We start from the raw sequence: 57,671 nt of genomic DNA, 5'->3' as shown, positions 1-57,671 counted from the left end.
CCACTGAATATTGTGTTGAAACTGGTTGAATGTAATGGTCAGTCAGTTGCGAAGATCTCTGATAGTCCGGGTAAAACCATGACTGACAACGATACTTTCTTGGCCTATTTACGTCAGGTTTTTGAAATCGAAGAACTTGAAGAAGTGGTTTAAGTAAAAAGTAGTCTCGCTATTTTTTATTTTTAAAAGTGAGAATGCTGATATCTGATTTTCTGCTAAAGCGTAGCAGAAAATCAGAGTTTGTTAGATATATGCTTATGCTAAGATTGAAAATAAGCTGGTATAAAAAGAAACCATGACGATGACACTCCCGAATTTTAAACTCGATTTATTAATAGAAGCAGAAGAATTAGTGCCTTATCTAGGCAACGAATATATTCGTATTGTAGATTTGAGCCGTGCATCTGTTTATGAGCAACTTCATATTCCGCATGCTATTCATTTACAACCAAAATGGTTAGTGTCTCAACACGAAGAAGCCACTGGCATTTTGCCAGATGAAGCAGGTTTACAAGCACTAATTGAGAAATTGAATATTTCACCGAATCATCATGTTGTGGTCTATGACGATGAAGGTGGAGCATGGGCTGGACGTTTAATCTGGAATTTGCATTGCTTAGGATTCACCCGTACCAGTTTAATTAACGGGGGTATTCATGCATGGTTAGGTGCAGGCTTACCAACTACAGCAGAAGTTGAAAAAATTTCTCCTGTTACGGACTTAATTCAAATTGATTTATCACATGCCGCTCAGTTCCGTGTGAACTATGAAGAGCTACGCAAACAAGTTGAGCAAGAAAGTGTGCAACTGTGGGATTGCCGGACGAGTGATGAATATAGTGGTGTCCGTTTAGCAGCGCGACGCGGCGGTCACATTCCAAATGCCCTCCATTTTGAATGGAGTACTGCACTTAATCGTCAAAATCATCTAAAATTGCATCCGCTTGAACGCACGCGGCAGCGCCTTGAACAACTTGGGTTCGATTTACAACAACCTGTAGTTGTGTACTGCCAGTCACATCACCGTTCCGGTTTGGCCTATATTCTGGCTAGACTCTTGGGCTGGGAAGCAAAAGCCTATGATGGTGCGTGGAGTGAATGGGGCAATCGCCTCGATAGTCCTATTATTACTGGAGAATCACCGTCGTGAGTTTCACATCTCGATTAAAAAAAGAATTATTTATTAAGGCACAAAACCTTGTACCACAGCATCAATTGAGCCGTGTGGTAGGTAAAGTTGCTGCGAGTGAAAATCCAGTTGTGAAAAACGCTGTTATTCATGCATTTAAAACCAAATATGGGATTGATTTATCGATTGCTGAACAAGGCAATGCTCTGAAATATAAATCTTTTAATGACTTTTTTACCCGTGCATTAAAAGAAGGTGTACGTCTGATTGACGAAAATGCAGATAGCATCGTGTCCCCAGCAGATGGCGCAATTTCCCAAATTGGTAAGATCACTGCGGGTGAAGTATTTCAAGCAAAAGGTCAAAGTTTCTCTGTAGAGAAATTAATTGGCGATCCACAACTTGCTCAACCATTCCAAGACGGTGAGTTCGCGACAGTTTATTTATCACCGCGTGATTACCACCGTGTTCATATGCCGTTTGCAGGGACATTAACAGAAACGTTATATGTGCCAGGCGAGCTATTTTCGGTAAATCAGGTCACTGCTGAAAATGTACCGGGATTATTTGCTCGTAATGAACGTATGGTGTGTTTGTTCGATACTGAACTTGGCCGTATGGCTGTTGTTCTAGTAGGTGCAATGATTGTTGCTGGTATTGAAACTGTGGCAACAGGCAAGGTAAAACCTTCAGGCCGTATCGAATTACAACATCATCAGTTAAAGCTAGAGAAAGGTGCTGAGCTTGGACGTTTTTATTTAGGTTCTACAGCCGTTATTTTATTTGAAAAAGATAAGATCGAATGGGAACAACGTTTTAAAGCTGAGTCTGTAGTTGTAATGGGCGAGCGCATGGGACATACCATTTAGTCCGTTATATTGCTCCCTAAAAACAAGTAAACCCTGACTTTAATTATTCAGGGTTTTTTTTGATTTAAATTATATAAACCTAAAATATATAATTATGTTTGGATTTATATTATATGGAAATATAATTATTATTAAGTGATCTAAATGAGTACGTTATATAAGCTAGTGTATAAATATGTATCTGAAAAGAGCAAAAATATTAATATGATTAAAAATTAATAAATAAAAATAGAATGAAATATTTAAGTTAGACTTAAGTCGAGGTTTTAATTTTATTTGAAGATAAGTTATTAAATCTAAAAAATTTATTTAGTTTTTTTATAAGCATGAAGCGCTTTTTAGATATTACACAACTTTAGCCTTGGCACAATGCTTGCTAACTATTCAGGACCTTACTGTAATTTTCATATTTTTTTAGGTTCTGAAATCATGTTAAAAGTTAAATGTCTGACAGCTTCAGTTTTATCTGTACTTTGTATTTCACTCACTCATGCCAATGATTTTAAAGTTTTAAATCAAATTTCAAAACAACCTACTCAACTTCAAACTGGGGAATATAAAGGTAATTATTATGTTCCATCTACTTTAAATACCATTACATGGGGCTATTTACCAAATCGAGATGCTAAACCCGTGCTTACTGTTCCGTCGGGTAGTGTCGTAACATTTGATACGGTTTCTCATGAAGGTTTGCTTGAAGACCAAGGGCGTAATGCTGAAAAGTTCTTTAAATCTAAGGGTGTAAATTCTAATCAAATATTGGAAGATGCAAAAACAATTACGCAATCAAATTTAAAGCATGATTTTCATAAAGATGGGCCGCATATTGTGACAGGCCCTGTTGCAATTGAAGGCGCACAGCCCGGTGATATTCTGAAAGTTGAAGTACTTAAAGTTGAGCCACGTGTTCCTTACGGTGTGATTTCAAATCGACATGGTAAAGGTGCTTTAGTAGGGGAGTTTCCTAAAAAAGCAAAGCAAGAAAATGCATCGGCTGAGCATCCTGAACGTTATGGAAATGTATCGATTTTCACCCCAATCGAAAAAAATGCTAAAGGTGAATACGAAGGTGTATTAAAAACAGAATCTGGTAAATCAATACGTTTTCCGCTCTATCCTTTTATGGGAATTATGGGGGTAGCAGCCAATACGTCTGAGCCTGTTCACTCTGTACCACCTGCAATGTATGGCGGAAATATTGATATTAATGAACTAGGTGCAGGTTCAACTGCGTATTATCCTGTTCAGGTTAAAGGTGCATTATTCTATACGGGTGATAGTCATTTCGCGCAAGGCGATGGGGAAGTGGCATTAACGGCACTAGAAGCTTCAGCCCGCGCCACACTGAAATTTACCTTACTCAAAACAGGTAAGGACAAAATACCGGGCAAAGAGCTAAAACAACCTTTAGCTGAAAATGCTGAGTTTTGGATTACACCGGGACTTGATGAAGATCTTGATGAAGCGATGAAGAAATCTACACGTGAAGCCATTCGTTTCTTAAACCAAGAATACGGTATTGATGAAGCGACAGCGTATGCCTATTTAAGTGCCGCGACTGATTTTGAAGTTTCACAAGTAGTAGATAAAACCAAAGGTATTCATGCAAAAATTAGAAAAGCTGATTTTAAAGAGTTTGAGAGTAAATAATTGAGATGACCCAAGCTTGGTATTTAAAATATTAAATACCAAGTTAATTTTATTTTAACTATTTATAAGTTTTCTATATTTTATAATTAAGTATAATAAATATCACATATATTGATTAGTATAAAATCTAATGCAATCACTTCCGAACGTTCTACTATATCTGGCTGCACTATTAACATTCTGTGCCGCATTACTTCATTTTGTTTGTGTGTTCTGGGGAGCAAATGGTTTTCGGTTTTTAGGGGCGGGGAAAAGTATTGTCCAGATGGTTGAAAGAGGACACTGGTATCCTAATTTTACAGCTATAACTGTGGGATTAATTCTAACAGTATGTGCTACATATGCCTTCTTTGCAGCAAAGGGAATACAGATATTACCTTTTACCAAAATTATTTTGTCGCTTGTTGCAGCGGTTTTTCTTATCCGTGGTTTTGCTTTTCCATGGTTAAAGTCAAAATTTGTTGGTAATAGTGATTTATTTTGGTACGTCAGCTCAGCCTTTTGCTTAATACTCGGTGCTTTATATGCCGCAGGCGTATATTTAATTTGAAACGAATATATTCTAGGTGAACTAGAGTGAATAATTTTAAAAAATAAAAGGGAGCTTGGCTCCCTTTTTAATTATTTAGTCCAACCATATTTTTTGAAAATAGTATTGCCTTGTTGTGAAGATAGAAAATATACAAAACGTTTAGCCTCGGCATCTTTTAAACTATGTTTAGTCAAGGCTACACCTGTGTCACGATAGACAACTAGCTCTGGTTCGATAGGGATAATTTGTCCAACGTCCGGGTTACTGATTCCCCAAATATTAAAGACTAACCAAGCATCATAGCTGCTATTTTCTTCCCAGTTTTTCTTGGCAATACCTGTGTTGGCTGCATAGGTAACAATATTCTTTCGAAAAGCTTTTGTTAATTGAATATTTCCAGTTCTGCCAGCGATATCTTCCCACATACCAACTTGACCTGCACCATGTGTAACTAAAACCTTAACGCCAGATTTAGCGAGGTCTTTAAATCCTTTAATATTTTTAGGATTTCCTTTTCTCACTAAAATCGCTGCGGGGCGTAAATATAAAGGTTCTATCGAGTCTTTTATAATTTGCTCAGAAAATGTATTTTCGAAATCAGACATCATGGCTTCGGAACCACTATAGATAACATCTCCATCTAGTTTCGCCTTTTCAGACCATTGAGTAGTAGGACCAGAAGTCACATGAACTGCTATTCCTGTCTTATTGGTGAATTGTTTGGCGGCTTCTTTCATAGCAGGTGCTGGCCCACCCGGACCATATACTTGTACATCTGCAAAACTATGGATAGATAGAGAACCGAGAATAAGAAAAATCAGGTAGGGTATAAATTTTTGTTTTGGCATTTTAATCGCTATCGTAATTAAGAAAATATCAGCATATATTTTTTATTATTAAAATTGGATTAATTTTTGCAACGATATTTATAATACATTCCTTTAAAATATATTTTAATGAGATTTTAAGAGAATATATAAATGTAAATTATTTTGAGTTGAATATAAATATAGAAGATTCTATGGTAATTTATATTTTATAAATTAATTATTTAAATAGATGTAATGTAAATAATAGAGGAGTAATCCCTTGATTAGAAAAAGTAATTCTTTCTTAAAAATTTTATTTAGCAGTATTTGTTTGGCATCCGGTTCTGCTATGGCTGCTCCAATTACAGATTTGGGTAAGCAAATTGTGAGCGAAAAACCGGGTTCAATATTGTCGCTAGAACAGCAAGCTGTGACGGATTTATTTCCTCATGCCGGTCAGCGCTTATTAGTAAATTATCGTAGTCGAGGTATTCAGGGCGAACCTATTGTTGCATCGGCTTTTATTTTATTACCAAAAGGAACGCCACCCAAAAATGGCTGGCCGATACTTGCTTGGGCGCATGGTACGACTGGAGTTGCTGATACTTGTGCACCTTCGGGCGACTATGTGGGTGGACCAGTTCACTCATATCAAGAAGTTGCTTCCAAAGCTTTAGATGGTTGGCTTGCACGTGGCTATGCAGTTGTCGCACCCGACTATCAAGGCTTAGGCACATTAGGTGCACATCCCTATATGAATGCAAAGAGCCAACTGCATACAGTGGTTGATGCAGTGCGTGCATTACATATGCTTAAGCCAAAAGATTTCAATAAACAGTGGTTGGTGATGGGGCATAGTCAAGGCGGGGCTGCTGCTATTACAGTGGCGGCTTATGGTCAAAAAGATGCTCCCGAACTAGATTTAAAAGGGGCAATCGCTCTTGCGCCAGGCGGCTATCAATATGAAGGCATTGCAGAATATGTGCAGAGTAATCCGAACCCAGAACCTAGTGTGGCTGCTTTTTTCCCAATTGTGTTATTGGGAGCACAAGCAGCAGAACCAAGCATTGTTCCTGAAAATTTAGTCAGTCCAGAAATGAATACGGTGCTAACTCAAGCACGTAGCCGCTGTTTATCTGAACTTCAATCTGATTTGAAGAAGTCTCCTTCTAGCATATTTCGCCCTAACGCAGATTTAAAACCTCTTTTGGCTTATTTAAAACAGCAGTCTATTGAAAATATGGTGCCTACCGTACCGTTAATGATTGTTCAGGGTTCTAAAGATCATTTAGTCGACCCTAGAGGAACATCTGCTTATTATCAGCAGCTATGTAAATTAAAAAAACCAACTATTTATCAAACGATTGATGGTGGAGATCACCGTGATGCACTGCGTCAAAGTAATATTTTTGCCACTCACTTTTTAAATGTCATAGAGAAAAATCAGACAAAATCGTATTGCTCGAATTTTAAGTAAATTGGTTTAAATAATACAAAAAAGCCGACTTTTCATGAGTCGGCTTTTTAAATGTGAGAGGGGCAAATTTAGGTCATGTTATATAGTCTTTCTTTTGGAAAAACTGCGGTAAATGTTGATCCTTCGTTTTCTTTAGACTGCACATCTAAATAAGCGCCGTGTTGCATCAGCACGTGTTTTACAATTGCCAAGCCTAAACCTGTTCCACCTGTTTGACGACTACGGTCGCTATCAACACGATAGAAGCGTTCAGTCAGTCGTGGCAAATGTTTAGGGTTAATTCCGATGCCTGTGTCTTGCACACTAAAGTATGCATGTTCACCGTCATCATGCCAGCCAATGGTAATGGTTCCACCTTTTGGCGTGTACTTGATAGCATTCGTAATTAAGTTACTAAATGCACTGGCAATTTCCATGTCAGAACCAATTAGGTCACAGTGGCTATCAATGTGTAAATTGAGCGTGTGTCCATAATCGGCATTGTAGGCCTGAGCATCATCAAAGAGTTGACTCATTAAACTCGGCATTTCAATAATCTGATTCTTTGCAATTTTTTTATTATTTTCTAAATTCGATAACAGCAGTAAATCATTCACCAAAGCATTCATACGCTTGGTTTGTGACTGCATCTGATCAAAGGCACGTTTCCAGCGCGGACTAATATCTTCTTGATCGGTAAATGTCTCGATATAACCACTCAGTACAGTTAATGGTGTACGAAGTTCATGAGAAATATTATCGACGAAGTCTTTACGCATTTGCTCAAGGTTGTGCATACGCGTAACGTCGTAAGCCACCAATAAGCGACTTTCTCCACCAAATCGTGTGAGTTTAACCTGCACATAACGGTCATCATCAAAATTTGAGTGAAGCTTAATTCCATCAGGTGCCTGATCAATATTGTTAAAATATTCAATAAAGGTCGGCTGACGTAAAATCGTTAAGAGGTTTCGGCCACGATCGAGAGGGCTGATTCCTAACAAACGTTCGGCAGCAGGGTTCCACCACTCGATTTGATGTTGATCATCAATGAGTACCACCGCTTCAGCAAGCGCCACCAAAGATGACTGTGCACGGTCAATTAAACCGACCATTTCGGCCTGAACTATTCTTTCCTGACGCTGAGCACGGTAAACATTAAATAACAATGCCCCCCAAATCCCATTAAGGTTTGGAGGCACGTCATAAGGTTTATTCGCAATCCAGTCATTGACCAGATATAAAGAACGCAATTGGAGTGTAAAAAACACCACGAAGGCGATAAAAATACAGCTCCAGAAATACCCAATACCGAAACCGACTAAACCGGCAATAATTAGAAAAAATAATAAAAGCCGTAAATCTTGTTTGGCAAACGTCCATAAACTACTGTATCGAGAAAGCTTTTGTTCACGTACCTGTTCAGGGACGGGGTAAGGTTCATACATAAATCTTGGTTAACCTGCGGCTAAATCTGCACGTGTTGAGAAACGGTAGCCAGTTCCACGTACAGTCTGAACAAATCGGTCAACACCAAAAGGTTCTAACACTTTACGCAAACGACGGATATGCACATCGATAGTGCGGTCTTCAATATATACATTACCGCCCCATACCTGATCGAGCAACTGGGCACGCGTATATGCACGTTCTGGATGGGTCATAAAAAACGCAAGTAAGCGATATTCAGTTGGGCCCATATCTAAAATGCTGTTGCCAAAGCTAACACGTTGGCTTACAGGATCAAGAATTAAACCATTGGCATCAATTGTTTTTTCACCACTTAATGCATTCGCGCGGCGCAGAACTGCCTTAATACGTGAAACCAGTTCACGTGTTGAGAAAGGCTTCGTCATGTAATCATCTGCACCCGCATCAAGACCTTGTACTTTATGGTCTTCTTCTCCGCGAGCGGTCAGCATAATCACTGGAATTTCTGCTAGGTTCTCATCGCGTTTTAAGCGGCGACATAAATCGACACCGCTTACGCCTCCAGGTAACATCCAATCAAGCAAGATAAGCGCCGGACGTTGGTCGACGATAATTTGATGAGCCTGTTTGGCATCTTCTGCCTGTAAACACTGAAAGCCTGCCATGTCCAAAGAAGTATGGATCATTTCACGAATAGGAAGCTCATCATCGACAATTAAAATATAGTCATCTTTCACAACGCAATATCCTATAGATTTAACGGTGAACCGTTTTGTAGTTATGACAGGCTTATTACAAAGATTAATTATGACAATTTCATTGCAGAAAAGTCTATAAAAATGAATTTAGCAATAATTTGTGACAAAACTAAGGCAAAGGTATGACCAAATTATGACATCTCAGCCTCAAAATTTCTAAAATCATTCAATAGGTTATCACCTTAATTGCTTAGCTATTTTTTCACATTTTTGGCTGTCAAAAAACTTTAATATTATTTTGAAACTTGAGCTAATAAAGATAAAAAAACGATACGGCATGCAGTTAAAACCTGCTCAAGAGACTGCTCAAATCCTCCCATCACCCAACGAATTGCAATTTGAGTGACATATCCATTCAAACCTGTTGCGATTAAAGAGAGTTCATTTTCATGGTGTTGAATTTGCGGCATGGTCAGCATAACGAAGGCTTGAATCATGCGATCAAATTGCGCAAGTGTTTCTTGAATGGTGGCCTGATTATGTAACTCTTGTACCAAAACTGCGTCGACATAGACAATACGAGCTAATCTTGGATCGTCTTTTAATGTCGTCAGTAATGCTCTTAAACCCGCATCGACCATTTTTTCTGGATCGGGTGCAGCTTTAATCACGGCTTGCATCAGATTTTGCTGTAATTCTTCAATCATTTTTAAAAAGATGGTTTGGAATAAATCTTCACTCTTTTTAAATGATTCATAAAAATAACGTTCGGTGAGTTTAGCTTCTTGGCAGACATCTTTTACCGTCACTGAAAAAAAACCAAGGGTTCCGTAGGTTGCAATACCCGCTTCAATCAGTTTTTCACGGCGTGCCTCTTTACGTTCAGATAGAGATAACCCTTTGAACTGACGTTCTTTACTCACACTTTTTGTTTTCTTTTTACTGGTTGAGTCGTTAGTCGCCATAAATAAATTGTTTCCTAAAGAATGGTTTCCTAATTTATAGGTTTTGGCCAAATATACTCACTATGATAAAGCCCTCTGCATAATTGTGCCATTCTATCTGAAATTACAGTGTACTATATTGACAATGTGTATTGTCAAAATTATATTGAAGGTGTCTAAAGTGCACATGCAATGAACCGATTGTGCAAATCGAAAAACAAAGGATGGACAATGAAAAATTTTAAAAACAAAGTCGCTGCAATTACGGGCGCGGGTTCTGGCATTGGGCAACAGTTAGCAATTCTTTTGGCAAAACAGGGCTGCCATCTTTCGTTGAGTGATATTAATGAAAAAGGATTACAACAAACTGTCGAGCTTTTAAAGCCGTACAGCAATATTACTGTTACCACCAAAAAGCTTGATGTGTCTGACCGTGAAGCGGTAAAGCAGTGGGCGCAAGAAACTGTGCAAGATCACGGCTCTGTTAACCTAATTTTTAACAATGCTGGTGTTGCGTTAGGTTCGACTGTCGAAGGCGCGACCTACGAAGATTTAGAGTGGATTGTTGGGATTAACTTCTGGGGCGTGGTTTACGGGACTAAAGAATTTTTACCGTTCATTAAGCAAACTCAAGATGGGCACATTATTAACATCTCGAGCTTATTTGGTCTGACTGCTCAACCCACTCAATCTGGCTATAACGCAACTAAATTTGCTGTGCGTGGCTTTACCGAATCATTACGCCAAGAGTTAGATATTGAAAAAAGTGGTGTGAGTTCTTTATGCGTACATCCGGGGGGAATTCGCACCAATATTGCTAAAGCTGCAAAAATGAGTGATAGCTTGAGTACTTTAGGTATGGACCCAGCTAAATCGATTCAAAACTTTGATAAGTTCCTACGTACTCCACCAGAAGAAGCGGCTCGTCAAATCTTGGATGCTGTTTTGAAAAATAAACGCCGTTTATTGATTGGTAGTGATGCAAAATTTCTTGATGCATTGCAGCGTTTGTTCCCAACAGGATATCAACGCGCTTCAACCGTTGTGACCAAATGGATGAAATAAGATTTAAATTAAAAAAAGCCATCAAATGATGGCTTTTTTTTATATGGCTTGGATGGTTCTAAATAAGAACTTTGATCGTCTTTTTCTTCCAGATAAATTGATAATACAAGCCTTGAATAATACATAAACTCACAAATGCCAGGGCATACGCAACCCAAATGCCTTTAAGGCCCCACATTGAGCTAAACCAATAAGCACATGGAATTTCAATAAATAAAATGGCAGAGATGTTAATCAACATTGGAACAGTCACGGTACCGCTCGCACGCATGATAGAGGCAAAAATGGCACCTGCGCCAAAGAATAAAATCGCCCAAAGTACAATAAATAAAAGCTGTTGACCTAACACCACCACAGTTGGGTCGGTAATAAACAAAGCCATTAAATATTTTGAAAATAGATAACCAAGTGCAATTAAGGCACCTGTAAATAAAAAGTTCATTCCCAGAGCCGTACGGGTTACTCGCGCTAATAGATCTGATTTACCCGCACCAATCGCTTGCGCTGCAAAAATTGAGGCTGCGATGGAGATCGAAATTGCTGGAAACTGAATGTAGTTGAGCACCTGATTCACTGCACCATACGCTGCTGTAGCGTGTGAACCATAATGGTTAACCAACCCAACAATAACTAAACCCGCCATTGAGGTCGTAATCATTTGAATACCCGTTGGGACGCCTAAGCGTAAAATGATTTTGCTCAGTTCTGGATTATGACGAATATGTTGCAGAAGCTGACGATTCGGGCGAAGTGGATGATTTTTCTTATTTAGATAAATCGCGAGAAAAATCAAAATAGCCACATAACCCGTGATCGTTGCGATTGCTGGAGCAATAATCCCAAGAGCAGGTAAGCCAAAATAACCTTTAAGTAATATTGGGGTAATCACTAAACCAATTACACTGGTTAAAGCAAGGGCCAGTAAAGGGGTCGTACTGTCTCCCACACCACGTAAAATTGAGGTATAGATAATATAAACGAACAGAAGTGGACTACCTGCCAGCATCCATTGCACATAAGGCAAAGAAAGATGCATTACCTTGGGATCTGTACCTAAAAGCTCCAAAATATCATGGGCGAAAAACACACCGATAATCGCGGTAATAATTCCACCAATGATGGTCATAAACAGGGTAGAACCAACTACACTTTGGACTTTTTCTATATTTTGCGCGCCCCATGCTTGCCCTACTAAAACAGTAGTACCCGTTGAAATCCCGATAATAAAAGCGAGGAGCAAAAACAAAATAGGAAAAAAAACCGAGACGGCAGCAATCGCATCAACTCCCATCATTTGACCAACAAAGATGGTGTTAATAGTTCCTGACAAGTTCTGCAAAATATTGGTAGCAATCAAAGGTAGCAAGAAAACAAAAAATGTTTTCCATAGATTTTGCTGTTGAATTAAGGACTGTCTTGGTGGCATGTGTTCTCCATCGCCCATCTCTTTGTTGAGCTGGGCGGATATTCAACTTAGCATAGTTGGAGCGAATGACTTGTAGTATTTTTACAGTGCTAAGTGGCTAAATTTATTAACATTGATTTAAAATTTCTCCTGCTTTTTGCAGAGTCTCATCATTTTTAGCAAAGCAGAATCGAATCAAGCGTAAAGACTCAGGGGCTTGCTGGTAGAAAACCGAAACTGGAATTGCCACAATCTTGTGTTGCTCGGCAAGAAACTGGCACATTTCCACATCGTTTAAGTCAGGTCTAATTTGACTATAATCAAGATTTTGGAAATAAGTACCTTGAGATGGTTTTAGTAAAAAACGGCTATTGTGAATTGCCTGATTAAATCGATCTCTTTTCGTTTGGTAAAACTGAGAAAGTTCTTGAATATGTTCTGGATGTTGCTCCATATATTGCGCTAGCGCAATCTGACAAGGAGTCGTGCCACAGAAATTCGCATATTGATAAATCTGGCGGAATAAACGCATTAGCTCAGGTGAAGCGACGCAGTAACCCGTTTTCCATCCCGTCACATGAAAGGTTTTTCCAAAAGAACCAATCACAAAACTACGCTCTCTGAGCTCTGGAAAATGCAATGCGCTAAAGTGTTGTTGACCATCAAAAACTAAGTGTTCATAGACCTCATCGGATAAAACCAGAATATTTTTATCTTGAATCAGTTCAATGAGTTCTAACCAGTCTTGTTTTGCCCAGATCGTACCGGTTGGATTATGGGGCGTATTCACCACAATCATACGGGTTTTGTCATTAATCAAATCTTTAACTTGTTGCCAGTTCACCTTAAAGTCAGGTGCTTGCAACGCAATATGAACAGCTTTACCGCCTGCTAACTCGACAGAAGGGCCATAGCTATCATAACTTGGGTCAAAAATAATGACTTCATCACCTGCATTGATGCAGGCTTGTATGGCACAAAAAATTGCAATGGTTGCGCCAGGAGTAATCGTGATTTGAGTAACCGGATCAAGTTGAATTTGATCACGTTGCTGAAATTGTAAAGCGAGTTGCTCCCGTAAACCGAGAATACCATCGCCAGGCGGGTACTGATTATGTCCAGCTAAAGTCGCTTGAGATAAGGCTTCAAGTAAGGCTTGTGGCGCCGGAAAATCTGGAAATCCTTGTGACAGGTTTAGTGCACCTAGACGATGTGCCAGTGCCGTCATGGTACTAAAAATAGTCACGCCTTGAGTGGCCAATTTTGACTGTAGCTGAAGCATATTGTTCTCTTATTAAAAATATTTAAAGTTATAAAATTGATTCAATCACTGCCCGAATTACACCAAGTGTCAAACCAATAAATGCACCCACTACAACACCATTTACTCGGATCATGTGCAAGTCGCCACCGACTTCATTTTCAATTTTCCCGATCATTTCACGTGAATCCCATTCATGAATGCGTTCACTCACATAGCGTATGATTTTATGGCTATATTGATCCGTAAAATTCATGGCAAGTCCTGTCATTTCTTTGTTGAGAACTTCACGTACTTTTACATTTTGAACGAGATTTTCACCCAACTGCTGAATCGCAGCTCGCAGGTTCATTGCAATGCCAGAGTCTTCTTTCATTAAATCTTCTTTAATGGCATCACACAAAATGGTGACAGCACCACTAATAAAATTTAGAACTTGAGGACTATCAAGGAGCGCATCTTTACCGCTGTTAAGGCGTTGACTGGCAACACTATCGGGTTTCGCTAGCTCTAGCATGAGTGTATGTGCAATCGTTTCAATTTCTTGTCGCCATGGGTGTTCATGGTCGGCCAGCATCGATTCTACTTTTTCAACCAATGAGTCGATGGTACGTTGTTGAACATCAATACCAATCCAGCTTGCGCCTCTTGCAAGAGACCATACACCTAACGCTTTAAACATTTTTCTGGTTAGTTCACGGGTTTTATCTGGGTTTTGTACCACCCACTCATGGGCAATATCTAGACCACGTTGTAAAACATCTTGGTGGAAATCATTTTCCAAGACTGCACGTAGCATTTCACTGGCGAGTTTGTTGACTTGGGTATTACGTACCCATTGCACGCTGTTGTTTTGTACGAAATTAGCAATTTGCTCTTGGCTCACAAATTCAAAAATTTTCGGTACAGTTTGCTGAATGAGCTGCACCACTTGCGTATTGTTTTGCGGACTTGCCAACCATTGACCAATTGCGAGGCTTAAGTCAGTTTTTTCTAAGCTTCTTTCGACCACTTGAGGCGAAAGAAAATTTTCCTGTACAAAACGGCCCATTGACTCTGCAATACGTGCCTTATTGCGCGGAATAATCTCGGTATGGTCCCGTAAAAACTTAGGAATCGGTAACTTACCAAAAGGGTTCCGAAACAGAACTGTAATCGCGTACCAATCGGCTAGACCACCAACTACACCTGCTTCGGCCCCTAGCATTAAAATATGAATAAAACCTGTGTACTCTGGCAGAAAACGGTCGGCTACCATCAGTGCAATCCACAGCACAACGACGATGATCAGCGCTAGGGTAGCAAAATATTTACTACGTTTAAGACTGGGCACGTGGTGAACTTCTTCTGCCATGCTCATAAATTTATCCTATTCATTTTTGTTTTACTGGAAGCTCGGGCGGTGGCAACAGCTCTCCTGTCGGACTCAATCCATATTTTTGTCCGAGTGATTTCAAGATCAAGCTTGCATCAAAAGCGTCTTGAGGAGCCTGCTTTTGATCCCGATAACATTCAATAGTATACGACACTTGAACAGGATCGATATTGACCACTTGTGGGAAATCATAGAACGGATCATGCCAGAAACCCGGATAGCGACGACCATAGCCATAAGGATAAAAGCTCGGCGCAGATGGATAAACCACAGCCTGACGTGGTGGTTTCTGACTTTGGTTACTTGGGTCATTCAGTACTTTAAAAAAGCGGAAACCTTTTTGCACGGTCGTTTGTGCTGATTTTACCAAAGTGATTTCTTCAGCTGCACCGTAACTCATATTCGGATCGGCTTGGAAACTAATACGAAACGTTTGCGCATTTAAAGGGTATGCGGAAAACTGGCCAAGTTGATCAAAGGTTTTTGGTTTACTTGGAGTCGTCGCACAAGCAGTTAAAGTTAAGGCAGCGCCTAATGCTAAACAAAGAGAGAGATATTTCATGGTGAACTCCCAGCTGAGCATTAAAACAAAGATGACTCAGCATTAAAAATTAATAAGCTTTAAAAACTACTGTTCGGTTCTAATAAAAATTCGGTTTCCCCTGGAGTAGAAACACGTCCAAGAATGGTATTGCGATGAGGATAGCGTCCAAATCGATCAATAATGACTTTATGCTTTTTCTCAAAGCTTAAGTTAATTTCATTGCCAAGACGTTGAAATAGTTTCAAGGCAAATTCATGGATCAATTTTGATTCACTATGCATAAACGGCATATATAAAAAAGAGCGTTGCTCTGGATTAAGCTGTGCATCGAGTTGCAAACTAATTGCTTCTTGTGCCAAAGCTAATGCCAAGCTGTCATAGGCAAAAGATTGGGGCTGATCACGATAGATGTTGCGAGAAAACTGGTCTAGTACAATAATCTCTGCCAAACGACCTTCTGCTGTTTTTCGCCAAGACCAGAGTTCTGCTTGAGTTGCCTGTCGATGAACATCAGAAAAATTTTCACGGATTTTTTTGTCAAAATCATCACTTTTTGCAAACCAAAGTGAACGGTGTTCAGGAGAAAACCAGAAGTTTAAAATGTCTTGTTCGTTCATGATATTGACAACTCTTTAGCAATTATTCTTCAATAAAATCACAATTCTTTCGTGTCTTAAATAACAAGATTGTGATAAAAATTGCCAAACTGGAATGATGTGATTATATAAGTAACCGTATCATCTCACGATTTTGTATATAGTGATCTTTAATAAGCGAGCAAATGCATGAGTCAACCCACTACACCATCTCAATCAGTTATTCCTGCTTGGGTGGATTCGTCGCTACTACAAGGCATGTTACGTGGAATAGAGCGTGAAAGCCTACGTATGCAAAGTAATGGGTTCTTATCACAAGAGTTACATCCGAAAGCATTAGGTTCAGCTTTAACACATCCAAAAATTACGACTGATTATTCAGAAGCGTTGATGGAGTTTATTACCTCACCTAAGCCAACAATTGAAGAAGCTCTGCATGAGCTCACCGATATTCATGCGGTTGTACATCGTCATTTAGAAAATGGTGAAAAACTCTGGCCGCTGTCTATGCCATGTATGTTAGACGACAATGAAGAACGCATTCGTCTAGCGCAATATGGCACTTCTAATATTGGCCGTTTTAAAACACTATATCGCCGTGGGTTAGGAATTCGATATGGTCGTCGTATGCAGACCATTTCAGGGGTGCATTACAACTTATCTTTCCCAGATACCCTTTTTGCTGAGCTACAAGCTCATGAAACTGACGAACAATTAAAATCATTAAGTTTGCAGGATTACCGTAGCCATCGTTATTTTGGCCTTATTCGTAATTTTATTCGTTTAACACCATTGGTCATGTTCTTGGTGGGCGCAAGCCCAACAGTCTGTCGTTGTTTCTTGACCGGACACAAACATCATTTGTTGCCTTTAATCAAAGGTTCATACTATTTACCGTATGCTACAGCACTCCGTATGGGGCGATTGGGCTATCAAAACTCAGCACAAAAAAGCTTAGGTATTCATTACAACAATTTGTCTGGCTATCTGGATGGTTTACAAAAAGCCGTTCATTCTCCTTACCCACCATTTAGCCGTTTAGGGTTAAATGATGCATCTGGTGAGCCATTGCAAATTAATGATCATGTTTTGCAGATTGAGAATGAATATTACAGTCTAGTACGTCCAAAACAGGTGCCTCAAGCAGGTGAAACACCGTCTCAAGCTTTAAAAAATCGAGGCGTGGGCTATGTTGAGTTACGTGCTGTAGATGTAAATCCATACTCGGCAATTGGCGTTGATGAAACGACAGCAGGCTTTCTTGAAGTGTTAGCACTTTATTGTCTGTTAAGTGATAGCCCAGACTTGTTATGTTCTGAGCAAGACTTGGTTGAGAAAAATCAGACAGAGGTGGTCAACCGAGGTCGAGCGCCAAACGCAACCATTACAGATTTAACAGGGTCATATCACATCGAAGATTGGGCACGTTTATATATTGCAAAAATGCAAGATTGTGCACAGCTACTCGATCAGACCTATGCAACGGACTTGTATGGTTCAGCTTTGGCGGTCATGCAAGCACGAATTGATGAAGTTGATGAAACTTTATCTGCCCATGTCATTAACGATACGTTAAAGCATGGTGGAACTTGGAGTTTTGGTAGCCACATGGCTCAGTTACATGCTGAAAGTTATGAACAGCATGAGCTTAGTGTGGAAACTTTGAAACATTTTGAACAGTTGGCTGCGCAATCTTTACAGCAGCAAGAAAAACTTGAGCAAGATACCAAGATCAGTTTTGATCAGTATCTTGAACAATATCGATAATAAAACGAGGTTTTACATGCGATTAAGTTACCGTTTGGTGAGTGGACTACTTGTTTTAGCAAGTATAGTCGGCATGTCTTTTGCGTTGTATCTGGAACATGTAAAAGGTTTAGAGCCATGTCCGCTCTGTATTTTTCAACGTGTTGGCTTAATGGCGATGGGCCTTGTAGCACTCATAGCCTTTTTGCATAACCCAGTTTCCAATGCGGTTAAACGTTTTTATGCATTTTTAGCAGGCATTGCAATTTTATGGTCAGTGGGTGTGGCAGGGCGTCATGTCTGGTTGCAACATTTACCACCAGATCAAGTACCAAGCTGTGGCCCCGGTTTAAATTATTTAATTGATGCCTTACCAATGAAAACGGTTTTACAAGAAGTATTGTCGGGTTCAGGTGAATGTGCAGCAATTGATTGGACCTTTTTAGGTCAATCTTTACCAGTTTGGTCATTGGTTTATTTCCTCTTACTATTATTGGTTTGTGTATGGCAGTTATTCCGTTTTTATCCAGTATTTAAGACAACCAAAAAAAGAGCTTAAAGCTCTATAAAAAAGCCCAACACTATGTTGGGCTTTTTATTGCTTGGGAATAGGTCAAAATATAAAAAAACGAATTAAAAAAAAGCATAATCATGTAGACAGATAGTTCTGTTTTTTATAAAGTGCAGCCGTTTATATATCCTTATGATTATAAAAAATGCTTTTTAATATCTTTAATGTTTTGGAAAAAATAGGGTTAAGTGCGCAGAAACGTGCGATTCACGTGCAATTTTCTAATGAACTACTCAATAACCAAGTTTTTTTACAGCGTATCGAAGGCCAACACCAGCTAAATGGGGGAGTTGAAGCTGAGTTAATTTGTCTTTCGACGAGTGCACAAATTGCATTGAAGCAGTTTATAGGGGTGCAAGTTGCCGTTGATCAGGTCACTGATTCTGGACAATTATTTCGAACTACTGGAATTGTGACAGAAGCGAGTTATGGCCAGAGTGACGGTGCTTTAACGCTTTATAAACTCACCTTAAAAGACGCGACAAACTTATGGCACAAGCGCCGTAATAGTCGTGTTTTTATGAATAAAAGCATTATTGAAGTCACGGAAGTTTTATTTAAAGAGTGGCAAGAAAAAAGTCAGCTTTTTGCGACAAGTTTAAGTCTCGACCTTAGTGGGTTAAGCCAGAGTTATGATATTCGCCCATTTATCATGCAGCACAATGAATCTGATTATGACTTTCTTACACGCTTGTGGCGAAGTGAAGGCGTTAGTTGGCTCATTGATGAAGCAGAGCTTTTTGTTCCTCACTTTACTGCACCTATACAACCTCAAAAACTAAGACTCATTGATGACAATAGCCAGTACCAAGCTTTAGCACGTCGTAGTATTCGCTATCACAGAAGTAGTGCAACAGAATATCAAGATAGCATTACAGGTTTTGTTGCGGTGCGGTCTTTACAGCCGACTGCTGTACATGTGCAACGTTGGCAACCTGATGCTCTAGCACATGAAGAAGGTATAGGTTCAGTTATCACTACACACCTACATTCAGAGCAATTTGATTCAGCGAGTTTGAGCCTTGAACAAGCATGGCATGTTAGTCCTGCTTGGATGCAAGATTTGAAAGGGGAAGATCAGGCAACAGCTTCAGGCAGTGGCCAATTAGAAAAATTAAATCAGCACTTCACCAACATGCATGCGAGTCGGGCCAAATATTTTAAGGCTTATAGTAGCGTCCGTGATAGTCAAGTCGGCTATTGGTTTAATTTACAGGAGCATCCTGAAATTGATCAGCATGAAGGAGCAGATCAAGAGTTCCTGATTATTGCTAAAAACTTCTATAACCAAAATAACTTACCAAAAGATTTACATCAGCAAGTGAGCCAGTTGTTAACCCAAAGTCGTTGGGATAAACATGGTTATGATGATATTGAGCGCCAAGGCAATGAGCTGACCCTAATACGCCGTCAGATCAAGACGGCACCTGAATATAATCCAGAACAGCATCGCCCAATTGCTTACCCACAAAGAGCGAAAGTTGTGGGGCCAGAGGGAGAAACCATTCATGTCGATGAGTGGGGACGTATTAAGGTACGTTTTCTATTTACCCGTAGTGATGATCATGGCCATGATGGTGGTGCAGGTAGCAATGATAACGATACGGACTCGGCTTGGGTGGATGTACTGACCCCTTGGGCAGGCGAGGGCTATGGAGCACGTTTCTTGCCACGTATTGGTGAGGTGGTTGTCATTGACTTCTTTGATGGCAATATTGACCGTCCATTTGTGACTGGACGCATTCATGAAGCACAGCGCTCACCAACCAAGTTCGATGTGAAAGGGCAGCTTCCTGATACTAAAAAACTAAGCGGAATTCGCAGTCAGGAAATCAGTGGTAGTGGTTTTAACCAATTACGCTTTGATGACACAACGGGGCAAATTAGTACCCAATTACAAAGTAGTCATGCAGCAACACAGCTGAATTTGGGTAATTTAAGCCATCCGAAAGAACAAGCGACGAGCCAAGGCCGTGGAGAAGGCTTTGAGCTAAGAACAGATGCTTGGGGAGCTGTGCGTGCAGGTAAAGGCATGCTCATCAGTACCTATGCACAAGAGCAAGCTATTGCAGACCATCTAGAGGCCGCCCAAGCACAATCCTTACTTTCACAAGGTTATGAAAGCATGAAAATGCTCAGCGAAGTTGCAGCCAAGCAACAGACTGATGCTTTGAACGTGATTAATCGCTTACCTAAATTCATCCAGTCACTTGAGCTAAAAACTACAGGACAGGCATTAGATAGTACGGTAAACCTCTTTAAAGAAGGAATTAATAACGATCCTATTCACGCTTTAAAAGACTGTGGTGGCTTTATTCAAGATATTGGTGCGCTAGGGGGAAATGCAAAAGGCGTTGTAGATGAGTTTAATGCTTTCTTTAGTGATGCCAAAGATGCAGTAGAAAATTTAAAAGCATTTATTGAAAATGTTGAAGAGCATGGTGCCGACATCGTTAAAGGAAAACTTGCCAGTATTAAAGACCGCATTCATAAAAATCCATTTGAAAGTATTCAAGAGGTTGGAAAGGTCTTAGCTAATGTTGAGACTAAAGACTTCGACATGATGAGTGTATGCGGAACTTTTAGTAAAAGCAGTAAATTGGAAGTATCACCTTCTAAAGCATTGAGTTCTTTACAAGGCTTTATGGAGGGTTATACCCAAGGTTTAGAAAGCAGTTCCGATACTAAACAGCAAGAACAAGGCAAAATTTTTAGACAAGCCTTGATGTTATTAGCATCGCCAAATGGGATTGCCTTGACGACACCTGAAAATATTATTTTGCAAGCTTCGCAAGATATTGCAGAAAGTGCCAGCGGTTCAATTAATTTGAGTGCGCAGAAAAATATCATTGGGCACGCACAAGACAAAATCAGTTTGTTTGCCGCGCAAAAGGGTTTCCGTGCTTATGCAGCAAAAGGAAAGCTCGAACTGCAAGCACAAGATGATGCTATTGAAGCAATTGCCAAGAAGGTCATCAAGCTCATTTCTACTGAAGAAAAAATCGAGCTTACGAGTCCAAAAGAAATTGTATTAACAGCAGGTGGTTCACAGCTCAAAATTAATGCTAATGGCGTATTTTCAACAACAGGCGGTAAGTTTGAAAGTAAAGCTGGGCAGCATTTATTTACGAGTGGGGCAACAGTAAATGCTGAGTTGCCGAAAATGCCTGAGAGTGGAATTTTTAGTCGAAGATTTGATTTTAGTGATATTTTCAATTTAGAAAACTTGAAAGAGGAGATTAGACTTAAAGTTATCAATAAAACAAAGAATACGGAATATATTGGGATGTTAGATGAAATGGGCCGAACACCAAGAATATTTAGTGACTCATCAGATACTGTTGAAATTCAATTTATTAGCAATAATGACAATAAAAGTATTATACCAACGAAGGAATTAAATGAAGATATTTATAATCATGATACTGGGGATTTTGTAGATGATGGAATTCAGAGCCAGCTTGCAGAAGCGCTAGATGATGAATATAAAGATGATCTAGAAGATGATTTTAATAAATTTGGAGTATAAAAGATGAAACGCAGTCTAACATTGCTACTGAGCACATTTATCTCAATACAAGCTTTTGCTGAAGAAAATGCTTGTGAAAAAATTTGGGATAGCTTCAAAAATAAAAATGAAAGTATCAAAATTGATAAAGTTAATGTCCCCTGTAAACAAATTTGGGAAGATAGCAATAAAGCAAAGCTTGTAAAGACTATTGGCTTAAACCCAAAAGATGCTCAATGGATGTCAACAGGGGAATGCCAAGTTATTGAAGTGAATAAAAATAAATACCAAGTTTATTATGCTTATCTAAAAAATGATCATAGTGATATAAATATCATTAATGACACTAATGGTAATTATTTTTCATATTTTAGAAATTTAGGTCGCTATGATATGTTCGAAGATAAGTTTTTTCCAACAAAAAAAGCTAATAAAAATGGTGTGGAATTAAGCTGCCCTGGATTGGGGAATTTTGAAAAAATGAAACCTATTTTAAGTTCATATATCAATAATAAAAAAATTGATATTAAACGATTTAGTTTTGAGGACTTAAATAAATGAAAAATGGTAAATCTATAAATCAAAAATCATATCCGTTAACGCGTTATGGATTTATTTGTGCCGTTTCAAGAATGGAATCTTCATCAGATTTAAGTTTACCCTTAACGGCACCGGTAAACATTAGAGCAAGCCAAAATAAAAATTCTCGGGGTTATATTGGTTTTTTTCAGTTTGGGGAAGCTGCACTGATTGATCTTGGTTATTATAAGCATTGGAAAGATAATTCTGATAAAACCAAAGCAAACGATTGGTCCGGGAGTTGGGTTGGACATAATGGTGTTAATTCTTTATCAGACTTTTTGAAATCCCCTGCTAAGCAAATTCAGATCATTGGAGAATGGATAGATCTTCTTTGCAAACGATTAAGAAATAGAAGTTTTAATGAATACTATGGGAAAATAATAAATGGAATTGAAATTACTGAATCAGGAGCTATTGCAGGTGCTCATTTAGTTGGGGAAGGAGGATTAGGTTCTTTTTTAGGTATATCAGGTTTTAAAGGAAATTATAAAGAAGTAGATGGAAATAATGTTCATATTAGTAGATATATTGAGATGTTTAACCATTATGACTTAGAAAGCTGTTGTAGTAGAAAAATATATATAATATTAAAAAACCAAATAGGACAAATAACAAAAAATAAAAAAGTAACTATTGAATCTGAATATAGTGGTAAGTTTAAACAATCTAAGTTTATTGTAAATACTGAGTCAGATGAGCAAGGATTATTACCTGTTATTATTAGACATCCAGGCAGTAAAATTATAATTAAAGTAGATGGCAAACAATCAGCTGTCATCACACAAGCCTCTGATAAAAAACAATCTATTGAATTAAGTGTAAGTGAAGATATTAAAATTCAATCTGTCTTACAAAAACCTGCTGAACCAGAGCCAAAACAAGAAAAAGTTGTTGTTGTGGAACAGAAAACTGTTGATTTGAAGAAAGATGAGGTGAAAACGAATGCTTCTAAAGATATAAAATTTGATATAGCGATAATAGAAAGTGACACAAATAGAAAAATAACGAATATGAGGTTTTTCGTAAGATATAAAGGTAAGATCAAAGAGCATACTTCTGATAGTTCAGGAATAAAAACTGGTATAATTGCAGAAGAGGGAGAAAATTTAGATATATTGGTAAATGGAAGTAAAGGTTATCAAAAACTAAAAACAATATCTGTAACTAAAGGAATGGAAAATAGCTGTATATCAGTCCCATTAGGGCTAGTCAGTGTGAAATTGAAGATATATGATAGTAAAGGTAAAATTTTAAAAAATAATAAGTTTTTTGTTTCATATAGAGGTAGAGAAATAGAAAAAATAACGGATAGTAATGGCTTTATTCAATTAAAAATGTTGAATGCATTTGTTTATAAATTGCTACTTTCAAATAAGAAACCTGTTTTGACATTAAGAAATGATCCAAGTATTTCCGTAATCAATGTTAACTTAAATTCTGCGGCTACAACAATACAGATGCCTCGAGTATCTTCAAATCCCCCAAGTAAGACAGTGCCAGCAAAAACAACACCAGCGAAAGAAACGTCATCTAAGAAAGAAGAGAGCTTTGTTGATTACTTAATTGATTTTATTCCTTCATTAGGAAAAACAGAGAATGTTCATACAGAGAAAAATGGTAATCCTTTAACCAAACAGTATGGTAGTGATGTCGCTTTTACTATTAAAACAATCAATAAAGAGACAGGTAAGGAAGAAAATCTAGCTTATTCAATTAAGTATAATGGTGCAAAAAGAACACATTATACTGGACAAGATGGGATTGGATTAAAAAAACATCGGGGCGAAGAAGGAAAGAAAATTGAAATTGTTGTAGATGTTGATAGTAAAGAACAAGTACTTTATACCGCTATATTGAAGAATCCTATGCCAGTTATTGAAATAAGAATAGATAAGCCAAAAGATGATGACTCATATTTATTCCCTTTAAAGGCACGGACAAATTCATATAAAAATGGATTTGCTCGATTTGGTTCTAATCGTAGTGGTGGAAAACGTAAACACGCAGGTTGTGATCTGTATGCACCGACAGGAACTGAAATTAGAGCGATGGCTGATGGAAAAGTCCGTGTAGTAAAAGGTTTTTATTCTGGTACTGATGTAATTGAAATTGTACATAAAAAACATATTATACGTTATGGCGAGGTTCTGGCAGGGAAGTCCTTAGTAAAAGTTGGAGATGATGTAAAACGTGGGCAAACTATTGGCTATGTCGGTAAACTCACAGTACAAGTTCCAAGTATGATGTTACATTTGGAGATGTATTCTAATCCTAAAGATACTAGTCCATTAACAGTTCGTGGCAATAATGCCTATCAACGACGCTCTGATCTAGTAGATCCTACTACTTTTTTAGATAATTCAACATTATGAGATTGGTAATGAATAAAATTTTAATAGCGCTAAGTTTTCTATTTTTGACGGCTTGCAATGATTTTAACAAACTGGAAAAAGAATCTAATGCATCTATTGAACAGCAAAAAGAATCAAATTCAGTTATAAAGTCACAGTTAAGTAACTCTAATGACTCACTAATAAAAGAAACTACTGTTTCTCAAGTAAAAGATAAAAAAATGGAAAATTCAAAACCGCAAATGGATGCTCAGAATAAAATTACTTGTATGGGTAAAACCTTAAATGATTGGTATACTTTTGATGAAAAGTTAGAACAACCAAAATGTAAGAAATTAAACGGTTATAAACTAAAGAATTATCAATGCTCTGTTGAGAAAAATGTATTCGATTTAAATTCTGATGCTATTAGAATTACTATGAAAGATACTAGAGTATTTGCATTCCATTCTCTTGAACAATGTCAAGAAGCTGTTGAAATGTGGGAAGCGAATGGTATTTAGAATTTGAAAAAATTGATTAGAGTCATGAATCATTATATTTATTTAGAAGATATAAAATTATTTTATTAAAAGTGGTTTTAATGAATATCTAATATATTTCTGTAATTCTAGATTTTGATAAGATTTTTATCTAACTTGTTGTGAAGATACGTTAAAAATCAAATTAATCGGTAGATAGCTTATAAATATATAAAATCACTTTTATAGGCACTTTTATTGCTAAAAGTGCCTATATTATCTTTAGTTAATTATTTGTTAGACAGCTTCTATAAACAATATTATAACTTTTAAAACCAATTTAATATTTTTAATTTTATTGTTATCCCCATTAACTAAATAGGGTAATTTAGCGCCAATCAAAATAGGTAAGTCATCTTCAATATCATCACTGTATGTTGCAAGCCAAGGTTGTTTGATATCAAACTTATTCAATCTTCTTACTTTTTCTTCAGACCTACAATGTATCCCACTTATCCATCCTCCCAGCTTGTTTTGTAGAGGAGTACCAATAATTCGTACATCTAGATTGATAGACTCGAGTAAAACATTCGCTAACTTTTCTGGTGCACCCGTGGCAATAAACACAATTCTTCCATTGGCTAAATGATCTTTAACTTTGGCTATACCTTGCTCAAACCAATATAATGAACCGGAAGTAATTTCATTGATATCCTTAGAGAAATTTTTAAAGCTGTATTCTAATTCTTCTTCGTTCAAGCTATACGTTGCAATCCATAAATACAATGAAGCACCTTTAGATTTAAATTTCATAAGAGGTAAAGCGATGGGCGTAACAATAAGTGCAGCGATAAATCTAAAAATATTAGATTTCAATTTATCTGTTAACCATGCCTTTGTAGAGTCATCGGATAGTTATGTCCCATCCAAGTCAAAAACAACAATTTCTTTCATATATTTCTCTATATTTGGTAATAGTGATAAGAATTAATTTTCAAAAAATTATTTTAAGGGTTGATTTATAAAATAAGAAAATATTTTATTATATTGTGATATGGTTATAATAGTTTAGCTTGATTGTTTATAAATTAATTAAATGAAAAAATTTTGTTTATTATTGCTGGCTTTTTCTGTTAACACATTTGCAAATACAGATAAGTGGAATGGTACTTATCATTATTATAGTTCAGAAGAACTATCAGGTGGAAATGTTGCGACGATAGAATCAACTTTAACATTAGCACCAAAAAAATGTGTGTACTCTATTATAGGTTTTCAGGTTGATAAATCCTATATGTGCAAAGTAAAAGAGAAAAATAACGAGCTATATTTCTTTAATGTTCAAAGTGGTGAAAAGTTAGGAAAAGTAGTCTTTAAGAAAGGAAAATACTATCTTTATTCTGATGAAGTTTTAGATAGTAAAGACAACTTATTTTTTAAAGATAAATAATAGTTATAGAACTCTTTTTAAAATATTTTCAGATTCTGTAAAAAAGCCCAACAAAAGTTGGGCTTTTTTAAGTCTCTACAATTCCTTCTAAATCTTCGAGCTTATAGTTCGGCATATCAATAATATGAGTTTGAATACCTTCTTGAACATAATCATTCACATGAGGATATAACCAGCGAGTAATCTGTTCCGCAACACTCGAGTGATACTGAATTTCAAAGTGATTTAAACCATAAAACACGGCTTTATGTGAGTCTGGAACCTTAAGCTGAAAACGTGGATTAGGGTGTTCGCCTAGCGCGCTTTTTACACTCACTAAGTAGTCGCCAATTACGGTCAACGCTTTATTGCGCACCTTTTCAAATTCTAAGGTCCCTGCCACTAAAAAGGTGTTGATATGGGAAGGTAGCGGAGCAGGGGCGCGGTTATCATCCATCATACCAATACGGGCATCCATATGTTCCCAATCATCATCACGAACGCTACCGTGGCGTAAGTCTAAAATGCCATTACTGCGAATATTAACCAGTTGACCGAGTAAACCCACAAAAGGGAAAGCCCCAAGTTTATCTTGTATGGTAAAGCCAAAGCGCTCCAAAACTGCCCCATGATGTGGAGAGCCAATACAGACTAGATTTTCGACCATATGGATCCATTGATACATATTTTGTTTGCCATAAAACAAGGCACTACGAGAAACCAGTCCGCCCATACTATGGCCAATGATATCGATGCTGGTAATTCTTGGATTACGTTGGACCAAGTCTTCTAATAAGTTTGAAAAACTGCGTCCATTCGCTGAAATGCGTCGTCCTGTATTGTAATTTAAATACAGCATGGTGTTATGGTCACGCTGCGCTAAAAGGCGCTCTCCAATTCCACCATAGTGTGCATTTGACCAAGTCAGATGGTTCATACACAAACCATGAGCTAAAATCACAATACGGCCTGCAAGTTCCCCTTGTTGTATTGCACCGTAGTGATCGTATAGCACCATAGGTAAGGCGAGGGGGCTATGCTGTTTAAGTAGATAATCTCCAAAAATCCCATTCAAAATGCCGACTAAAAAATGTAGGCTGGGGGTGAGTGGTTTTTCGTGAAGTGTAGGATATTTTTCAATAATATGACGTAAGCTTGGCGCTAAAAAACAACTACCATATTTTTGTAAAGCACCATAAGAAAATTGATATGCCTTTTGCACAAATGGTCGTTTTTGAAAGTTTTTAGCATTTTGTGTGCTCACACCAAAAGCATTTTTTAATACTTCAATATTAATAACTTGAATTAATTCATGTACACCATTTAAGCTGGTACTGAACAGTTGAGCTAAACCTTCTAATACGTCTGCCTGACTAGGTGGCGTACGATCCCATTTACAATAAGTTTCATGTAGTGGTGTTAAGCTCGGCATATCTTTTCCCCATATACGTTATAACCGACGTTTTAAGCTGTACTTTTTATCAACGGCAGCTAACGTTTCCATCTTAGTAGTTTAAATAACACATGTTTTTAAAATACTGATGAATGGTTAGTTGAGTGGTTTTTCTTGTCTGACAATAGTGTTTTTATATACAAACTGAGAACAAAAATGTGAGTTTATTCTCAATTTAGAGGGAAAATATATGAATATTATCTACCTCCATGGCTTTAATAGTAGCTCTCTTTCAATTAAAGGGCTGAGCCTTAAGCAGTATTGTAGCGAATTGGGCATAAATGTGCATTTGCCAGACTTAAATAGATCTCCTGATCTAGTGGTTGGGCAAGTTTCAGAGCTTATTGAATCGTTACAAGACGTGGCTTTAGTTGGTAGTAGCCTTGGCGGGTTTTTTGCGACATATTTTGTCGCGAAATATAATGTTCCAGCTGTACTGATTAACCCTGCTATGCAACCATGGAAACTGTTTGATGAGTTATTTCAAGTTGAAAGTATGCCCTATGTGGTGAATGATCAATGGTCAATTGACCATGTTCAGTTACGGCAGTTACAACAACTGGAACTGAAACAACCTGAAAATGCCGACAAAATACTCGTCTTATTACAACAAGGCGACGAAATTTTGGATTATCGTCAAGCACAACGCTATTATAGTGCTGCAACGCCATCCTCATTGATTTTGACGGATGCTCATGGCAATCATGCTATGGAAGATTTTGAAGAAAAATTACCGTTAGTGATCGAATTCTTTGCGCACACCATCAAATAAGGAAAACGTACAACGTGACACAATATACGGCTCAATCGCTTGAAGTTCTTTCTGGTTTAGACCCTGTTCGTCGTCGTCCAGGGATGTATACCGATACGACTCGACCTAACCATTTAGCCCAAGAAGTTATTGATAATGCTGTTGATGAAGCATTAGCTGGTCATGCCGACAAAATATGTGTCACGGTTTATAAAGATGGTTCGTTGTCGGTTGAAGATAACGGCCGTGGTATGCCGGTCGATATTCACCCTGAATATGGACAAAGTGGTATCGAAATCATTCTGACCAAGCTCCATGCCGGTGGTAAATTCAGTACCGATAACTACCAATTTTCAGGTGGTTTGCATGGTGTGGGGATTTCGGTTGTAAACGCTTTATCAACACGTGTTGAGGTCGAAGTTCAACGTCAGGGTAACCTATACCAGATGGCCTTTGAGCAAGGTGAACCAGTAGCACCTTTAGCAGTGCTAGAAGGCAAAGCACCAAAACGTGCGACAGGTACAACTGTACATTTTTGGCCAGAAGCTAAATATTTTGATAGTCCAAAATTTGCGTTAAAAGCACTTAAACACAATTTAAAGGCCAAAGCTGTTTTAGCTGCTGGTTTAAAAATTATTTATATCGATCAAATTAACGATGAAAAAATCGAATGGCAATTTGAAAATGGCCTCGTCGATTATTTGATGGATGAGTTGCAAGACCGTGAAATCTTGCCAAATCCTGCTTTTGTGAGTAATGGTCAGGCAGATCGTGCGGCATGTGAATTTGCAATTTGTTGGAATGTAGAAGGCGGTGAGCAGGTTCAAGAAAGTTACGTCAACTTAATTCCAACCGCGCAAGGCGGTACTCACGTGAACGGTTTGCGCTCAGGTGTAACAGAAGCGTTACGTGAGTTCTGTGAGTTACGTAATTTGCTACCACGAAACCTCAAACTTTCGGCAGAAGATGTTTGGGATGGCGTGAACTATATATTGTCGCTCAAGTTCCAAGAACCGCAGTTTTCAGGTCAAACCAAAGAGCGTCTTTCGAGTCGTGAAGCATCAAATATTGTTTTAAATATTGCTAAAGATGCTTTCGCACTCTGGCTCAACCAACATGCTGAAATTGCCATGCAGCTGGCAGAAATGGCGATTTCTAAAGCAGGTCGTCGTTTAAAAGCAGCCAAGAAAGTCGAGCGTAAAAAAATTGTTTCCGGCCCTGCATTACCAGGTAAGTTAGCAGATTGTGTTGGTCAAACACGTGAGGACAGTGAACTGTTTATTGTCGAGGGTGACTCTGCTGGCGGTAGTGCCAAGCAGGCGCGCGATAAAAACTTTCAGGCGATCATGCCAATTCGTGGAAAAATCTTAAACACATGGGAAGTTTCTTCAGATGAAGTATTGGCTTCTCAAGAGGTTCACGACATTGCGATTGCGATTGGTGTAGATCCGGGCAGTGATGATTTATCTGAATTACGTTATGGCAAAATCTGTATTCTGGCCGATGCTGACTCGGATGGTTTACACATTGCGACTTTGCTTTGTGCTTTATTCGTTAAACACTTCCCAGCATTGGTTGAAGAAGGACATTTGTATGTGGCAATGCCACCATTGTTCCGTATCGACATTGGTAAAGATGTTCATTACGCGCTTGATGATGATGAACTTGAAACTATTTTGAAAAATATTAAAGGTAATCGTAATCCGCAAATTACCCGATTCAAGGGATTGGGTGAGATGAACGCGATTCAATTACGTGAAACGACTATGGATCCGAACACGCGTCGTTTAGTTCAGCTCGACCTAGATGATGTTCACTTAACGGCAGGTTTACTCGACAAGTTGCTTGCGAAAAAGCGTTCGGCAGATCGTAAGCAGTGGCTTGAGCAGAAGGGTAACTTAGCTGATATTACTGTTTAGAAAAATGAAAAAACCCCGCTCAATTAGCGGGGTTTTTTTATATAAACCTAAGATTGTTAGAAATCACCACAACGATTCCTGCTATTAAGGTTTAGACCATTAAATTAGACAGATCTGTATATTTTAATTTAGGTCGTAATTTTTATAGCATGTGGAAATTGAAAAATATCACAATTCGCTCCCCCTCCAATTCGATCTACTACTGCAAAATCACTTGGTGCTTCAAAGGTAAGCAAAGGATGATGCCATGTGCCTGCCCGATAATTGATGCTTTGCTGTCCGTTTGAAATAAAAGCACATAACTTTGAAATATCAGGAGTATTTTCATCCAAAGCGGGTGCAACAATAATTAAAAACTTTTGTTGCTGTAGTGGAATAAATGCCTGAGAGCCTTTCGGATGACGCTCTAACATTGAAATCTCTAAAGGCAGCACACTTGTCTTAATATTACGGAAAATACTAATTCCTGCTTTTGCTTCCCCTTCAATTTCAGTTTCAACGAGCGCATGGTAGCGCTCGGTGTGGGCATCATTAATATGAAAAAAGTCATGCCCGTCACAACAGATGACTTCTCCGAAGGGCTGAAAGTTTTCAATTGTTAAGGGCTGAATTTGAACAGTATTCATCATCATGACTTGGCAATTTTTCCCCATAAACGAACACGGCTAATACCACCATCTGGAATCATGTTAATACGAATATGCGAGATTTTTTCATGTTGTAAAATCTCATTCACATATTCATGAATATGGTCCATTTGCATCGGTTGAGCTTCAAGTAAATAAGACCAGAACATACTTTGAGGAATTAACTGTGCATCGGTTGCGTTTTCAAGGTAAACCGCCTGAATAGATACTTGGGCAGGGAAGTTCCCTTTAAAATGAGCTGTATCAATTTCAAGCTTTTCAATTTTTCCGCTTTTACCCAACGCAAGAATACACCAGTCATAACCCGGTGCACGGCGGCGTTTGGTTTCCCACCCATCGCCCATGTTGACGCCACGGCCTGGGTTAATCAAATTACGCGGGTGTCCAAAATGAGCATCACTATAGGCAACAACGCGGCCACCATTTTCGAGAGCCAATAAATCGAGAGTTTGTTCGCTGTCAGTTACCTGAATATGAACATCACCATAGACACGTAAACGGGCAATACCGCCATCTGGGAAAATATTAAGGCGTATATGAGTGAAAAGTGCATCATTATTGACCATAAAAATATGATGCTGGCTTGGGCCTAGTTCAGTATTTCCTAAAACATTCTCCCATTTTGCCCCTGTCAGGTCCCCATTTGGTGCATAACATGCTTCTAATGATGCAGAGGCAGGGTAATTTCCTGTAAAAAAGCTGGTATCAATATCAAGAGCAGTGATTTTTCCACTTACACCAAGCTTCACGATACACCAATCATAACCTGCGTGACGTTTACGGCGCGTCTCCCATCCGTCCATCCATTTGCCGTTATCATCAAATTTATCTTCAACAAAAATAGGTGCATCAAATTGCAGCATACGCTTTGCTTCTGCAAAGAAATCATCTGAACACTCAATGACTTGTGCACCAATTCGGGCATCTGCCAAATTGGTCTTAGTATTCAAAATCTCAGGAAGTTCAAAAGCTGGAGCGTGCAATGTTGCCATAATGGAGTATCCGTATTTCTTGTTAAAAACATGATTTTTCATTTAAAACTGCGCTAACACGGAGCGTGCCAAGTCGAGTTTTATACATAAATATATAAGCATGGTGCATGCCAGTTTTGTGGAAAAGCTAAATAAATTTTGAACGATGGCATGTTTTTAGCATAAGCACCCTATAGGTGAATATCTATAGGAGCGTGTTATGAATGTGGTGATTATTGGTGCGGGAATGGGAGGTCTAACCACAGGCATTGCATTAAAGAAATTTGGTCACCAAGTTCGAATTTTTGAGCAAACTGAAAAAATTCTTCCTGTCGGCGCGGCAATTTCGCTGTGGTCGAATGGTGTGAAATGTCTGAACTATCTGGGATTAACTGACAAAATCGCCAAACTTGGTGGACAAATGGATGATTTGGCCTATGTGGACGGTTTAACTGGAGATGTGATGACACAATTCAGTTTACTGCCATTAATTGAAGAAGTGGGCCAAAGACCTTATCCGGTTGCACGTGCTGATTTACAAAATATGTTGATGGATGAATTTGGTCGTGATCAGATTTATCTAGGCAAAAAAATGGTCAGCCTTGAAGACAAAGCTGATTATGTCGAGGTTCATTTTGCAGATGGTAGCTCAACGCAGGCCGATCTATTAATTGGGGCGGACGGCACTCATTCACTTACACGGACCTATGTGTTGGGGCAGCAAGTACAGCGCCGTTACGCAGGTTATGTAAATTGGAATGGGTTGGTTGAGATCTCTGAAGAGTTGGCTCCAGCCCAACAATGGACGACTTATGTGGGCGAAGGCAAGCGAGCTTCTTTAATGCCAGTTGCAGATGGAAAGTTCTATTTCTTTTTAGATGTGCCTTTACCAGCAGGGTTAGATAATAATCGAGATGAATATAAAAAACTTTTAAAACAATATTTTGTTGATTGGTGTCAACCCGTACAGCAGCTTATTGAACGCTTAGACCCGCAAAAAACCAATCGGGTAGAAATCCATGATATTGAACCGTTTACACAGTTTTATAAAGGTCGTGTAGTGATTTTGGGTGACGCTGCACATAGCACGACACCTGATATTGGGCAAGGCGGCTGCCAAGCCATGGAAGACGCGATTTATTTAGCGCGTTCTCTGCAAATTAATACTTTGGGGCTAGAGGATGCTTTACGTCGCTATCAAAACAAGCGCAATGAACGTGCTAATGAATTGGTACTTCGTGCGCGCAAACGTTGTGATGTGACACATATGAAAGATGAAGCCGTTACACAAGCATGGTATGAAGAATTACGCCGTGAACAAGGTGGACATATTATGCAGGGGATTATTAGTAATATTGTGGGTAATCCACTTGATTAAAAACAAAAACAGCAAGGAATTTTCCTTGCTGTTTATCTTCTAAATTTGGATTTTAGAAGTGGTATTTAACCAATGCACTAACGTTATTTTCGTCTGCACCTTTAATACCAAATTTGTTATTCCATACTGAGTGCTCGATACCGAGGTATAGGCGTGTATCAGGAGAAATGTGTTTACCTACATTCCATTTCCACTGAGTTGTCCAGTTCAACTCGCTGGCATGGTCGCCTTCAGCAGTTGACCAGTCAAGGAAACCATCTACCAAGAAATCTTCAGATCCTAATTTTAATGGAACGCCGTAAACGAATGTCATTTGATAATCGTCGTCAGTGTTCTCATTATTTGCACGGTAGAAGTTTAAATTTGCATATTGGAAATATGGGATATCTAAATCAACTGCAAAACCATAAAGGAAGTTGTCGAAGTTGTTGCCGTCTTCACTGTTACCTTCCCAAGTAGTACTAATGAGTACATCTTTGATTGGGCCATACGACAATTTTTTACCAGACACTTCGCCTAAACTTAGTCGTGGTGATAACTCAAAGTAAGTACTCTTGTGGTCATTTTCACCACGCATGCGGTCCATAAAGAAAAACACATCAGCGTATTTAACTTTTGCTGCATATTCCAAAGTAATCGTGGTTTCTTTGTCATCTACAACTTCATAGTTTTCACCATAAAGTCCAGTCACACTAAAATCTTGCCAAATTGGTTTTGCCTGAACCATGGCAGTTGCAGATAACAAGGCACAAGTCGCCGCAAGTTGCTTTAATTGCATTTAAATGATCTCCCCCCAAATAAAGCACGCTAAGGATACAGGGTCTTAAGCAAAAATGAAGCCAAATTTGATCAACGGTTAAAAAAAAGCCCACCGAAGTGGGGCGCTAAAAACTAAATCTTTAATGAGTATTTCTTGTGTTTATTGTTTGGCTTAAATGTGGGGTGCGCGAGCTACGAAATGAAGGTAAATGATTAAATAATAAATTCAACAAGATAGCAAAGAGACAAGTTGAACTAATGCCCGAATGGAACAAAGTTTGTACCCAAACCGGGAAATGAGCATAAAACTCATGGTTAATAATTGGGATCATCCCAGCTGATAAAGCAGTTGCGACAATAATTAAATTTTTCTGATCGTTATAATCAATTTTTGCCAAAGTGCGAATTCCACTCGCTGCAACCGACCCAAACAAGACCAAACCTGCACCACCAAGTACGGGCATTGGAATCGCTGCAATCAAACGACCCATAATAGGTAGTAGACCCAAAATAATCAGAATGACACCGCCTGCTGCTACGACAAATCGACTCTTGATGCCTGTGATCGCAACCAGTCCAACATTTTGGGCAAAAGCGCTTTGCATGAATGAACCAAAGAGAGGGGCAAAAGCACTGGAAAACATATCCGCACGAACACCATTGGCGATACGTTTAGCATCTACCTCAGTTCCTACAATGTCTCCAACAGCAATAATATCGGCTGTGGTTTCAGTCATAATCACCAAAGTGACGATCAACATCGACAAGATAGCGCTGAGCTCGAAAGTCGGTAAACCGAATGCAAATAGGTGAGGAAATTGCAGCCATGCGCCTGAGCTCACCTGACTAAAATCACCAAAACCCATAAAGTAGGCGAGGATAGTACCGGTAACAATAGCCAACAAAATTGATATGCGTCGGATGCCTGCTTGCGGCAGCATATTTAGAACAATCACAATGCCTAAGGTCAGCAGTGCCAAAGAGATATTTTCTACGCTACCCCAGTCAGGTGCTTTATTGTTCCCACCCATCATCCAGCGAATCGCAACGGGTAACAAAGATAGACCAATAATCGTGATGACACATCCTGTCACAACAGGTGGGAAAAAACGAATAATTTTAGAAAAGTAAGGTGCAAGACACAGTCCAATTAGAGATGCAGTAATGACCGCGCCATAGACAGCAGGTAAACCACCGCCTGTAGTGATAATGGCGACCATCGTTGCAACACCCGCGAAAGATACACCCTGTACCAGAGGTAATTTTGCGCCTAAATATTTGGTTCCGATTGTTTGGATCAGGGTTGCCAATCCACCTACAAATAGGGCCGCTGCAATGAGCATTCCGATTTGTGCTGAGCTTAAGCCAGCTGCCGTTCCAATAATCAAAGGCGGGGCTACAATGCCACCATACATGGTCAGCACATGCTGTAAGCCGTAAGCAAAACTTTTGGAAATTCCTAAATATTCATGCTCTGGAGAAATCACATTTTTTTGCTGATGATTCATATTTTTCTCCTATTTATAATTGAGTTAGCTACCGCGATAAGTGGAGTAAGCAAACGGACTGATCAGTAATGGAATGTGATAATGCTGATTAATGTCTTCTATGAAAAATTGGATACAAACACGCGGGAAAAAAGTTTTGACTTGCTGCCATGAAAAATAAGGGGCAATTTCAAATTCAAGTTGATAAGCACCTTCTGCAAAGTCTGTTATTCCAAAATCACTCACTCGACCATCTTGATTAGTGGTTGCTGTCGCTATCAGCTCATGGGTTGCTGCATGAAACAACTTCACTTCTACGTCTGCAGCTGGTTTACCTAAATTCGTATCTAAAATATGAGTGCTGATCATGTTTGTATTTCCTGAGATAGACGTAATAGAGCAATCGCTGCAAGTTGCTCATGTACAATTGTTTTTTCGATAGCTAAGTCGTTTTGTAGTCGTTCATGTAGCTTTTTTAAAATTTCATCGCTACTGAGGCCTGCCGCTTTAATTAAAAAAATAAAGCCAAACTTTTGTTCATAATCCATGTTGCCTTGTAGCAGAGCTTGTTGTGTTTGTTCATCTAAAGAAATGCCAGCTTGTTCTTTAGATGAAAAATTCTGCTCTTTTGCATTGAGTTGTTTCTTAGCCTGGCGTTCACCAATTTTTGGATGGGTTGCTAAAGCCGCTAGTATCTCTTGCCATGACCACATTTGACTTAATTGTTCTGCATATTCCAAAAGAGATACTTTTGTTGAATAGGGACGATTTGAGATGATTTTTTCGGCCCATGCTTGAATGTGGACACAGTTTTTTAACAAAGTCTTGAGTTGTTCTGGTGGGGCTTGATTAAACTCGGCTAAAAACACTGTTATTCCTAAACTCGTTGTCTTGATATAGAGTTTTAGCAATAACAGTGCCAATAGCGAGTTTTGGTTCGCCTAAGGATTTTGAAAATTAAAAATCAATTATTTAGTTATGTGATTTTTATACCAATGTTCAGCAATATCTTGACGACGACATATCCAGACCCGATCGTGCATTTGGATATAGTCGAGAAATTTCTGTAGTGCTTTAAAACGGCCCGGACGCCCTAAAATGCGGCAATGCATTCCAATCGACATCATTTTTGGTGCAGTTTCTCCCTCTGCATACAGCACATCGAAACTATCTTTCAAATATTGAAAAAACTGTTCTGAACTATTAAATCCGCCTGGTGAGCAGAACTTCATGTCATTACATTCCAAAGTATAAGGAATAATCAGATGAGAGCGTGATGCACCATTAGCATTGGTAAGCGTTGTCCAAAAAGGCAGGTCATCGCCATAATAATCAGAGTCATATTGTATTTGTGGAAACTCTGCGAGTAACTGACGTGTATTAGGACTGTCACGTCCGGTGTACCAACCTATAGTTTTATTTTCAAACAAGTTTTCTAAAACAGTTAAAGCTTGTTCCATATGCTTCTTTTCGATTTCAATATCCGTATCTTGATAGTGAAGCCAGCGGTAACCATGAGAAACTACATCATAGTCGGCTTGCTTAATCGCTTCTACAATATAAGGATTGCGGGCAAGCGCCATTGCAACTCCGAAAATGGTCATTGGAAGTTTGCGCTTTTGGAATTCATTATGAATGCGCCAAAAACCAGCACGTGAACCATATTCGTACATAGAGTCCATCGACATATGTTTAGCTGGGTAACTTGCGGCACCAATAATCTCTGATAAAAACTGTTCTGAACCATCATCGCCATGCTCTATATGTTTTTCGCCACCTTCTTCATAATTAAGAACAAATTGTACAGCAACCTTTGCATTATTAGGCCATTTAACTTGTGGCGGTTGCCCGTGATATCCGATTAAATCACGTGAATAAGGAGACTTCTGGATTTGCTCAATAAGCTCTGCTCCAGATAGATAAGATTTGGACACGATTGCTCTCCTTTTGTTCAATTTTTCATAAAAATTTAAAAAATCAGCTTGCATATTTTTATAGATGGACTGATATTGAAGGTATGAAGATCTTCAAAATAAATTAAAAGCAGTACGTTTAAGTCAGGAGATAACAAACCATTACACCATCAAAATGTACAATTGAAGTCAGTTCATGCATGCTTAAAACATGCCAACATAAAAAAGTTTTGCATAGAAAAGATCCACAGTAAGAAAGAGAGGATGGTATTTATGAATATTGAAATCCGCACAGATAAAAACATCCATAACAGCGAACGTTTAATTACTTATGTACGTGCAGAACTTACTCAAGAATTCCAACGTCATAGCGAACGTATTACGCATTTTTCGGTTCATTTTAGTGATGAAAATGGGGACAAAGGTGGTGACAAAGATATCCACTGTATGATTGAAGCGCGTCCTTCAGGTTTGAAACCAGTTGCAGTACACCATAAAGCAGGAAATATTGATGCTTCAATTCATGGAGCGATTGAAAAATTAAAACGTAGCCTTGAACATACTTTTGAGAAAAAGGAACACCCGAGAGGTGGTCAACCAGAATTCATTGATGATGAAGTTTAATTTAAAATCCTAAAAAGCCCTTCGGGGCTTTTTTTTATATTTAATGAAAATAAAACTATTCACAACATTAGGTTTGCAATGCGATGCAATCAACCTCTAAAATCTTCAGAAGAGATTAGGCATAATAGCCCTAATATATTTTTGAGAGATGGTCATGTTAACCACCCAGCAGCAAGCTTTAATTAAAGCCATAGAAGAATTAGAACTCGCGCAAGTGCAAAAATTACTTGCTGAAGGACTTGATCCGAACTTTATTGATCCGGAACAAGGACCACCTGTATCAATCATTTGTGATGGAATTTTTAAATGGTGGGAAGATGTATCAGAAGCTTATGAAGCTGGTACACCACTATCACAAGAAGAAAAACAACAATCATTACAGGTTTACCTCGATATACTCGAAGCGTTGATTCAAGCCAAAGCGAATGTACACCTTTGGGATGCAGAAGAGTTTTATGGTCCTTTATGGGATGCAGCAAGCTCGGCATGTGCGCCAGCCGTTCAACGTTTATTAAATGAAAAAGTTGATCCAAATACACGTGATGAAGAAGGACTCACTATTTTATCTTCAATCAGTCAGTTGTTCTTTGATTGTGACTTTGATGAAATAGATTGGTCAGAAGCGCTTCAAGAAGAGCGTGAAACATTAGAATTATTGCGCCAACATGGGGCAAAAATGTCAAAAGAACTAACTACTTGATTGGATAATAGAATGAGAACATTTCAAATTTTAACTTTTGCTCTGACCACTGTTGCTGCTGGAAGTACTTTCGCTGCGGAGTTTTCTTTTGACCGCCCAGGTGCTGGCTTTGGAACAGGGATTACTCCGGTTGGTAAATTGGCTTGGGAACAAGGTTTGCCAAGTGCAACTTATACAGAGTCAACGGTTGATGGCGTCAAAGAAAAGACCGTAACTGTAAATGAAGATATGTTATTCCGTACCGGTTTAGCCGACGGCTTGGAATTACAATTAGGTTGGCAAGGTCCAGCATGGACTCAAACTAAACGTGCTGGTAAAAAACATGACACGTCAGGCTTTGGTGATGTCAGCATCGGTTTGAAAAAAGCAATTGATCTAAACGATGAAAACTTATCAATGGCTGTGTTAGCTGAAGCGATCATTGCCACTGGAAATGATGAATTTACTGCGCATGACGATATTTATAGCTTAAGTTCAGCAGTTGCTTATAAATATAATGACTTAGTCGGCACATCAATTACCATGCGCTATGAAGTACAAAATAGTAACTGGGCAGTAACTGCAATTCCAACGATTGATTATAAAATCGCAGGTAAGCTGTCAGGTTATTCTGAGTTTATTTACCGTAAAGCTGAAAGCCAAGACTACGAATATGGTTTAGGGACAGGTTTAGTCTACGCTGTAAATGATCGTACTCAGCTCGATGCAAGTATCGGGGTTGATTTAGAGGGTCAAGATAAGAGCTACAACGGTGGCTTAGGCGTGGCATTCTTGTTCTAATCGAAGCAATTTAAATTTATGTTAATGAAAAAGCTTATTCATCAGGGAATTCTTTATTTTCTAGCAGTTGCTGTTTGTGTGTTTAGCCAGTTGGTTTCTGCGCAAGATAAGCTACTCTCACCCGAACAAGCTTTTTCATTTTCGGTTGAATCCTCTGAGCCGCATACTGCGAGTTTGTCTTGGCAGATTCAGCCAAATTACTATCTTTATCAGCATAAATTTTCCGTACAACAAGGTACTCAACCTTTAACTTTAAAGTTACCTAAAGCGGTTGCCCAATATGATGAAAATTATGGGCAAAGTCAGGTTTACTACCATCAAGTTAATTTCCAAATTAAGACTAAGCCGTCAGAGCACTATAGTGTGACTTGGCAGGGCTGTGCCAAAGACCGTATTTGTTATCCACCTCAAACCATTGAGTTTCAAACCGATGCAGATGGCTTGGTGGGTGTGCAAAACCAAGCAGGAACAGCGCCAAAAAGATTACTAGATTTAGCGAATACACAATCCGACACTTCCTCGGGTTCAGAATCTTTAGAAAAAGAGCAGAGTACAGAGACAGCAGCTGATACGACTACACCTCAAATTGCACAAGATCAGATCTGGTCATCCAAGTTAATTGAGAACTCGCTTTGGTATGGAGTTTTATTATTTTTAGGTTTAGGTATGTTGCTCGCATTTACGCCATGTTCTTTACCGATGCTTCCTATTTTAACTTCGCTGATTATTCGAGAACATAAAGGTTTAAAGGCTTGGACCATTGCGCTTACTTTTGTGTGTAGCATGGCATTGGTTTATGCAGGTTTAGGTTTAATTGCTTCTTCGGCAGGCTTAAATTTCCAACGCTGGTTACAACAGCCAGCGACTTTAATTGCTTTTAGTTTGCTGTTTATTGTTTTTGCTCTGAACTTATTTGGTTTGTTTGAGCTTCGTTTACCTCAGACATGGTTAAACCGACTTGACCGTATTCAGTCAATGCAACAAGGTGGTACTTTGGTCGGTGCTGGGGTTATGGGTGTCGTTTCTGCGCTTTTGGTGGGGCCTTGTATGACCGCACCTCTCGCCGGAACTTTGTTATTTATTTCTCAAACGCAAAATCAGTGGCAAGGTGCTTTGCTTTTATTCTGCCTAGGCTTTGGAATGGGAATTCCATTGTTACTCGCAAGTATTTTAGGGGCAAAATTCTTGCCTAAAGCGGGCGACTGGATGCATCAGATTAAAGTAATTTTTGCTTTTCTGATGTTGGGATTAAGTCTTTATTTTATTCGTCCTTTGCTGCCAGATTTGGGTATGCAAGTGCTCAGCCTCGTATTAGGCCTTGCTTTTATAGGCTATGCTGTTTATCAGTTTTTCTGGAAAAAAGGGCAACTACAATGGCTCTACGCGATTTTATTATTAATCGTTACACCTTTTGTAGCCTATAACCAATATCAACACATTCAAAATCGAACCTTGCAAAGTTCTAATCATATGGCCGAGTGGCATATTGCGACTAGTGCAGCAGACTTTGAGAAAATTTTAGCGGCAGCACCTACTGACCAAGCTATTGTGGTTGATGTCTATGCAGATTGGTGTGTTGCCTGCCAACCGATTGAGCACCGTATTTTAAAAGCACCAGAGGTCCAGTCTGCTCTTGCACCTTATTATTTAATTAAGCTTGATTTGAGCCATTATGACCAGTCGCATGAAGCGCTACTCAAGCAGTGGAATATTTTAGGACCACCGACCTATTTATTTTTAAGTCCAGAGCAAAAAGAGATTCGTGCTTTACGTTTAACGGGCGCTTTTAGTCAGCAAGAGCTTTTGCAGCAACTCGCGAGTTTGGCAAAATTCAAAGAATCATAAGGTATCAATAGTTTCTGTCTGATGAAATGTACGTACCTGATTACGTCCCGAAGCTTTTACCGCATAAAGTGCTTGGTCAGCCTGCCGAATAACCAGATAAGGGTCTTGTGCAAAAGCTGAACTGCTTATTCCAAAACTCGCACTAATGTGAATAGGATTATTTTGAGCGGTAAAAACAGGTAATTCTTGCAAGGCTTGGCGACAACGCTCAGCAATTTTTTCTGCTTGAATAATATCTGTATGGGGGAGTAGTAAAATAAATTCTTCTCCACCAAATCGACCAATAATATCCTCGCTACGCAAATTCTCAGAAAGACATTGAGCAATTTCAATTAAGACCTGATCACCTTGATGGTGGCCGTATATATCATTAATTTTTTTAAAATGATCGATATCAAGAAGTACCACAGCATAATCAAATTGTTGTTGGTGTAGCGACTCCAAATGCATGTTTAAACTACGTCTATTTAATACATTAGTTAATGGGTCGATTTGGCTTAAACGTTGAATGTAAGTTTCTCGCTGACGCCATTGGGTGAGTAATATTTCAAATAAAACAAAACAGGCCAATAAAATAGGCATAATAAAAAAAGCCATACTTCCTAACCAGAAAGAATTGGTTTGGGCATGATCCATGGCTCTAAAATTAAATAGAGGTGCATACGCTAAAGCACCTGTCATACTTAAATATGTACAAACAGTTAAAATAATTGTGGCAGGTACAAGGGCGCTATAAACAATTTTACGGTCAAATAACACCAAACCCACCCCAATCGTACCCACATAACCGACCATAGTGGCAGGGCTGATACTGCCAATTAAATATCCATCATGACATAGCATAAGTGCAAAGAACTGCACGCTAATGAAAGGAATAACTTTTTGAGCCCATTCATCATTTTTGTAGCGATAACAGGGAATAATCAAAAGGACTAATAAAAATAAGGTAAATAAATTGAGCCAGATTTGTGATTCAACTAAAGGTAAATTTGCCCATTGCCAGACACTTGGTGTAATTAAAATATAGCCTTTCCATAAAATCCAACTGAAATTCATTGCGCAAGCAAGTGTGAGCATCAGTGCGCTTTTTTGTAAAGGAGTCCAGTTGATGATGTGATTATTGTGGATGAAATCGATTATCACCTGTTTTATTCTATTTACGGGATAAGTGATTAAACGATTTTTCATAATAAATAAGGGCTCCTAAATATAGATGCCTCTTTGTTAGACCATCCTAAAATTGGATTGTTTCAATAATTTATATTTTAAACATAACATGATTTTCAATTTATATATGATGACTTTTTATAAAGAAAATGATGTGAAAAGTTTTGAGGCCTATTCACATCATTTATAAATAAATTAAGTTTTATCGAGTTCGTGTGCAAATTCAGCAATATCTGCCAATGCTTGTTTAGCCTCATCAAACCAAGCATTAAACATCTGGAAGTTATGCCACATGCCCGTATAAAGTTTGAATTGAACTTTAACACCAGCATCTTCAGCTTTTTCTCTAAAACGCTTGGCATCGTCTAATAAGATTTCTTTAGATCCTACTTGAACTAAAGTAGGTGGTAGGCCATGCAAGTCATCGAAAATAGGTGAAACGCGTGGGTCATCGGCTGCGATATGATTGCCTATATAGTACTGAGTGCCTGTTTGTAGGGCCTCAATTGATAATAAAGCATCATGTTTTTTATTAAAGCGAAGAGACTCACTCGTGAGTGTTAAATCCAAAAATGGAGACAATAAAATCAGGCCACTCGGCATGAGTTCAGGTTGTTCTTTCAAACGCAAGCAAAGTGCCAACGCTAAATTTGCTCCGCATGAATCACCCGATAAAATAATATCTTTCGGCTGAACGCCTTGCACCACTAAAGATTGATAGATGTCATATAAAGCTTCGGTTGCCTCAGGGTATGGATGTTCAGGTGCAAGAGGATAGTCCACATGAATAATCTGCATTTGAGTACGGGCAGCTAAATCCGTCATAAAAGCATGATGTGTTTTGACACTACCAAGGAAAAAAGCACCGCCGTGAATGTGAAAAATCAGTTGAGTCGCAGAATCTTGCGGTTTGATTTCTTCACCTTTAATACCTGCTAGTCGAATCGGGCGCACAGAAACATTTTTTTGACGTGGAAAAGCACGACACATCTGATCTAGTACAGGGCGTAAGGCAGTAGCTGGCAAATTTAGCTGGCTTGGCTTACGAATTGTTGTTTTAAGAAAAGTTTCTGTAAAATAATATTTCCAAACATTTGATATATTCATATAGCATCCATTTTTATGCTAGTTTCTTGTTTTCTTGTAAATTTTATTTTGCAAGATTACAAGGTTACACGAAACAGTCACATTCAAAAATTGCAATATCTTTGCGACTTCTGAATACTGAAAATCTTGAAAGACCCAAGGATATTACAAAAATGAAAAAGATTGCTTTAGCTTTAGGACTCATTGGTATGGCTGCATTTGCCAATGCGGCTGATTCACTCAATGGAACGGTATGGAAAACGATTGATGATCAGACCAACAAGCCAAAAGCCGTAGTGAAATTTACGGAACAGAAGGACGGAACCTTAACTGCAACCATCCAAAACATTTTGACACCAGGTGAAGAAAACGCTTGTACAAAATGTGAAGGTCCGTACAAAAACAAACCGCTTAAAGGTGTCACCATTGTACATAATTTAAAAAATGTAGGTGGTAACAGTTATGAAAACGGTACGATTTTAGACCCAAAATCAGGTAAAACTTACAAACTGAAAGGTGAGTTAACCGATGGCGGCAAAAAGCTTAAATTACGTGGTTATATTGGCGTTTCTGCACTTGGTCGTAACCAAACATGGATTCGCGCGAACTAAAAGTTTTAATAAAAAAACGAGCCAAATGGCTCGTTTTTTTAGGCTTGTATATTTTGATAAGCGGTTTCATCAAAACCCACAATAAAACCCTGTGAAGTTTTTAAAACAGGTCTTTTAATCAAACTTGGTTGAGCAATGAGTGCTTCAATCAGGTGATCTTCACTGCTTAGAGCACGGTTTTGTTCTTCTTCTGAAAGCTTGCGCCAAGTCGTTCCTTTTTTGTTGAGAACAGTATCTTGTCCAATTTCTTTTAACCAGATTTTTAAAGTATCTGCATCAATGCTTTGTTTTTTATAATCATGAAAATCATAGTTAAGCCCTTTAGCCTGTAAGGCATCAAATGCTTTTTTCATTGAGTTACAGTTTTTAATTCCATAAATTTTTAACATTTTATCGGACCATGTCAAAAAGAGAGAGCACACAGCCTAACCCAAAATGCTTTTAAGCACTACTTTATACCGATACTTTTAAAACAAATGAAAATTAATGATTAATCGAAAGAGAAATGTCATGTTATTGTCATAAGACAAGGTAATAATGAGCTTAATAAGAAGAAGTTAAAACTAAAAGAACTTAGCGCAAAATAAGAGACAGAAAAGAGAAAACCCGCATTTAATCATCCTGATCATGCGGGTCTCATTTCAACGTCCAATGTCACATCCTTGCAAATAAACTTATCATAAGTTTATTTTATCTTCCTACGGCGTCCTATCCTTTTGCGTCATCCTGACTGCTTCCCTGTGCCGTGGGGCTATAATGCCGTTAAAGCTGTGTAAGAAAAATACTCAAAAACGACATATGCTGTAAGCGAAAACGACAATGTAAGTGAACGAGTGTTCACTTATTCTTGAATTTTATAGTCGATAATAACTGGTGCATGGTCGCTAAACCATTGATCTTTATAGACCCAGGCATTAGTTGTACGTGCTTTCCAGTCTGGCGAGCATGCATGGTAGTCAATACGCCACCCAACATTTTTTGCACGAGCTTGACCGCGATTTGACCACCATGAATAAAGTTCTGCTTCTGTGCGAACTACACGGAAGGTATCGACATAACCAAGTTCATCATAGATATGGTCAAGCCATGCACGTTCATGTGGTAAACAACCAGAAGATTTCTGGTTACCAGACCAGTTTTTGATATCAATGCGTTTATGAACAATGTTGTAATCACCACAAATGATGACTGACTTGTTTTCATCACGCCATTGTTTCAAGATTTTTGCGTATTCACCTAAAAATAAATCTTTACGTGCTTGCGCTTCTTCACCACTTGAGCCCGAAGGTAAGTATAATGATGCAATATGTACCGGATGTGACAAACCTAAATCGAATTCCGCAGAAATAAAGCGGCCTTGACTGTCAGCCAGCTCAAACCCTAAACCATCTTTAACAGAGACAAAGGGTAAGCGGCTATATATTGCAGTCCCCGCGTAACCTGCACGCTCTGCTGGAAAGAGATGGGTATGCCATCCTTCGGGTCTAAATTTTTCAGTCCATTGTTCATGGGTAATGCGGCTTTCCTGCATGCATACGACATCGGCATCTGATTGTTCTAACCATTCAAGTAAGCCTTTCGTTACTGAAGAACGTAAGCCATTTACGTTAATGGAAACGACTCGAAGAATTTTTACATCACTTGGATACTGATCCTTTGGTATCATGCGAAAATTTAACCTCAATTGTGAATTTGGAGCACCTCATGACAACGCCTGTGTCATTTCACCCGCAAGCATTTATCGAACTCGCATTATCACGCGGTGTGCTTAAATTTGGTGAGTTTACTTTAAAATCTGGACGCGTGAGTCCTTATTTTTTTAATGCAGGCCTACTCAACGATGGTGAAGCTTTATCTCTTTTAGCGCAAGGCTATGCTGATAAATTAACACAATGTGAAAATGTTGATGTGATTTTTGGACCAGCTTACAAAGGTATTCCTTTTGTAGCAGCGACTGCTGTTGCTTTGTCTCAAGTCCATAACAAAAGTGTGCCATGGGGCTTTAACCGTAAAGAAGCAAAAGATCATGGTGAAGGCGGTGTATTAGTTGGTGCTGCGGTTGAAGGTAAAAAAGTCTGGATTATTGACGACGTAATTACCGCAGGTACAGCGATTCGCGAAGTGGTAACAATTTTGAAAAATGCTGGTGCAACTATTGCGGGTGTGTTGGTTGCGCTAGATCGTCAAGAACGTGGTCAAGGTGAACTTTCCGCAATTCAAGAAGTTCAAAAAGAATTAGAAATCCCTGTGCATGCACTGATTACTATGAAGGACTTAATGGATTATTTAGATGGAAAAGACGAAAAAGAAGCTTTAGCCAATATGCAATCTTATCGTGAAAAGTACGGAATTTAATTTTTAACAATTTAAGGGGAAGCATAAAGCTTCCTTTTTTGTTATTAATTTTCCTTAAATAACATATAAATAATACAGTTAAAAATTATATAAAATATTCTTTCCTCTTATAAATTATTAAATAATACTTTGATTTTTTACTAAATAGTATTTTTTATTCTTTGTTTTTTTATTTTAAAATTCACATGAAATTAATAATTATATTTAAGACTTAAAATCATCTTTAAAAGCCATATTTTTTCTTTTTGGTAAAATATATTAAACTGATGATGAATAATAAATTTAATAATTTTTATTTTTAAAAATTTTACCTAAGTTATTGATCTTGACGAATGCTTGAAATGAGCTCATTTATAGATAAAAGCGTTAAAAGATGTAAAAAATTTTCCAGTTTTTCATTTCATAAGGATACGAGGTGGAGATATGGTAGTTTTTGGATATTCATCAGCAACTTCAGTAGTACCTGGAAGTTCAATAAGTTTTTATCTCAGTACTGATTCACCTGGGGTAACTAATTTAACCATAGAGCGTATAGGAACAACTTCAATATCATCAACAATCTCTACAACTCTTTCTAATCGATCACTGCCTACGGTAAATCCATGGGAAGGATTTGGATGGCCAGTTTCAACAACTTTTAACATCCCTTCAACTTGGCCTTCTGGACTATATCGTCTAGCTTATTCTGGACAGGATGTACTTACTTTTGTAATTCGACCAGCCACTCCAGCGGCTGTTTCTAAGGTACTTTTACAAGTCTCTTTTCTGACACCAACCGCCTATAATCCAGCAGGTGGCAAAAGTTTATATGATTTTAACAGTGGGGGCGCGGGAACTCGGGCGAGTAAAGTTTCGTTTGATCGATCTGGTGGTACTCCATCAAGTGATGGACCTGAGTCCATTCTTATTCACTGGCTCGAAACTGAAGGAATAGCGATTGAATATTGCTCGAGTGTGGACTTACATAGTATTTCAAATCTACTTATGAATTATGAGTGTCTTATCATTGCAGGACATGATGAGTACTGGACAAGAGCAATGCGGGACCAAACGGAACAGTTCGTTGCTAACGGCGGGAACATGATCATACTCTCTGGGAACACTTGTTATCGAGCTGTGAGGTTAGAACAAGGGAACCGCATGGTTGTTTTTTATAAATTTGCTGGTAGTGACCCTAACCAAAATGCTTATGATACGACCGTAGCATGGGCAGAGCCTCCATTGAACCGGCCACAGAACTCGTTCCTTGGTACTGGTTTTACTGATGGGGCTTATGGTGGAGCAGCAACAGCATATACGCTCAGGTTTCCGAGCCATTGGGTATTCAATGGTGTTTCATCTGCAACCACAACATCAGCTTTCATGACTTATGAGGCTGATGCTGCAGCTTATGTAGAAGAAATTGAGGGTTATCCGCGTGTTACAGGGGATGAAAATACACCACTTACAACGACAGTGCTTGCTTCGGCAGATCTGCGTTCATGGAATGGTAAACCAGGGCGGGCGACAATGAGTATATTTTCTCGTAATGGTACTGTTTTTAATGTTGCAACAACGGACTGGATATCTGTTTTGGGAAGTGATTCTGTTGTAGCTACTATTACACGTAACGTGTTTTCTCGTCTTAAACAGCGTATAGCTTGGGATTGGGAGAATATTGGATATGCAAATGATTGCCAAGCACTTACAGCATTGGAAGGCAAACTTTTCGCGGCAACTGCACAGAATAGGCTTGCACAACGTTATCCTGTTGGTGCAGATATAGCTTGGCGTGACATTAGTGAGGCGAATTATGTCACCGCCATGGCTGCTCTTGGAGATACGCTTTATTGTGTTACAACCGATAATCAACTTTGGTGGTATCCTGCTTCAGAAGTTGGTCACTTCTGGACTTCAATAGGGACTGGTCCGACTGGTGGAACCAAGGCATTAGCTGCTACGGGCGGGATGCTTTATGCAGTTGATAGTCTAGGAGCATTATGGAGGGCACCAGCAACGAGAACATCGCCGTCATGGACAGCAATGACGACGTTTACACAGGATGCAACTGTCAATGCAATGGCTGCTTATGGAGATATCCTATTCGCGTCGACTACAGATAATCGCTTGTTACGTACAAATTCTGACTATATTAGTGAAAGTACTGCTTGGATATATATTCATCATTGTAACTACTCTGCTGGTCTGGCAGTAGTTGAATCAATCCTATTTGTTGCTACAACCCAAAATCTTCTTTGGAAAATCGATCTTTATGGACTTCGTCAGCCTTAAGATCGTACAAATGTATAGCATTAATAAAAAGGCATACCTCTAATAGGGGTATGCCTTTTTAATATTTTTTTTAGAACTGATAATTCAAACGCAATAACACATTACGTGGTGTGCCTGGCATGCTGTCTGAACGCCAGTACTCTTTATTGGTTAGATTATTCACCGCAAGTGTGACATTCCACGGATCTGCACTATAGCCAATCGCCGCATCGACACGGTTAAAGCCTTCCATTTTTACCTGATTATTAATATTTGGATAATAAGAGCCCACATAGGTCACACCCACTTCGGTATACCACTGTTCAGTTGGTAAATAGCGAACAAATAAATTACCCGTGTTTTTAGATGTGTTGGCTAAATAGTTGCCTTCTTGTTCAGGTTTTTGTTTATCTTCTTTTACTTTTGCATCTGTGTAGCCATAACCACCACGGACAAAGACATTATCAAGTACGCGACCAATAAAGCTAAATTCAAGACCACGAGATTGATGCTGTCCCGCAGTTGCCCATACTTCTGGTTGCTCATTAGGATTTGGTTTATAGCGAATATTATTTTTACGAATATCAAAGACAGAAAATTGAGTATTTAAACGATTATCTAACCATTCGCTTTTTACCCCAACTTCATATTGCTCGTTATATTGAGGCTCTTTATCCATTTTTGTGACATCGGTGTTTCCAGTAACTTGGTTAACACCCATTTGTCCGCCAAATGGTGCAAAACTTTTAGAGTAAGATGTGTAAAAACTATGTTCAGGAAGCGGTTGCCATACCAAACCAACGTTTGGGCTAAAGCTGCCATCTTTTACATTACGGTGTTCATTCGTTAATTTGTTGGTGGTTGAAAAGTCAAAGTAATCGTAGCGGACACCCATCATCAGTTTAAGTTGGTCATTTAGACCAATTAAATCTTGAATAAATACACCATAAGTTGTGCCTTCATTATAGTTATGCTGTCTCATCTTTAATGGTCCATTGCCACGACTGTACTCTCGTTCACCAGTGATTGGATTAACGTAACCATAAATGGCTGACCCATTTTGAGTTTTATTGGCTAGACGTGGCTCTCGTTGTTCATAAGTCCAGTCTGTACCCACCATAATTTGGTGTTCAAGTTGGCCTGTTTTAAACTTGCCCTTAATATCAAAGGTATTGGTGGTAGTCTTATTGCTGGTTTGTTGCCAGTAGTAAATTTGGTCGACGTAACCTTTTTTAGTACAAGACTCATTCTTTGAGTTTTTACCATCTAAACCACAATAAGTTCCAAAATAAAAGTGGTCAAAGTTCTGTTCTGCTTGTCGGTAACTTGCTGCCCAGTGAAAGTTCCAATCAGGCGCATATTGATAATTCACATCGGTGCGGACAACTTGCAAAATATCATCAACATAATCGCCGTCTTGGGCAAATCCCATTTTGATTGAAGTCCCTGCAGGCAGAATGTCACGTGATGGTCCGCGATCAGGTACACGACCTAATTTGTCATAGGTGTATTGTGTGGTCCAAGTGAGTGTTCCATCGTCATTTTTATAAGTGAAACTTGGTGAAAACATTTCAATCTTATTTTCAATACCAGAGCGGAAACTGCCTGACTCGCCATATTCTCCAGTTAAACGTATTGCTAAATTGTCATTAATGACTTGGTTGATGTCAGCCGTTGTTCCGTAATTATCATATGAACCAGCGTACGCGCCAACTGAACTTTTAGAGTCAAAATTGGCGAACTTACTCACCATATTCACAACACCGCCGCCAGCACTACGGCCATATAAAACAGAGGCGGGGCCTTTTAAAATTTCAATACGTTCGATATTTGCTGTACTACGGCGTACTTGTCCGCTTTCACGTATGCCATCACGGTAAATATCACCTGTATCAGCACCAAAGCCACGAATCGTGATCCCATCACCGCGCATATCGTAACTGGTTGATACTCCAGGGGTGCCTTGCAACATAACGCTTAAATCATTTGATCCATAAATTTTATATTTCTGAACATCAATTGTATCAACGGTTTGAGGAATATCTTTTTTGTCTAAACCATTGCGTGTGACATTGGCTTTATCATAGTCGATATAACTTTTAATTGGGTCGAGCTCACTCATGGCCTCAATTTTTATAGTGGGCATGGTAGCTGCCACTTTTGCGGCTGAATCAGTCGGTTCCTCTGCGTAGGCACCTTGAATATTCAATATCATTAAACTGAGTAAGCTCAGCGGGAAAAGACGCTTCATTTGGGGAGATGGTATAGAAATTCTTAACATAAAAATAAAATCAATTAACAAAAATAAAAGTATAAATGATAATTATAATCATTTAATTGTTTAGAATAAAAGAACTATTACCTTAAAAAATGACATATTTATTTTTTAATAACTGATTTTTTGTAAGTTAATTGGCAAATTAAACGAATTATATGAGTTGACTCATTAGTTTTTCTTGTTAATTGGGTTTTAAAGGGGACTTTTCGTCGATTAAAAGCACCCTTCTGGAATTACGCGTTATTTTTGAGAACATCTAAAATATCCATTTCTGGATCATAATTTTCATCAATTGTTTTGCAAATTGCTTGTCCCACAATGACATGCGTGCCATTAAAGGTCATAGTGGGTGCTTCATATAACTCCCAACCATGATTCAGAGCTTTAGTTACTCGCGCACAAAAAGCAGAGTCATCGGGGCCAGTTAAATAACGATAAAGTTTCATGTTTAGCCTTTAAAAATAGTATTTTATAACCTTAGTTTAACTGAATTTACCTTAATTCAAGATAAAGAAATAACCGATAAGGTTTTACTGAAATTAAGAAAAACCAGTGAAAAATCTCAGTTATACTCATGCTAATTTAAATTTTAAGAAGAGCTTGAGCATGCGTGTACTTGTCGTCATGGATCCGATTGAAACCGTAAACCTTAAAAAGGATTCAACCATGGCAATGTTGTGGGCGGCGAGCCGTCGTGGACATGAATTAGGTTATGCATTACAACAAGATTTATATATCGATCAAGGCAAAGCTTACGGCCTCATTTCACCGTTAAAGGTGTTCGAAGATTATAACCATTACTATGAGTTAGGCGAAAAGAAAAAGGAATCAATCGCGGCTTACGATGTTGTGCTCATGCGTAAAGACCCGCCGTTTGATATGAATTTTGTCTACACGACTTACGTGCTTGAGCAAGCTGAGCGCGAAGGTTCATGGATTATTAATAAGCCTCAATCACTGCGTGATTGCAATGAAAAACTCTTTGCAACGCAGTTTCCAGAGCTACAAGTGCCTACACTTGTAACATCTCAACAAAGTTTAATTCGTGAATTTATTAAAGAACATGGCGATGTGATCGTTAAGCCACTTGATGGTATGGGTGGCATGGGAATTTTCCGTTTATATCAAGACGGTGTAAATATTGGTTCTACCCTAGAAATGCTTACAGAGCTAGGTACTCGTCCAATTATGGCTCAGCGCTACATTCCTGAAATTGTAGAAGGGGATAAGCGTATTTTAATGGTAAATGGCGAACCTATTCCTTACTGCCTAGCTCGTATTCCACAAAATGGTGAAGTGCGCGGTAACTTGGCGGCAGGTGGTTTAGGTCAAGCGCGTCCGCTTAATGAAAACGATAAGCTAATCGCAACTAAAATTGGTCCTTTCTTACGCGAAAAAGGTTTAGTTTTTGTAGGCTTAGATGTGATTGGTAATTATGTCACTGAAATTAATGTCACTAGTCCAACCTGTATCCGCGAAATTGATGCTCAATTTGGTACATCCATTGCCGATGATCTATTTGATGTATTAGAAGCTGGTCGTTCAGCTTAATTAATTATTTCAGGTGGTTTTCAGCGGTATTTAGTGGAAATCACCTGAAAATATATGAATTAATAAAATAACAATACTAAATACACCACAGCTTTGTAGGCATATTTTCAAAAAAGCACATCTTTCTGTTATAAACGAGTGAAATTAGCTTTTCGTTAATGAAGCTTTAGGATTAAAATAAACGGCTACAAAAATAGATGACAATTTCCATTGTTTTTTGAGTTGAAGAATTAGACCGTGACCGATTCACAGCAAAGCAAACCCAAACATGTCATGATGATGGCTGCCGGTACAGGTGGACATGTTTTTCCAGCCCTCGCCGTAGCCAAACAACTTCAACAACAAGGTTGTCAGGTTTCATGGTTAGCCACGCCAACAGGTATGGAAAATCGGTTATTAAAAGATCAAAATATTCCAATATATCAAATTGATATCCAAGGTGTTCGTGGCAATGGATTAGTCCGTAAAGTTGCTGCACCTTTTAAAATTTTAAAAGCCACTTTTAGTGCAATGCGCTATATGAAACAACTTAAAGTTGATGCGGTTGCAGGCTTTGGTGGTTATGTTGCGGGACCAGGTGGTTTAGCCGCCCGTTTGTTAGGCATTCCTGTACTTATTCACGAGCAAAATGCAGTTGCAGGGTTTACCAATGCACAGTTATCTCGTGTTGCTAAAGTGGTGTGCGAAGCATTTCCAAATACTTTTCCTGCTGGTGGTAAAGTTGTAACCACAGGAAACCCTGTGCGTCGTGAAATCACGGATATTTTAAGCCCAAAGTGGCGTTATGATGAGCGTGAGCAAGCGGGCAAGCCTTTAAACATTTTAATTGTGGGCGGGTCTTTAGGTGCCAAAGCACTCAATGAACGCTTACCTCCAGCATTAAAAGAACTACAAGTTCCACTCAATATTTTTCACCAGTGTGGTCAGCAACAAGTTGAGGCAACTCAAGCACTTTATGCAGATGCACCAGCTAATTTAACTGTACACGTTTTGCCGTTTATTGAAGATATGGCAAAAGCTTATAGTGAGGCAGATTTAATTATTTGCCGAGCTGGAGCACTCACGGTAACAGAAGTTGCAACAGCAGGTGTGGCCGCAGTTTTTGTACCACTCCCTATAGCAGTTGATGACCATCAAACTGCAAATGCCAAATTTCTGGCGGATGTCGGTGCTGCGAAAATTTGCCAGCAATCGACCATGACACCAGATGTTTTAAATGAATTGTTCACTTCGCTGATGAACCGCCAATTACTTACTGAAATGGCAGTGAAAGCGCGTCAACATGCCCAACCAAATGCGACTCAGCATGTGGTTGATCTTATCCAAAAAATGTAATCGGATTTACTATGTCTCCATCAACAGCTGCGAACCAAGCAAAAAAACTGATTAAAGTGCCTGAAATGCGCCGTATCAAACACATTCATTTTGTGGGGATCGGTGGCGCTGGGATGTGTGGCATTGCAGAGGTTTTGGGTAACCAAGGCTATAAAATTTCCGGTTCAGACATTAAAGCGTCTAAAACTACAGAACAATTAGAGAAAAATGGCATCAAAGTTTATATTGGCCATCAACCGGAAAATATTAAAAATGCCAATGTGCTTGTAGTTTCTACAGCAATTGATCCGGAAAATCCGGAAATTAAAGCTGCAATTGAACAGCGTGTTCCAATTGTACGTCGTGCAGAGATGCTAGGCGAGCTGATGCGTTACCGTCACGGTATTGCTGTGGCTGGTACACATGGTAAAACCACAACCACAAGTCTTTTGACGACAATGTTGGCTGAAGAAAACCTTGATCCAACTTATGTTATTGGCGGCTTACTTAACAGTACAGGTGTAAATGCAGCGTTAGGTGAAAGCCGGTTTATCGTAGCTGAAGCTGATGAATCAGATGCATCTTTCCTTTATTTGCAACCAATGGCAGCGATTGTTACCAATATCGATGCTGACCATATGGATACCTATGAAGGTAGCTTTGATAAATTAAAAGATACGTTTGTACAGTTCCTTCATAACCTACCATTTTATGGTTTGGCTGTAGTGTGTGGTGATGATGCGAACATTCGTGAAATTCTGCCGCGTGTAGGCCGTCCGGTTATTACTTATGGTTTTAATGAAGATAATGACATTCGTGCAGTTGATATTGAACAAGATGGTATGCAATCGCACTTCACTGTGTTGCGTAAAGGCCGTGAACCATTGCGTTTAACAATTAATCAACCAGGCTTACATAATGTTTTAAATGCCTTGGCAGCGATTGGTGTTGCAACAGATGAAGGTGTTTCTGATGATGCAATTAGTCGTGCATTAGAAGGATTTAGTGGTGTAGGTCGCCGCTTCCAAGTGCAAGGTGAATTTGAACTTGCTGATGGCAATGTTAAGTTAGTTGATGACTATGGACACCATCCGAAAGAAGTAGAAGCAACTATTAAAGCTGCTCGCCAAAGCCATCCGGACCGTCGTTTGGTTATGTTGTTCCAGCCACACCGTTACTCTCGTACCCGCGATTGTTTTGATGACTTCATTGAAGTGCTCTCTCAAGTTGATCAATTATTATTGTTGGAAGTTTACCCTGCTGGTGAAAAGCCTATTGTGGGTGCAGACAGCCGTACTTTAGCGCGTAGTATTCGTTTACGCGGACAAGTAGAACCAATTTTGGTCGATCCGGTTGAAGGTAATTTGCAAAACATCATGCAAAATGTGTTACAACCAAATGACTTGTTATTAACACAAGGTGCGGGTAACGTGGGAGCAATTTCAGTAGAACTTGCACAACACCATTTGTATGTGAAATAAACAAAAAGTATTGAATAATCGGGTTAAGGATTTAAACGTGTCAAATGCTACAAAATTCGGCAAAGTTGCCGTGTTGTTTGGTGGGAAATCGGCTGAGCGTGCTGTGTCTTTGGATAGTGGTCAGGCAGTTTTGGACGCTTTGTTACGTTCAGGTGTTCAGGCTGAAGCATTTGATCCACAAGACCGCAGTGTGACTGAACTTGTAAATTATGATCGTGCATTTATTGTATTGCATGGTCGCGGCGGTGAAGATGGCCAAATTCAAGGTGTGCTTGAATGGTTAAATCTGCCTTATACAGGAACAGGCGTGCAAGGTTCTGCTATTGGCATGGATAAAGTTAAAACCAAGCAAATCTGGCAAGGTAGCGATTTACCTACAGCGCCATATCGCATTATTACTAAAGAAACAGATTTAGATGCGGTGATTGCTGAGTTAGGCTTACCTGTCATTATCAAACCTGTACATGAAGGCTCGAGTGTCGGCATGAGTAAGGTTGAGAAAGCAGAAGACTTTGCTGCTGCAATTGAAAAGGCGACTCAGCATGATGCTGTGGTGATGGCAGAAAAATGGATCACTGGTCGTGAATTCACAATTTCATTCCTCAATGGGCAGCCTTTGCCGGTTATTCGTTTGCAACCACCAGCAGATGTAGCTTTCTACGACTATGAAGCGAAATATCAACGTAATGATGTAGAGTATGGTATTCCTTGTGGTCTCAGTGAGGCTGAAGAGAAAAACCTACAAGCATTGTGTTTACGTGCTTTTCAGGCGGTGGGTGCAGAAGGCTGGGGCCGTATTGATGCGATGCAGGATGAGCAAGGCAATTTCTGGCTTTTAGAAGTAAATACTGTTCCAGGTATGACGAGCCATTCTTTAGTTCCAAAAGCTGCTAAAGCTGTTGGTTATAGTTTTGATGAATTGTGTGTTGCGATTCTTGAGCAAACATTGGAAGGTACGGCTTAAATATGGCACAACTTCCGGCTTCCATGCGCCGTAAACGTGCGGCCATCACCTCTATTCATGATAAACCGCCTACGCGTAAGCAGAAGCTTGCGAATGCTGGTGGATGGGTGCTGTTGGTTATTGCTTTTGTAGTGCTGGCAGTCGGAATTTATGGGTTATATAAAGTTATTACAGATGCAACAGTTGCAAAACTAGAAGTTGTAGGTTCAGCATCTTCTGTTGAAACCCAACAAGTGATGCAACATGTTGCTCCAATTATAAAAGCGAATTATTTCACATCTGATTTAGAACAGATTCGTGACAAAACATTAGAAATTTCATGGGTAGACCGAGTTGTTGTATCTCGTGCTTGGCCCAATGGTATTCGTGTTCGTGTCATGCCTCGACATGCTATCGCCCGTTGGGGGACAGGTCGCTTGTTAAGCGATGGAGGCGATGTATTTAGTGAGGCGGAGCCGACAATTCATCCTGAACTTCCGTTGCTTCATGGGCCGGTAAGTCAGTCAAAAATGATGATGCGACGCTATAATGAAATTAATCAATTATTCCATCCTGTTAATTTACGCTTAAAAGAGTTATATCTGACTGAGCGAATGACTTGGTTTATGCAATTTGATTCTGGTTTACGTATTATTGTTGACCAAGATCAAACAATGAATAAGTTGCAACGTTTAAGTCATCTGGCACAATCTGACTTAAAACCGGTGTGGTCGAAAATCTCAGCCATTGATTTGCGATATCGTAATGGATTATCTATTCAATGGAAGAACGCAACACCACCTAAAATTGTGAATGGTCAGTTTGTTGTAACGAGTGATGACACAAGCATTGCAGGTGGAACAAAAGCAAAGCCATAATACGTGGCTTTAAAATAGGCAATTTGCCTGGTATTAAACAACAAAGAAATGGTATGAGTGATGAGTGAAGCTGTTCCCTCAGTTGTTGCGATTGACATTGGGACGCATAAAGTTTCAG

53 protein-coding genes and 1 pseudogene (2 of these 54 cut by a window edge) are annotated in these 57,671 nt (G+C 38.9%); 30 read left to right on the top strand and 24 right to left on the bottom strand.

What is annotated here, in order from left to right; all coding sequences use genetic code 11:
* The 5 genes from pncB to RMA94_RS05500 form a co-directional block, all read left to right on the top strand.
* Positions 1-153: the 3' portion of a nicotinate phosphoribosyltransferase gene (pncB, locus tag RMA94_RS05520; protein ID WP_005078724.1), read on the top strand. 1,062 nt of this gene lie to the left of the window's left edge; only the last 153 of its 1,215 coding nucleotides appear in the window; the start codon falls outside the window, past its left edge; it ends in the stop codon at positions 151-153.
* 148 nt (positions 154-301) lie between these two features.
* Positions 302-1,150, top strand: a complete 849-nt coding sequence (locus tag RMA94_RS05515) for a sulfurtransferase (protein WP_238516927.1) — start codon at positions 302-304, stop codon at positions 1,148-1,150.
* Complete coding sequence (asd, locus tag RMA94_RS05510) at positions 1,147-1,998, top strand: archaetidylserine decarboxylase (RefSeq protein WP_311082159.1); 852 nt, start codon at positions 1,147-1,149, stop codon at positions 1,996-1,998. Before RMA94_RS05515 ends, asd begins: the two co-directional genes overlap by 4 nt.
* Positions 1,999-2,427: 429 nt before the next feature.
* A complete protein-coding gene (locus RMA94_RS05505) occupies positions 2,428-3,648 on the top strand; it encodes an acetamidase/formamidase family protein (RefSeq protein ID WP_069036310.1) in 1,221 nt (406 codons plus the stop codon).
* Between the two features lie 130 nt (positions 3,649-3,778).
* On the top strand, positions 3,779-4,198 hold the full coding sequence (locus RMA94_RS05500; protein ID WP_017387600.1) for a hypothetical protein: 420 nt from the start codon (positions 3,779-3,781) through the stop codon (positions 4,196-4,198).
* Between the two features lie 71 nt (positions 4,199-4,269).
* On the opposite strand, the gene RMA94_RS05495 is transcribed toward RMA94_RS05500, so the two are convergent.
* The gene (locus tag RMA94_RS05495) at positions 4,270-5,028 is read right to left on the bottom strand and encodes an AcfC family putative adhesin (RefSeq protein ID WP_311082158.1); all 759 of its coding nucleotides are present in this window, start codon (positions 5,026-5,028) and stop codon (positions 4,270-4,272) included.
* 241 nt (positions 5,029-5,269) lie between these two features.
* On the opposite strand from RMA94_RS05495, the gene RMA94_RS05490 reads away from it, so the two are divergent.
* Positions 5,270-6,466: an alpha/beta fold hydrolase gene (locus RMA94_RS05490; protein WP_068530701.1), complete on the top strand. Its 1,197-nt coding sequence runs from the start codon at positions 5,270-5,272 to the stop codon at positions 6,464-6,466.
* A 68-nt stretch (positions 6,467-6,534) separates the two neighbouring features.
* Here RMA94_RS05490 and phoR read toward each other — a convergent pair whose 3' ends face one another.
* The 3 genes from phoR to RMA94_RS05475 all read right to left on the bottom strand — a co-directional run bounded on the left by phoR (position 6,535) and on the right by RMA94_RS05475 (position 9,539).
* Complete coding sequence (gene phoR / locus RMA94_RS05485) at positions 6,535-7,893, bottom strand: phosphate regulon sensor histidine kinase PhoR (protein ID WP_311082157.1); 1,359 nt, start codon at positions 7,891-7,893, stop codon at positions 6,535-6,537.
* Positions 7,894-7,902: 9 nt separating this feature from the next.
* Positions 7,903-8,613, bottom strand: a complete 711-nt coding sequence (phoB, locus tag RMA94_RS05480; protein WP_000650776.1) for a phosphate regulon transcriptional regulator PhoB — start codon at positions 8,611-8,613, stop codon at positions 7,903-7,905.
* Between the two features lie 254 nt (positions 8,614-8,867).
* Complete coding sequence (locus tag RMA94_RS05475; protein ID WP_000224580.1) at positions 8,868-9,539, bottom strand: TetR/AcrR family transcriptional regulator; 672 nt, start codon at positions 9,537-9,539, stop codon at positions 8,868-8,870.
* A gap of 210 nt (positions 9,540-9,749) precedes the next feature.
* On the opposite strand from RMA94_RS05475, the gene RMA94_RS05470 reads away from it, so the two are divergent.
* Positions 9,750-10,583 carry an SDR family oxidoreductase gene (locus RMA94_RS05470; RefSeq protein WP_002121857.1) on the top strand — a complete coding sequence of 278 codons (834 nt, stop codon included), beginning with the start codon at positions 9,750-9,752 and terminating at the stop codon, positions 10,581-10,583.
* Positions 10,584-10,641: 58 nt separating this feature from the next.
* Here the strand turns inward: RMA94_RS05470 and RMA94_RS05465 are convergent, their stop codons facing one another.
* From RMA94_RS05465 to RMA94_RS05445, 5 genes are all read right to left on the bottom strand, one after another.
* Positions 10,642-12,009 (bottom strand): MATE family efflux transporter, encoded by a 1,368-nt coding sequence (locus RMA94_RS05465; protein ID WP_032005022.1) that lies wholly within the window; start codon positions 12,007-12,009, stop codon positions 10,642-10,644.
* A gap of 106 nt (positions 12,010-12,115) precedes the next feature.
* On the bottom strand, positions 12,116-13,270 hold the full coding sequence (locus RMA94_RS05460) for a pyridoxal phosphate-dependent aminotransferase (protein WP_238514338.1): 1,155 nt from the start codon (positions 13,268-13,270) through the stop codon (positions 12,116-12,118).
* Positions 13,271-13,298: 28 nt separating this feature from the next.
* Complete coding sequence (locus RMA94_RS05455; RefSeq protein ID WP_017402856.1) at positions 13,299-14,609, bottom strand: DUF445 domain-containing protein; 1,311 nt, start codon at positions 14,607-14,609, stop codon at positions 13,299-13,301.
* Positions 14,610-14,622: 13 nt separating this feature from the next.
* Positions 14,623-15,186: a CC0125/CC1285 family lipoprotein gene (locus RMA94_RS05450; RefSeq protein ID WP_311082156.1), complete on the bottom strand. Its 564-nt coding sequence runs from the start codon at positions 15,184-15,186 to the stop codon at positions 14,623-14,625.
* A gap of 59 nt (positions 15,187-15,245) precedes the next feature.
* Entirely contained in the window at positions 15,246-15,785 is a 540-nt protein-coding gene (locus RMA94_RS05445; protein WP_311082155.1) for a DUF924 family protein, read from the bottom strand.
* Positions 15,786-15,953: 168 nt separating this feature from the next.
* On the opposite strand from RMA94_RS05445, the gene gshA reads away from it, so the two are divergent.
* The 6 genes from gshA (at position 15,954) to RMA94_RS05415 (ending at position 25,025) form a co-directional block, all read left to right on the top strand.
* Entirely contained in the window at positions 15,954-17,531 is a 1,578-nt protein-coding gene (gene gshA / locus RMA94_RS05440; protein WP_311082154.1) for a glutamate--cysteine ligase, read from the top strand.
* A 16-nt stretch (positions 17,532-17,547) separates the two neighbouring features.
* On the top strand, positions 17,548-18,069 hold the full coding sequence (locus RMA94_RS05435; protein WP_311082152.1) for a disulfide bond formation protein B: 522 nt from the start codon (positions 17,548-17,550) through the stop codon (positions 18,067-18,069).
* Between the two features lie 157 nt (positions 18,070-18,226).
* Positions 18,227-21,610, top strand: a complete 3,384-nt coding sequence (locus tag RMA94_RS05430) for a type VI secretion system Vgr family protein (RefSeq protein WP_311082150.1) — start codon at positions 18,227-18,229, stop codon at positions 21,608-21,610.
* 3 nt (positions 21,611-21,613) lie between these two features.
* Positions 21,614-22,150 (top strand): hypothetical protein, encoded by a 537-nt coding sequence (locus tag RMA94_RS05425; RefSeq protein ID WP_311082149.1) that lies wholly within the window; start codon positions 21,614-21,616, stop codon positions 22,148-22,150.
* On the top strand, positions 22,147-24,543 hold the full coding sequence (locus RMA94_RS05420) for a M23 family metallopeptidase (RefSeq protein WP_311082147.1): 2,397 nt from the start codon (positions 22,147-22,149) through the stop codon (positions 24,541-24,543). The genes RMA94_RS05425 and RMA94_RS05420 overlap by 4 nt, the downstream gene beginning before the upstream one ends.
* A gap of 8 nt (positions 24,544-24,551) precedes the next feature.
* On the top strand, positions 24,552-25,025 hold the full coding sequence (locus RMA94_RS05415) for a hypothetical protein (protein WP_311082146.1): 474 nt from the start codon (positions 24,552-24,554) through the stop codon (positions 25,023-25,025).
* Between the two features lie 255 nt (positions 25,026-25,280).
* Here the strand turns inward: RMA94_RS05415 and RMA94_RS05410 are convergent.
* Positions 25,281-25,937: pseudogene (locus RMA94_RS05410) on the bottom strand (haloacid dehalogenase-like hydrolase).
* A gap of 142 nt (positions 25,938-26,079) precedes the next feature.
* On the opposite strand from RMA94_RS05410, the gene RMA94_RS05405 reads away from it, so the two are divergent.
* Positions 26,080-26,433 carry a DUF5991 domain-containing protein gene (locus tag RMA94_RS05405; RefSeq protein ID WP_311082145.1) on the top strand — a complete coding sequence of 118 codons (354 nt, stop codon included), beginning with the start codon at positions 26,080-26,082 and terminating at the stop codon, positions 26,431-26,433.
* 67 nt (positions 26,434-26,500) lie between these two features.
* Here RMA94_RS05405 and RMA94_RS05400 read toward each other — a convergent pair whose 3' ends face one another.
* Positions 26,501-27,844 (bottom strand): hypothetical protein, encoded by a 1,344-nt coding sequence (locus tag RMA94_RS05400; protein ID WP_002121854.1) that lies wholly within the window; start codon positions 27,842-27,844, stop codon positions 26,501-26,503.
* Positions 27,845-28,055: 211 nt separating this feature from the next.
* Here RMA94_RS05400 and RMA94_RS05395 point away from each other — a divergent pair, with 211 nt between their 5' ends.
* Both RMA94_RS05395 and parE read left to right on the top strand, forming a co-directional pair.
* The gene (locus tag RMA94_RS05395; protein WP_311082144.1) at positions 28,056-28,637 is read left to right on the top strand and encodes a YqiA/YcfP family alpha/beta fold hydrolase; all 582 of its coding nucleotides are present in this window, start codon (positions 28,056-28,058) and stop codon (positions 28,635-28,637) included.
* A gap of 14 nt (positions 28,638-28,651) precedes the next feature.
* On the top strand, positions 28,652-30,535 hold the full coding sequence (parE, locus tag RMA94_RS05390) for a DNA topoisomerase IV subunit B (protein WP_057106181.1): 1,884 nt from the start codon (positions 28,652-28,654) through the stop codon (positions 30,533-30,535).
* A gap of 128 nt (positions 30,536-30,663) precedes the next feature.
* On the opposite strand, the gene RMA94_RS05385 is transcribed toward parE, so the two are convergent.
* Together RMA94_RS05385 and alc are read right to left on the bottom strand one after the other, a co-directional pair.
* Positions 30,664-31,167, bottom strand: coding sequence for an ureidoglycolate lyase (locus tag RMA94_RS05385; protein WP_202724454.1), 504 nt, complete (start codon positions 31,165-31,167; stop codon positions 30,664-30,666).
* Positions 31,164-32,174 carry an allantoicase gene (gene alc, locus RMA94_RS05380; protein WP_002121874.1) on the bottom strand — a complete coding sequence of 337 codons (1,011 nt, stop codon included), beginning with the start codon at positions 32,172-32,174 and terminating at the stop codon, positions 31,164-31,166. Before alc ends, RMA94_RS05385 begins: the two co-directional genes overlap by 4 nt.
* 199 nt (positions 32,175-32,373) lie before the next feature.
* Between alc and hpxO the strand changes: the two genes are divergently transcribed.
* A complete protein-coding gene (hpxO, locus tag RMA94_RS05375; protein WP_202724427.1) occupies positions 32,374-33,531 on the top strand; it encodes an FAD-dependent urate hydroxylase HpxO in 1,158 nt (385 codons plus the stop codon).
* A 52-nt stretch (positions 33,532-33,583) separates the two neighbouring features.
* Here hpxO and RMA94_RS05370 read toward each other — a convergent pair whose 3' ends face one another.
* From RMA94_RS05370 to puuE, 5 genes are all read right to left on the bottom strand, one after another.
* Positions 33,584-34,309 carry an outer membrane protein OmpK gene (locus tag RMA94_RS05370; RefSeq protein ID WP_017399857.1) on the bottom strand — a complete coding sequence of 242 codons (726 nt, stop codon included), beginning with the start codon at positions 34,307-34,309 and terminating at the stop codon, positions 33,584-33,586.
* Between the two features lie 121 nt (positions 34,310-34,430).
* Positions 34,431-35,798, bottom strand: coding sequence for a nucleobase:cation symporter-2 family protein (locus RMA94_RS05365; protein ID WP_311082142.1), 1,368 nt, complete (start codon positions 35,796-35,798; stop codon positions 34,431-34,433).
* 24 nt (positions 35,799-35,822) lie between these two features.
* On the bottom strand, positions 35,823-36,146 hold the full coding sequence (gene uraH, locus RMA94_RS05360; RefSeq protein ID WP_039766416.1) for a hydroxyisourate hydrolase: 324 nt from the start codon (positions 36,144-36,146) through the stop codon (positions 35,823-35,825).
* On the bottom strand, positions 36,143-36,646 hold the full coding sequence (gene uraD, locus RMA94_RS05355; RefSeq protein WP_311082139.1) for a 2-oxo-4-hydroxy-4-carboxy-5-ureidoimidazoline decarboxylase: 504 nt from the start codon (positions 36,644-36,646) through the stop codon (positions 36,143-36,145). The genes uraH and uraD overlap by 4 nt, the downstream gene beginning before the upstream one ends.
* 99 nt (positions 36,647-36,745) lie before the next feature.
* Entirely contained in the window at positions 36,746-37,711 is a 966-nt protein-coding gene (gene puuE, locus RMA94_RS05350; RefSeq protein ID WP_311082138.1) for an allantoinase PuuE, read from the bottom strand.
* Positions 37,712-37,963: 252 nt separating this feature from the next.
* On the opposite strand from puuE, the gene RMA94_RS05345 reads away from it, so the two are divergent.
* The 4 genes from RMA94_RS05345 to dsbD all read left to right on the top strand — a co-directional run bounded on the left by RMA94_RS05345 (position 37,964) and on the right by dsbD (position 41,639).
* On the top strand, positions 37,964-38,314 hold the full coding sequence (locus RMA94_RS05345; protein WP_001019316.1) for an HPF/RaiA family ribosome-associated protein: 351 nt from the start codon (positions 37,964-37,966) through the stop codon (positions 38,312-38,314).
* A gap of 154 nt (positions 38,315-38,468) precedes the next feature.
* A complete protein-coding gene (locus RMA94_RS05340; RefSeq protein WP_032062527.1) occupies positions 38,469-39,014 on the top strand; it encodes an ankyrin repeat domain-containing protein in 546 nt (181 codons plus the stop codon).
* A gap of 12 nt (positions 39,015-39,026) precedes the next feature.
* Entirely contained in the window at positions 39,027-39,794 is a 768-nt protein-coding gene (locus RMA94_RS05335) for a transporter (protein ID WP_014207941.1), read from the top strand.
* An 18-nt stretch (positions 39,795-39,812) separates the two neighbouring features.
* Positions 39,813-41,639, top strand: coding sequence for a protein-disulfide reductase DsbD (gene dsbD, locus RMA94_RS05330; protein ID WP_311082136.1), 1,827 nt, complete (start codon positions 39,813-39,815; stop codon positions 41,637-41,639).
* Here the strand turns inward: dsbD and RMA94_RS05325 are convergent.
* Complete coding sequence (locus RMA94_RS05325; RefSeq protein WP_202744905.1) at positions 41,634-42,827, bottom strand: GGDEF domain-containing protein; 1,194 nt, start codon at positions 42,825-42,827, stop codon at positions 41,634-41,636. The genes dsbD and RMA94_RS05325 overlap by 6 nt on opposite strands.
* 174 nt (positions 42,828-43,001) lie before the next feature.
* Positions 43,002-43,913, bottom strand: coding sequence for an alpha/beta hydrolase (locus RMA94_RS05320; protein WP_013196589.1), 912 nt, complete (start codon positions 43,911-43,913; stop codon positions 43,002-43,004).
* Between the two features lie 152 nt (positions 43,914-44,065).
* On the opposite strand from RMA94_RS05320, the gene RMA94_RS05315 reads away from it, so the two are divergent.
* Entirely contained in the window at positions 44,066-44,503 is a 438-nt protein-coding gene (locus tag RMA94_RS05315) for a DUF2147 domain-containing protein (RefSeq protein WP_002121971.1), read from the top strand.
* Positions 44,504-44,541: 38 nt separating this feature from the next.
* On the opposite strand, the gene RMA94_RS05310 is transcribed toward RMA94_RS05315, so the two are convergent.
* Positions 44,542-44,892: an arsenate reductase gene (locus RMA94_RS05310; RefSeq protein WP_311082132.1), complete on the bottom strand. Its 351-nt coding sequence runs from the start codon at positions 44,890-44,892 to the stop codon at positions 44,542-44,544.
* A gap of 452 nt (positions 44,893-45,344) precedes the next feature.
* Positions 45,345-46,169, bottom strand: coding sequence for an exodeoxyribonuclease III (locus tag RMA94_RS05305; protein WP_032004999.1), 825 nt, complete (start codon positions 46,167-46,169; stop codon positions 45,345-45,347).
* A gap of 38 nt (positions 46,170-46,207) precedes the next feature.
* On the opposite strand from RMA94_RS05305, the gene pyrE reads away from it, so the two are divergent.
* Together pyrE and RMA94_RS05295 are read left to right on the top strand one after the other, a co-directional pair.
* Complete coding sequence (gene pyrE, locus RMA94_RS05300) at positions 46,208-46,858, top strand: orotate phosphoribosyltransferase (RefSeq protein ID WP_044099842.1); 651 nt, start codon at positions 46,208-46,210, stop codon at positions 46,856-46,858.
* Between the two features lie 423 nt (positions 46,859-47,281).
* Entirely contained in the window at positions 47,282-49,129 is a 1,848-nt protein-coding gene (locus RMA94_RS05295; RefSeq protein ID WP_130173103.1) for a N,N-dimethylformamidase beta subunit family domain-containing protein, read from the top strand.
* Between the two features lie 70 nt (positions 49,130-49,199).
* On the opposite strand, the gene RMA94_RS05290 is transcribed toward RMA94_RS05295, so the two are convergent.
* Complete coding sequence (locus RMA94_RS05290) at positions 49,200-51,389, bottom strand: TonB-dependent receptor (protein ID WP_311082126.1); 2,190 nt, start codon at positions 51,387-51,389, stop codon at positions 49,200-49,202.
* A gap of 230 nt (positions 51,390-51,619) precedes the next feature.
* Positions 51,620-51,832 carry a DUF1737 domain-containing protein gene (locus RMA94_RS05285; RefSeq protein WP_002122004.1) on the bottom strand — a complete coding sequence of 71 codons (213 nt, stop codon included), beginning with the start codon at positions 51,830-51,832 and terminating at the stop codon, positions 51,620-51,622.
* Positions 51,833-51,992: 160 nt separating this feature from the next.
* Here RMA94_RS05285 and gshB point away from each other — a divergent pair, with 160 nt between their 5' ends.
* From gshB to ftsA, 6 genes are all read left to right on the top strand, one after another.
* The gene (gshB, locus tag RMA94_RS05280) at positions 51,993-52,937 is read left to right on the top strand and encodes a glutathione synthase (protein WP_311082125.1); all 945 of its coding nucleotides are present in this window, start codon (positions 51,993-51,995) and stop codon (positions 52,935-52,937) included.
* 237 nt (positions 52,938-53,174) lie between these two features.
* A complete protein-coding gene (gene murG, locus RMA94_RS05275; RefSeq protein WP_311082124.1) occupies positions 53,175-54,272 on the top strand; it encodes an undecaprenyldiphospho-muramoylpentapeptide beta-N-acetylglucosaminyltransferase in 1,098 nt (365 codons plus the stop codon).
* A gap of 11 nt (positions 54,273-54,283) precedes the next feature.
* Entirely contained in the window at positions 54,284-55,732 is a 1,449-nt protein-coding gene (gene murC / locus RMA94_RS05270; RefSeq protein ID WP_002122011.1) for a UDP-N-acetylmuramate--L-alanine ligase, read from the top strand.
* Between the two features lie 37 nt (positions 55,733-55,769).
* Positions 55,770-56,696 carry a D-alanine--D-alanine ligase gene (locus RMA94_RS05265; protein WP_032054508.1) on the top strand — a complete coding sequence of 309 codons (927 nt, stop codon included), beginning with the start codon at positions 55,770-55,772 and terminating at the stop codon, positions 56,694-56,696.
* A 2-nt stretch (positions 56,697-56,698) separates the two neighbouring features.
* Entirely contained in the window at positions 56,699-57,553 is an 855-nt protein-coding gene (locus RMA94_RS05260; RefSeq protein ID WP_014207933.1) for a cell division protein FtsQ/DivIB, read from the top strand.
* 60 nt (positions 57,554-57,613) lie between these two features.
* Positions 57,614-57,671: the 5' end (the start) of a cell division protein FtsA gene (gene ftsA, locus RMA94_RS05255; protein ID WP_002122057.1), read on the top strand. Its footprint extends 1,205 nt past the window's final position; the window shows 58 of its 1,263 coding nt (coding positions 1-58); its start codon is at positions 57,614-57,616; its stop codon lies off the right edge, out of view.

It is taken from the genome of Acinetobacter sp. V115_6 (assembly GCF_031799025.1).
Classification (GTDB): Bacteria; Pseudomonadota; Gammaproteobacteria; order Pseudomonadales; family Moraxellaceae; genus Acinetobacter; species Acinetobacter pittii.
Note: the sequence above shows the minus strand (reverse complement) of the source record. Positions and strands in the feature narration are given on the sequence as shown.

Bases quoted from the DNA above. Each gene is read 5' to 3' on its own strand.
- RMA94_RS05515 (WP_238516927.1), top strand. From the start codon at position 302: ATGACACTCCCGAATTTTAAACTCGATTTATTAATAGAAGCAGAAGAA.
- RMA94_RS05505 (WP_069036310.1), top strand. From the start codon at position 2,428: ATGTTAAAAGTTAAATGTCTGACAGCTTCAGTTTTATCTGTACTTTGT.
- RMA94_RS05500 (WP_017387600.1), top strand. From the start codon at position 3,779: ATGCAATCACTTCCGAACGTTCTACTATATCTGGCTGCACTATTAACA.
- RMA94_RS05495 (WP_311082158.1), bottom strand. From the start codon at position 5,028: ATGCCAAAACAAAAATTTATACCCTACCTGATTTTTCTTATTCTCGGT.
- phoR (WP_311082157.1), bottom strand. From the start codon at position 7,893: ATGTATGAACCTTACCCCGTCCCTGAACAGGTACGTGAACAAAAGCTT.
- RMA94_RS05475 (WP_000224580.1), bottom strand. From the start codon at position 9,539: ATGGCGACTAACGACTCAACCAGTAAAAAGAAAACAAAAAGTGTGAGT.
- RMA94_RS05470 (WP_002121857.1), top strand. From the start codon at position 9,750: ATGAAAAATTTTAAAAACAAAGTCGCTGCAATTACGGGCGCGGGTTCT.
- RMA94_RS05465 (WP_032005022.1), bottom strand. From the start codon at position 12,009: ATGCCACCAAGACAGTCCTTAATTCAACAGCAAAATCTATGGAAAACA.
- RMA94_RS05460 (WP_238514338.1), bottom strand. From the start codon at position 13,270: ATGCTTCAGCTACAGTCAAAATTGGCCACTCAAGGCGTGACTATTTTT.
- RMA94_RS05455 (WP_017402856.1), bottom strand. From the start codon at position 14,609: ATGAGCATGGCAGAAGAAGTTCACCACGTGCCCAGTCTTAAACGTAGT.
- RMA94_RS05450 (WP_311082156.1), bottom strand. From the start codon at position 15,186: ATGAAATATCTCTCTCTTTGTTTAGCATTAGGCGCTGCCTTAACTTTA.
- RMA94_RS05445 (WP_311082155.1), bottom strand. From the start codon at position 15,785: ATGAACGAACAAGACATTTTAAACTTCTGGTTTTCTCCTGAACACCGT.
- gshA (WP_311082154.1), top strand. From the start codon at position 15,954: ATGAGTCAACCCACTACACCATCTCAATCAGTTATTCCTGCTTGGGTG.
- RMA94_RS05435 (WP_311082152.1), top strand. From the start codon at position 17,548: ATGCGATTAAGTTACCGTTTGGTGAGTGGACTACTTGTTTTAGCAAGT.
- RMA94_RS05430 (WP_311082150.1), top strand. From the start codon at position 18,227: ATGCTTTTTAATATCTTTAATGTTTTGGAAAAAATAGGGTTAAGTGCG.
- RMA94_RS05425 (WP_311082149.1), top strand. From the start codon at position 21,614: ATGAAACGCAGTCTAACATTGCTACTGAGCACATTTATCTCAATACAA.
- RMA94_RS05420 (WP_311082147.1), top strand. From the start codon at position 22,147: ATGAAAAATGGTAAATCTATAAATCAAAAATCATATCCGTTAACGCGT.
- RMA94_RS05415 (WP_311082146.1), top strand. From the start codon at position 24,552: ATGAATAAAATTTTAATAGCGCTAAGTTTTCTATTTTTGACGGCTTGC.
- RMA94_RS05405 (WP_311082145.1), top strand. From the start codon at position 26,080: ATGAAAAAATTTTGTTTATTATTGCTGGCTTTTTCTGTTAACACATTT.
- RMA94_RS05400 (WP_002121854.1), bottom strand. From the start codon at position 27,844: ATGCCGAGCTTAACACCACTACATGAAACTTATTGTAAATGGGATCGT.
- RMA94_RS05395 (WP_311082144.1), top strand. From the start codon at position 28,056: ATGAATATTATCTACCTCCATGGCTTTAATAGTAGCTCTCTTTCAATT.
- RMA94_RS05385 (WP_202724454.1), bottom strand. From the start codon at position 31,167: ATGATGATGAATACTGTTCAAATTCAGCCCTTAACAATTGAAAACTTT.
- alc (WP_002121874.1), bottom strand. From the start codon at position 32,174: ATGGCAACATTGCACGCTCCAGCTTTTGAACTTCCTGAGATTTTGAAT.
- hpxO (WP_202724427.1), top strand. From the start codon at position 32,374: ATGAATGTGGTGATTATTGGTGCGGGAATGGGAGGTCTAACCACAGGC.
- RMA94_RS05370 (WP_017399857.1), bottom strand. From the start codon at position 34,309: ATGCAATTAAAGCAACTTGCGGCGACTTGTGCCTTGTTATCTGCAACT.
- RMA94_RS05365 (WP_311082142.1), bottom strand. From the start codon at position 35,798: ATGAATCATCAGCAAAAAAATGTGATTTCTCCAGAGCATGAATATTTA.
- uraH (WP_039766416.1), bottom strand. From the start codon at position 36,146: ATGATCAGCACTCATATTTTAGATACGAATTTAGGTAAACCAGCTGCA.
- RMA94_RS05345 (WP_001019316.1), top strand. From the start codon at position 37,964: ATGAATATTGAAATCCGCACAGATAAAAACATCCATAACAGCGAACGT.
- RMA94_RS05340 (WP_032062527.1), top strand. From the start codon at position 38,469: ATGTTAACCACCCAGCAGCAAGCTTTAATTAAAGCCATAGAAGAATTA.
- RMA94_RS05335 (WP_014207941.1), top strand. From the start codon at position 39,027: ATGAGAACATTTCAAATTTTAACTTTTGCTCTGACCACTGTTGCTGCT.
- dsbD (WP_311082136.1), top strand. From the start codon at position 39,813: ATGTTAATGAAAAAGCTTATTCATCAGGGAATTCTTTATTTTCTAGCA.
- RMA94_RS05325 (WP_202744905.1), bottom strand. From the start codon at position 42,827: ATGAAAAATCGTTTAATCACTTATCCCGTAAATAGAATAAAACAGGTG.
- RMA94_RS05320 (WP_013196589.1), bottom strand. From the start codon at position 43,913: ATGAATATATCAAATGTTTGGAAATATTATTTTACAGAAACTTTTCTT.
- RMA94_RS05315 (WP_002121971.1), top strand. From the start codon at position 44,066: ATGAAAAAGATTGCTTTAGCTTTAGGACTCATTGGTATGGCTGCATTT.
- RMA94_RS05310 (WP_311082132.1), bottom strand. From the start codon at position 44,892: ATGTTAAAAATTTATGGAATTAAAAACTGTAACTCAATGAAAAAAGCA.
- RMA94_RS05305 (WP_032004999.1), bottom strand. From the start codon at position 46,169: ATGATACCAAAGGATCAGTATCCAAGTGATGTAAAAATTCTTCGAGTC.
- pyrE (WP_044099842.1), top strand. From the start codon at position 46,208: ATGACAACGCCTGTGTCATTTCACCCGCAAGCATTTATCGAACTCGCA.
- RMA94_RS05295 (WP_130173103.1), top strand. From the start codon at position 47,282: ATGGTAGTTTTTGGATATTCATCAGCAACTTCAGTAGTACCTGGAAGT.
- RMA94_RS05290 (WP_311082126.1), bottom strand. From the start codon at position 51,389: ATGTTAAGAATTTCTATACCATCTCCCCAAATGAAGCGTCTTTTCCCG.
- RMA94_RS05285 (WP_002122004.1), bottom strand. From the start codon at position 51,832: ATGAAACTTTATCGTTATTTAACTGGCCCCGATGACTCTGCTTTTTGT.
- gshB (WP_311082125.1), top strand. From the start codon at position 51,993: ATGCGTGTACTTGTCGTCATGGATCCGATTGAAACCGTAAACCTTAAA.
- murC (WP_002122011.1), top strand. From the start codon at position 54,284: ATGTCTCCATCAACAGCTGCGAACCAAGCAAAAAAACTGATTAAAGTG.
- RMA94_RS05260 (WP_014207933.1), top strand. From the start codon at position 56,699: ATGGCACAACTTCCGGCTTCCATGCGCCGTAAACGTGCGGCCATCACC.